Source organism: Mesorhizobium sp. WSM4847 (assembly GCF_055811335.1).
Window position 1 is genome coordinate 343854 of sequence record NZ_JBVVPY010000002.1, and the last position, 46814, is coordinate 390667.

General features: G+C 63.1%; 41 protein-coding genes and 2 pseudogenes. 14 read left to right on the top strand and 29 right to left on the bottom strand.

The annotated features are described in order from the left end of the window. Nucleotides 1–132: 132 nt before the first annotated feature. Genes AC0L28_RS04355 through phnG form a run of 7 tightly spaced genes read right to left on the bottom strand, consistent with a single transcriptional unit; the run spans nt 133 to nt 5327 of the window. Entirely contained in the window at nt 133–750 is a 618-nt protein-coding gene (locus AC0L28_RS04355) for a DapH/DapD/GlmU-related protein (protein ID WP_473475756.1), read from the bottom strand. Then, on the bottom strand, nt 747–1454 hold the full coding sequence (phnL, locus tag AC0L28_RS04360; RefSeq protein WP_473475758.1) for a phosphonate C-P lyase system protein PhnL: 708 nt from the start codon (nt 1452–1454) through the stop codon (nt 747–749). The genes AC0L28_RS04355 and phnL overlap by 4 nt, the downstream gene beginning before the upstream one ends. A gap of 2 nt (nt 1455–1456) precedes the next feature. Further along, nucleotides 1457–2233 carry a phosphonate C-P lyase system protein PhnK gene (gene phnK, locus AC0L28_RS04365; RefSeq protein WP_128169635.1) on the bottom strand — a complete coding sequence of 259 codons (777 nt, stop codon included), beginning with the start codon at nt 2231–2233 and terminating at the stop codon, nt 1457–1459. After that, complete coding sequence (locus AC0L28_RS04370; protein WP_419694742.1) at nt 2230–3141, bottom strand: alpha-D-ribose 1-methylphosphonate 5-phosphate C-P-lyase PhnJ; 912 nt, start codon at nt 3139–3141, stop codon at nt 2230–2232. The genes phnK and AC0L28_RS04370 overlap by 4 nt, the downstream gene beginning before the upstream one ends. Continuing rightward, nucleotides 3138–4250, bottom strand: coding sequence for a carbon-phosphorus lyase complex subunit (locus AC0L28_RS04375; protein ID WP_473475761.1), 1113 nt, complete (start codon nt 4248–4250; stop codon nt 3138–3140). The genes AC0L28_RS04370 and AC0L28_RS04375 overlap by 4 nt, the downstream gene beginning before the upstream one ends. Nucleotide 4251: 1 nt before the next feature. After that, nucleotides 4252–4863 (bottom strand): phosphonate C-P lyase system protein PhnH, encoded by a 612-nt coding sequence (gene phnH, locus AC0L28_RS04380; RefSeq protein ID WP_128173460.1) that lies wholly within the window; start codon nt 4861–4863, stop codon nt 4252–4254. After that, nucleotides 4863–5327, bottom strand: coding sequence for a phosphonate C-P lyase system protein PhnG (gene phnG, locus AC0L28_RS04385; protein WP_473475763.1), 465 nt, complete (start codon nt 5325–5327; stop codon nt 4863–4865). The genes phnH and phnG overlap by 1 nt, the downstream gene beginning before the upstream one ends. Nucleotides 5328–5450: 123 nt before the next feature. Between phnG and phnF the strand changes: the two genes are divergently transcribed. After that, a complete protein-coding gene (gene phnF, locus AC0L28_RS04390; protein WP_128173461.1) occupies nt 5451–6200 on the top strand; it encodes a phosphonate metabolism transcriptional regulator PhnF in 750 nt (249 codons plus the stop codon). A gap of 8 nt (nt 6201–6208) precedes the next feature. Here phnF and AC0L28_RS04395 read toward each other — a convergent pair whose 3' ends face one another. The 6 genes from AC0L28_RS04395 to AC0L28_RS04420 form a co-directional block, all read right to left on the bottom strand. After that, complete coding sequence (locus tag AC0L28_RS04395; protein WP_473475766.1) at nt 6209–7225, bottom strand: zinc-binding alcohol dehydrogenase family protein; 1017 nt, start codon at nt 7223–7225, stop codon at nt 6209–6211. A 65-nt stretch (nt 7226–7290) separates the two neighbouring features. Then, nucleotides 7291–8256 (bottom strand): ABC transporter permease, encoded by a 966-nt coding sequence (locus AC0L28_RS04400; protein ID WP_091595434.1) that lies wholly within the window; start codon nt 8254–8256, stop codon nt 7291–7293. Next, a complete protein-coding gene (locus AC0L28_RS04405; protein WP_128169642.1) occupies nt 8253–9806 on the bottom strand; it encodes a sugar ABC transporter ATP-binding protein in 1554 nt (517 codons plus the stop codon). Before AC0L28_RS04405 ends, AC0L28_RS04400 begins: the two co-directional genes overlap by 4 nt. 116 nt (nt 9807–9922) lie before the next feature. Continuing rightward, nucleotides 9923–10918 (bottom strand): ABC transporter substrate-binding protein, encoded by a 996-nt coding sequence (locus AC0L28_RS04410; RefSeq protein WP_027153111.1) that lies wholly within the window; start codon nt 10916–10918, stop codon nt 9923–9925. A 328-nt stretch (nt 10919–11246) separates the two neighbouring features. Then, nucleotides 11247–12245: an aldo/keto reductase gene (locus AC0L28_RS04415; protein ID WP_473475771.1), complete on the bottom strand. Its 999-nt coding sequence runs from the start codon at nt 12243–12245 to the stop codon at nt 11247–11249. Between the two features lie 62 nt (nt 12246–12307). Then, nucleotides 12308–13813 carry a UxaA family hydrolase gene (locus AC0L28_RS04420; RefSeq protein WP_473475774.1) on the bottom strand — a complete coding sequence of 502 codons (1506 nt, stop codon included), beginning with the start codon at nt 13811–13813 and terminating at the stop codon, nt 12308–12310. Nucleotides 13814–14081: 268 nt separating this feature from the next. On the opposite strand from AC0L28_RS04420, the gene AC0L28_RS04425 reads away from it, so the two are divergent. From AC0L28_RS04425 to gndA, 6 genes are all read left to right on the top strand, one after another. Beyond that, nucleotides 14082–14975, top strand: coding sequence for a GntR family transcriptional regulator (locus tag AC0L28_RS04425; RefSeq protein WP_128247306.1), 894 nt, complete (start codon nt 14082–14084; stop codon nt 14973–14975). Nucleotides 14976–15117: 142 nt separating this feature from the next. After that, nucleotides 15118–15474, top strand: coding sequence for a DUF2946 family protein (locus tag AC0L28_RS04430; RefSeq protein WP_473475777.1), 357 nt, complete (start codon nt 15118–15120; stop codon nt 15472–15474). Between the two features lie 104 nt (nt 15475–15578). Then, nucleotides 15579–16115 carry a copper chaperone PCu(A)C gene (locus AC0L28_RS04435; RefSeq protein ID WP_419694734.1) on the top strand — a complete coding sequence of 179 codons (537 nt, stop codon included), beginning with the start codon at nt 15579–15581 and terminating at the stop codon, nt 16113–16115. Nucleotides 16116–16154: 39 nt separating this feature from the next. Continuing rightward, complete coding sequence (locus tag AC0L28_RS04440; RefSeq protein WP_473475778.1) at nt 16155–16673, top strand: YcnI family copper-binding membrane protein; 519 nt, start codon at nt 16155–16157, stop codon at nt 16671–16673. Nucleotides 16674–16727: 54 nt separating this feature from the next. Next, a complete protein-coding gene (locus AC0L28_RS04445; protein WP_473475780.1) occupies nt 16728–18353 on the top strand; it encodes a copper resistance CopC/CopD family protein in 1626 nt (541 codons plus the stop codon). Between the two features lie 171 nt (nt 18354–18524). After that, complete coding sequence (gene gndA, locus AC0L28_RS04450) at nt 18525–19952, top strand: NADP-dependent phosphogluconate dehydrogenase (protein WP_473475782.1); 1428 nt, start codon at nt 18525–18527, stop codon at nt 19950–19952. Nucleotides 19953–20096: 144 nt separating this feature from the next. On the opposite strand, the gene AC0L28_RS04455 is transcribed toward gndA, so the two are convergent. Together AC0L28_RS04455 and AC0L28_RS04460 are read right to left on the bottom strand one after the other, a co-directional pair. Next, the gene (locus AC0L28_RS04455; RefSeq protein ID WP_473475783.1) at nt 20097–22292 is read right to left on the bottom strand and encodes an adenylate/guanylate cyclase domain-containing protein; all 2196 of its coding nucleotides are present in this window, start codon (nt 22290–22292) and stop codon (nt 20097–20099) included. 360 nt (nt 22293–22652) lie between these two features. Beyond that, nucleotides 22653–22868: a hypothetical protein gene (locus tag AC0L28_RS04460; RefSeq protein ID WP_473475785.1), complete on the bottom strand. Its 216-nt coding sequence runs from the start codon at nt 22866–22868 to the stop codon at nt 22653–22655. Between the two features lie 70 nt (nt 22869–22938). Between AC0L28_RS04460 and AC0L28_RS04465 the strand changes: the two genes are divergently transcribed. From AC0L28_RS04465 to AC0L28_RS04480, 4 genes are all read left to right on the top strand, one after another. Next, nucleotides 22939–23097 (top strand): hypothetical protein, encoded by a 159-nt coding sequence (locus tag AC0L28_RS04465; RefSeq protein WP_287172887.1) that lies wholly within the window; start codon nt 22939–22941, stop codon nt 23095–23097. A 328-nt stretch (nt 23098–23425) separates the two neighbouring features. Next, complete coding sequence (locus tag AC0L28_RS04470) at nt 23426–24646, top strand: MFS transporter (RefSeq protein WP_473475787.1); 1221 nt, start codon at nt 23426–23428, stop codon at nt 24644–24646. Nucleotides 24647–24771: 125 nt separating this feature from the next. Then, complete coding sequence (gene cysK, locus AC0L28_RS04475) at nt 24772–26265, top strand: cysteine synthase A (RefSeq protein ID WP_473475789.1); 1494 nt, start codon at nt 24772–24774, stop codon at nt 26263–26265. A 235-nt stretch (nt 26266–26500) separates the two neighbouring features. Further along, a complete protein-coding gene (locus AC0L28_RS04480) occupies nt 26501–31216 on the top strand; it encodes an alpha/beta fold hydrolase (RefSeq protein ID WP_473475791.1) in 4716 nt (1571 codons plus the stop codon). 60 nt (nt 31217–31276) lie between these two features. Here the strand turns inward: AC0L28_RS04480 and AC0L28_RS04485 are convergent, their stop codons facing one another. The 4 genes from AC0L28_RS04485 to AC0L28_RS04500 form a co-directional block, all read right to left on the bottom strand. Then, on the bottom strand, nt 31277–32107 hold the full coding sequence (locus AC0L28_RS04485) for an alpha/beta fold hydrolase (protein WP_473475794.1): 831 nt from the start codon (nt 32105–32107) through the stop codon (nt 31277–31279). 23 nt (nt 32108–32130) lie between these two features. Then, the gene (locus AC0L28_RS04490) at nt 32131–32361 is read right to left on the bottom strand and encodes a YjiS-like domain-containing protein (protein ID WP_473475796.1); all 231 of its coding nucleotides are present in this window, start codon (nt 32359–32361) and stop codon (nt 32131–32133) included. 125 nt (nt 32362–32486) lie between these two features. Then, nucleotides 32487–33728, bottom strand: a complete 1242-nt coding sequence (locus AC0L28_RS04495; protein ID WP_473475800.1) for an NAD(P)-binding domain-containing protein — start codon at nt 33726–33728, stop codon at nt 32487–32489. Between the two features lie 86 nt (nt 33729–33814). Then, the gene (locus tag AC0L28_RS04500) at nt 33815–34414 is read right to left on the bottom strand and encodes an OsmC family protein (RefSeq protein ID WP_473475802.1); all 600 of its coding nucleotides are present in this window, start codon (nt 34412–34414) and stop codon (nt 33815–33817) included. 255 nt (nt 34415–34669) lie between these two features. On the opposite strand from AC0L28_RS04500, the gene AC0L28_RS04505 reads away from it, so the two are divergent. Further along, entirely contained in the window at nt 34670–34834 is a 165-nt protein-coding gene (locus AC0L28_RS04505) for a hypothetical protein (RefSeq protein ID WP_156942548.1), read from the top strand. A 317-nt stretch (nt 34835–35151) separates the two neighbouring features. On the opposite strand, the gene AC0L28_RS04510 is transcribed toward AC0L28_RS04505, so the two are convergent. From AC0L28_RS04510 to AC0L28_RS04525, 4 genes are all read right to left on the bottom strand, one after another. After that, nucleotides 35152–35679: a hypothetical protein gene (locus AC0L28_RS04510; protein WP_023797383.1), complete on the bottom strand. Its 528-nt coding sequence runs from the start codon at nt 35677–35679 to the stop codon at nt 35152–35154. A 64-nt stretch (nt 35680–35743) separates the two neighbouring features. Then, the gene (locus AC0L28_RS04515) at nt 35744–36046 is read right to left on the bottom strand and encodes a nickel-binding protein (RefSeq protein WP_473475804.1); all 303 of its coding nucleotides are present in this window, start codon (nt 36044–36046) and stop codon (nt 35744–35746) included. Between the two features lie 164 nt (nt 36047–36210). Continuing rightward, complete coding sequence (locus AC0L28_RS04520) at nt 36211–38055, bottom strand: winged helix-turn-helix domain-containing protein (RefSeq protein ID WP_128173472.1); 1845 nt, start codon at nt 38053–38055, stop codon at nt 36211–36213. Between the two features lie 596 nt (nt 38056–38651). Further along, nucleotides 38652–39269 carry a cupin domain-containing protein gene (locus tag AC0L28_RS04525; RefSeq protein ID WP_023797387.1) on the bottom strand — a complete coding sequence of 206 codons (618 nt, stop codon included), beginning with the start codon at nt 39267–39269 and terminating at the stop codon, nt 38652–38654. A gap of 212 nt (nt 39270–39481) precedes the next feature. Here AC0L28_RS04525 and AC0L28_RS04530 point away from each other — a divergent pair, with 212 nt between their 5' ends. Beyond that, entirely contained in the window at nt 39482–41188 is a 1707-nt protein-coding gene (locus tag AC0L28_RS04530; protein ID WP_128173473.1) for a winged helix-turn-helix domain-containing protein, read from the top strand. A gap of 260 nt (nt 41189–41448) precedes the next feature. On the opposite strand, the pseudogene AC0L28_RS04535 reads toward AC0L28_RS04530, so the two are convergent. Continuing rightward, nucleotides 41449–41661 (bottom strand): annotated as a pseudogene (locus tag AC0L28_RS04535) (LacI family transcriptional regulator); the annotation flags it as partial. Nucleotides 41662–41872: 211 nt separating this feature from the next. Next, the gene (locus AC0L28_RS04540) at nt 41873–42667 is read right to left on the bottom strand and encodes an alpha/beta fold hydrolase (RefSeq protein WP_023797390.1); all 795 of its coding nucleotides are present in this window, start codon (nt 42665–42667) and stop codon (nt 41873–41875) included. Between the two features lie 143 nt (nt 42668–42810). Here AC0L28_RS04540 and AC0L28_RS04545 point away from each other — a divergent pair, with 143 nt between their 5' ends. After that, entirely contained in the window at nt 42811–43281 is a 471-nt protein-coding gene (locus tag AC0L28_RS04545) for a MarR family winged helix-turn-helix transcriptional regulator (RefSeq protein ID WP_023797391.1), read from the top strand. A 21-nt stretch (nt 43282–43302) separates the two neighbouring features. On the opposite strand, the pseudogene AC0L28_RS04550 reads toward AC0L28_RS04545, so the two are convergent. The 4 genes and pseudogenes from AC0L28_RS04550 to AC0L28_RS04565 form a co-directional block, all read right to left on the bottom strand. Continuing rightward, nucleotides 43303–43467: pseudogene (locus tag AC0L28_RS04550) on the bottom strand (SDR family oxidoreductase); the annotation flags it as partial. Between the two features lie 192 nt (nt 43468–43659). Next, nucleotides 43660–44634 (bottom strand): LacI family DNA-binding transcriptional regulator, encoded by a 975-nt coding sequence (locus AC0L28_RS04555; protein WP_031254188.1) that lies wholly within the window; start codon nt 44632–44634, stop codon nt 43660–43662. 98 nt (nt 44635–44732) lie between these two features. After that, on the bottom strand, nt 44733–46235 hold the full coding sequence (locus AC0L28_RS04560; protein WP_023797394.1) for a tripartite tricarboxylate transporter permease: 1503 nt from the start codon (nt 46233–46235) through the stop codon (nt 44733–44735). A gap of 13 nt (nt 46236–46248) precedes the next feature. Next, complete coding sequence (locus AC0L28_RS04565) at nt 46249–46668, bottom strand: tripartite tricarboxylate transporter TctB family protein (RefSeq protein WP_023797395.1); 420 nt, start codon at nt 46666–46668, stop codon at nt 46249–46251. Nucleotides 46669–46814 lie beyond the last annotated feature (146 nt).

Consider the following 46814-nt stretch of genomic DNA (forward strand, 5'->3'; position numbering starts at 1 on the left):
ATGGTGAATGGTGAATGGTGAATGGTGAATGGTGAATGGTGAATGGTGAATGGTGAATGGTGAATGGTGAATGGTGAATGGTGACAAGAACGGCTTCCCTGCCGCCATTCACTATTCACCATTCACCATTCACTAGCCGCCGTATTTTTCCAGAAATGCTTCCGCCGAAAGCGCGCGAAAATCGTCGAGCGCGGCGCGCAGGCGGGCGTGGTCCCAATCCCACCAGGCAAGTGCCCGATAGCGTTCCGCCGTGCGGCGGTCGAAGCGTTCGCGGATCGGTTTGGCCGGCACGCCGCCGACGATGGTGTAGGGCGCGACGTCCTTCGACACCACGGCGCCGGCGCCGACCGCCGCACCGTCGCCGACGCTGACGCCGGGCAGGATTGTCGAGCCGTGGCCAAGCCAGGTGTCGTGGCCGATGGTGACCCGTTTGGCGCGGCGCTGGGCAAAGAATTCGCTCTCGTGCTCGGCGTCGTCCCAATAGTCAGAGGCGCGATAGGTGAAATGGTGTAGCGTCGGCCGCCAGGTCGGATGGTTGGTGGCGTTGATGCGCACACTGGCGGCGATGTTGGCGAATTTGCCGATCGTCGCGCACCAGGCGCTGCAGTCCTGCATCATGTAGGAATAGTCACCGAACGTACTTTCCGAAAGCCGGCAGCGTTCGGCGATTTCGGTCCAGCGGCCGAGCGTCGAGTTGTCGACTTCCGCTGTCTCGTGGACAAGCGGCGTTTCCGACAGTTTTCGGGTCATGCGGCGATTTTCCCGGCGGCAAAAGCGGTCACGTCGATGACGCGGTCGGCCACTGCCTCGCGCACGTCGTGGTCGTGGAAGATGCCAAGCAGGGCGACGCCGGCCGCCTTCTTGGCCGCGATCAGCGCAATCACCACGTCGCGGTTGCTGGCGTCGAGCGAAGCGGTCGGCTCGTCGAGCAGCAGGATCGGGTGCTCGGTGATGAAGCCGCGCGCGACGTTGACGCGCTGCTGCTCGCCGCCGGAAAAGGTCGCCGGCGGCAGCTTCCAGAGCTTTTCCGGCAGGTTGAGCTGCGCCAGCAAGGCGCACGCCTTGCTGCGCGCGACCTCACGGTCCTCGCCGCGCTCGACCAGCGGTTCGGCGACGACATCCAGCGCCGAGACGCGCGGCACTGTGCGCAGGAACTGGCTGACATAGCCGATCGTGAGGCGGCGCACGGCAAGCACGGTGCGTGGGCTGGCCGTCGCCAGATCGATGAGCCCGTCCTCGTGCTGGACGATAATCTGGCCTGCATCGACGGCATAGTTGCCGTAGAGCATCTTCAGGATGGAGCTCTTGCCGGCGCCGGAGGGGCCGCCGAGCACGGCGCATTCGCCGCTCCTGATCGAGAACGACACGCCGGCGACGACCGGCAGTTTGATGCCGTCACGCAGATGCATGGTGAAGCTCTTGGCGACATCGGAGACGACGAGCGGGGTTGCCATGATCACACCTGCAGAATGGAAGAAACGAGAAGCTGGGTGTAGGGCGCACGGGGATCGTCAAGCACGCGGTCGGTGAGGCCGCTTTCGACGACGCGGCCGTCCTTCATCACCATCATGCGTTGCGACAGCAGACGCGCCACCGCAAGGTCGTGGGTGACGACGATCGCCGCGAGACCGAGATCGGTGACCAGGCCGCGCAACAGGTCGAGCAGGCGCGCCTGCACCGAGACGTCGAGGCCGCCGGTCGGCTCGTCCATGAACACCAGCCGCGGCCCGGTGACGAGGTTGCGGGCGATCTGCAGGCGCTGGCGCATGCCGCCGGAAAAGGCGCGCGGTTCGTCGTCGATACGGTCCTCGTCGATCTCTACGCGCGACAGCCAGTCTACGGCGGTAGCGCGGATATTGCCATAGTGGCGGTCGCCGACCGCCATCAGCCGCTCGCCGACATTGGCGCCGGCCGACACCGCCATGCGCAGCCCGTCGGCGGGGTTCTGGTGGACAAAACCCCAGTCGGTGCGCATCAGGAAGCGGCGCTCGGCCTCGCTCATGCGGTAAAGCTCGCGGAACTGGCCGTCGCGCATGCGGTAGCTGGCGGTGCCGGAGCTCGGCAGCAATCTGGTCGACAGGCAGTTGAGCAGCGTCGTCTTGCCGGAACCGGATTCGCCGACCACCGCCAGCACCTCGCCCGGCCACAGGTCAAAGCTGACGTTCTCGCAACCAATGCGCGAGCCGTAGAACTTGGACAGCGCGGAAACGCGCAGCAGCGGTTCGTCGGTCATTGCGCCGGCTCCCTTTTTTCCAGGGCAGGAGGGGTCTCGGGCGCAAGGTGGCCGCGATGGCCTTGCTCGCGCCGCTTCTCGCAATGGTCGGTATCGGAGCAGACGAACATGTGGCCGCCATGGTCGTCGAGGATGACCTCGTCGAGATAGACGTTCTCGGCCGCGCACAGTGCGCAGGGCTGGTCGAAGGTCTGCACCTCGAACGGATGGTCCTCGAAGTCGAGGCTGACTACGTTGGTGAAAGGCGGCAGCGCATAGATGCGCTTTTCGCGGCCGGCACCGAACAGTTGCAGAGCCGGCGAACGGTGCATTTTCGGGTTATCGAACTTCGGCGTCGGCGACGGGTCCATCACATAGCGACCCTCGACCTTGACCGGATAGGCGTAGGTGGTGGCGATGCGACCGTGTCTGGCGATGTCTTCGTAGAGTTTTACATGCATGAGTCCATATTCCTCCAGCGCATGCATTTTCCGCGTTTCCGTCTCGCGCGGCTCGAGGAAGCGCAGCGGCTCGGGAATCGGCACCTGATAGACCAGCACCTGGCCTGCGGTCAGCGGGTGCTCGGGGATGCGGTGGCGGGTCTGGATGATGGTCGCCTTCGCCGTGTCGGTGGTGACGGCGACATTGGCGACCTTCTTGAAGAAGGCGCGAATCGAGACCGCATTGGTGGTATCGTCGGCGCCTTGGTCGATGACCTTCAGCACATCGTCCGGGCCGATGATCGAGGCGGTGACCTGAACGCCGCCGGTGCCCCAGCCATAAGGCATCGGCATCTCGCGCGAGGCGAACGGCACCTGATAGCCGGGAATGGCGATACCCTTGAGGATCGCGCGGCGGATCATCCGCTTGGTCTGCTCGTCGAGATAGGCGAAGTTGTAGGTGGCGATGTCGGTCGGTTGTGCGGTCATTCCGCGGCCTCCCTTTTTTCTTCCATCTTGCCGCCGTTCTCGCGGGCGTCGTGCTCGGCGCGCATGCGGCGCACCAGGTCGAGCTCGGCCTGGAAGTCGACATAGTGCGGCAGCTTGAGGTGCTCGACGAAGCCGGTCGCCTGGACATTGTCGGAATGCGAGATGACGAATTCCTCGTCCTGGGCAGCGGCGACGACATCTTCGCCGAATTCGGTTGCACGAAGCGCGCGGTCGCAGAGCGCCATGGCCATCGCCTTGCGCTCGCTCTGGCCGAAGACGAGGCCGTAGCCGCGGGTGAATTGCGGCGGCGCCTTGGCCGAGCCCTTGAACTGGTTGACCATCTGGCACTCGGTGACACGCACAGAACCGAGCGGTACGGCGAATGGCAGCTCCGGCACGTCGAGTTCCAGCTCGACCTCGCCGATACGAACCTCACCGACGAACGGATGGTTGCGGGCATAGCCGCGCTGGGTGGAGTAGCCGAGCGCCAGCAAAAAACCCTCGTCGCCGCGTGACAGCGCCTGCAGGCGGATGTCGCGCGCCATCGGGAACTCCAGCGGCTCGCGGGTGATGTCGCCCGGGATATGGTCCTGCGGCATGTCGCCGTCGGGCTCGATCAGGCCTTCGCGGGCGAGGATGGCGGAGACACGCGGCATGGCGTCCGCGTCGGTGGCACGCTGCAGCGGCTCGGCGACGTCGCCACCGGCGGCAAGCTCGGGATCGAGCAGCCGGTGGGTGTAGTCGAAGGTCGGGCCGAGAAGCTGGCCGCCGGGAAAATCCTTGTAGGTCGCCGACACGCGCCGCTCGACCAGCATCGCGCCGGTGTCGATCGCCTTGGTGTAGCCGAAGCGTGGCAGCGTGGTGCGATAGGCGCGAACCAGGAAGATAGCCTCGATCATGTCGCCGCGCGCCTGAACGATGGCCAGCGCCGCCAATTCGCGGTCGTAGAGCGAACCTTCGCTCATCACCCGGTCGACGCCGAGCGCCAGCTGCTCGACGATCTGGTCGAGGCGAAGCGCCGGCACGGAACGGTCGCCGCGGCGGCGGTCGGCGAGCAGGGCGTGGGCGTTGGCAATGGCCGCTTCACCGCCTTTTACCGCGACATACATATCACGCCTCCATCGTCTTGATGCGCGTCGTGCGCGGCAGGCAGGCAACGCCTTCCGGGGTGGCTAGGATAATGTCGACACCACGGGGGAAACGCTGATTGTTCTGCTTCCATTGTTCGACGAAGTGGCGCGGCATCTGCGCCGGCGCGATTGTCGCGGTTGTTTCGATGCCAGGACCTTCGAGCAGCAGCGGCGCGCCTGAGACGAGATCGCTGACCTGCAGGATCAGCGTCGTCGAGCGGTCGGGATAGTCCTGGGTGCCTTGTGAAAAGCCGTCGAGCGCCATCATCTCGGCCGGCGTGGCGATCAGCGCGAAATGCGCATCGGCTGGCGTGTGGGCCAGTGGCGCGCCGGTGTGGAAGCCGAGCCAGGATTTCATCGCTGCTGGGGCCTGCAAAACGAGGTCGAGCCAGAGCGGCGTGTCGTTGTCGCACAGCGCCAGCGCGATGGCGCCCGCGGTGGCCGACAGCGGCGCCGGTGGGCGGGCAAAGACCGGCAGAGGCTGCAGGGTGCCCGGCCGCGCCGTTGCGTCCATCACGGCGCGGAACACCGTCTGGGCGTCGAACACCGGATTGGCAAAGCCGCCCTCGATCGCTTGCGTTGCGATATCCATCAGTCTTCTCCGCGTACCATGGTGAAGAAATCGACCTTCGTTGCCGCCGTCTCGGCGCGCCGCCGCTCACGTCGGCTGGCCAGTGCGGTCTGCAGCGGCGCAATGAGTTTGCTCTCGACCTCGTTGCGGCGGATGGGATCCTGCCAGAGCGCGTCGGCGATCGCCGCCAGTTTTGCTTTCTGCTTGTCACGGCCGAGCGCATAGCAGTGGCCGACTTCTCCCGAGGCAAGCCGCACCGTCGCGCGGGTGACCGTCGCCTCGCCGACGTTGAATGGTGCGCCGCCGCCGCCGATGCGGCCACGCACGGTGACCAGGCCGGTTTCAGGGCCGCGCAGGAGTTCTGCTTCCGAAGGCAGGCCGGCTTCGTTCCAGAGGCGGACGATATCGTCGCCGGTCGATTGCGCCAACGTTGCCATGACGGCCTTGCGCTCAAGCTGCTGATCGCGCGCTTCCTGTCCTCGCATGGTTGACATTCCCTTGCATCGAAAATTCGTCTATTGATATAGACAATTATACAAATTATATCTATTTTCTAAAGCGTGTCCATGACGGACGGATGACAGCGCGAAAAAGATCGGGGCAAAGAAATGATCGGTCAGCAGATGGCCAGCAGCTTGGAGCGGCGCAGCGGCGTCTCGCTGTGGCGGCAGATCGCCGACCAGATCCTGCATTCGATCGCCGTCGGCGACTTTGCCGAGAATGCTGCATTGCCACCGGAAGTTGCACTGGCCGAGCGCTATGGCGTCAACCGCCATACGGTGCGCAGCGCCATCGCCGCACTGGTGCAGGATGGCGTGCTCAGGGCCGAACAGGGGCGCGGCACCTTCGTGCTGTCGCGCAAGCGCCTGTCCTATCCGATCGGCGCCCGCACCCGTTTTTCGGAGGGCTTGCAAGGGCAGGCGTCGGAGCGCCGCAGCGTGCTGCTCGAATCGGCGGTCGAGCCGGCCAGCCGGCGCGTCGCCGAAGGGCTGGGGCTTGCCAGGGGTTCGACTGTCATACGCCTCGAGACACGCGGCGAAGCCGATGGGCAACCGGTCTCGCGTGCGACCGGCTGGTTCGACGCGGCTCGCTTCGCCGGCATCGATGCCGCCATGGCCGAAACCGGATCGGTGACCGCCTCATTCCGGGGTTTCGGCATCGGTGACTATCTCAGACAATCGACGGTGTTGTCGGCCCGCCACGCGGACGCCGCCGACCTTGCCGATCTTAATCTGCAGCCCGGCGCTATCGTGCTGGTCACGGTCGCCGTCAACGTCACGCCGGACGGCCAGCCGATCCAGTTTGCCGAAACCCGGTTTCCGGCTGAGCGGGTCGAGCTCAAGATATCGGCGCTTTAAAGTCCGGTTCATCCGACCTGGATGACGGCCTTGATCAGGCCGGATTTCTCATGCGCCCAGCGGGCGAGGTCGCGCGGTGTATCCGAAAGCGTCGTGCGATGGGTGACGAGCTTTGCCAGCGGCACAGCACCATCGCGGATCGAGGCGGCGACATGGTCGAAGTCGACGCGCAGAGCGTTGCGGCTGCCGATCAGCGTCATCTCGCGCTTGTGGAATTCAGGATCGGAAAAGACGATGTCGTCCTTGACGACGCTGACCAGGACCAGCGTCCCGCCATGCGCGACATGGGCGAAGGCTGACTGGACGGACTGGGTGTTGCCGGTGGCATCGAAGACCGCGTCAAAACCTTCGCCGTTGGTCGCCTCGCGAACTAGATCGGTCGCAGACTGCCGTGATGCGTCGAGGGTGGCGAAGCCGAGTTCGCTTGCGGCGAAGCCAAGCCTTTCCGCGCTCATGTCGAGCAGCGTCACGTCGAGACCGGCGATGCGGGCAAACAGCGCCGTGCCGAGGCCGATCGGCCCGGCACCGATGACCAGCGTGCGCGCGCCGGGATCAGCCAGCGAGCGCCGCACGGCATGCGCCCCGATCGCCAGGAATTCGACGGCGGCGGCATCGGTCAGCGACAGGCCGTTGGCCGGATAAAGATTTTGCGCCGGCACCAGGATCCGTTCGCACATGGCGCCGTCGCGGTGGACGCCGAGCACCTCGATCCTGACGCAGCAATTCGGCTTGCCTAGGCGGCAGGCGCTGCATTTGCCGCAAGCGAGATAGGGGTTGATGATCACCGGCTCGCCCACCGGCAGGTCGACGCCTTCGCCGGCCTCGATCACGGTGCCGGAGACCTCGTGACCCATGATGCGGGGATAGGCGAGGAACGGATGCTTGCCCTCGAAGATGTGATAGTCGGTGCCGCAGATGCCGACATGACTGACCGCGACCAACGCCCAGCCCGGCGGTGGTGTGCCCGGCGCCAGGCGGTCTTCCACAACAAGATCGCCGGGCGAACGGCAGATGACGGCTTTCATGCTTTGATCCAGTCGGTTCATGGCGCCGCCGGCCCGATCGCCGGGCCGGCGGTTGTTAAGATGGTCTATTTGCCGCGGCGGCGCAGGCCGTCGAAATAGACGATGACGATGATCAGCACGCCGGTAATGATGCGCTGCCAGAAGGCATTGACGTTCAAGAGATTGGCGCCGTTGTTGATAGTGGCGAGGATGAAGGCGCCAAGCAGCGGTCCGTGCACCGAGCCGACGGCGCCGAACAATGAGGTGCCGCCGATCACCGACGAGGCGATCGCCTGCAACTCCCAGCCCTCGGCCTGTGTCGGATTGCCGATGCCGATGCGCGAGGCAAGCAGCACGCCGACAAAAGCCGCGCAGAGGCCAGACAGCGTATAGGCCATGTAGATGGTGCGCTGGACGTTGACGCCGGACAGACGCGAGGCCTCGGCGTTGGAGCCGACCGAGAACAGATACCGGCCCCAGCGGCTGTGATGCAGGAAGATGTAGGCAGGGATGCCGACCAGGATCACCATCCAGAACAGATTGGGGACGCCGAGGAACGAGCTGCGCGAAAACAGCTGGAAGGCGTCGTTGTTGATCGAGATCGAGTTGCCATTGGTCATCAAAAGGCCGATGCCGCGCAGCGAGGTCAGCGTCGCCAGCGTGATGATGAAGGGCGGCAGGCCCATCTTGACGATGCCGAAGCCGTGGAACAGGCCGATGGCGACGCCAACCAGCAAGGTGATCAGGATGGCGAGGTAAATCGGCACGCCGGCATTGATCAGCATCGCAACGATGACGGTGGCGAAGCCAACCACGGCGCCGACGGAAAGGTCGATACCGCCGGTGATGATGACGAAGGTCTGGCCGACCGCCAGGATGGCGATCATCGAACCTTGCCGCAGCAGGTTCGAGATGTTGTTGGCGGAGGCGAAGCTCGGCGTCGCCACCGACAGGATGACCCACAACAGCACCAGCAGCGCCAGCAGCGTCAGCCCGAACAGCGCGTTGTAGTTGCGTTTCGGCCTTTCGGCCGCGATCGCCTCGGTGCTCATATCTGTCCTCCCGGTTTTTCTTGTTTCTCGGCCAGCGCCTGGGTGAGGATCTCCTCATGGTCGGCAGTGTGGAAACCATGAGTGGCCACCAGTTTGCCGCGCCGGAACACATGCAGCGTGTCGGCCAGTTCATAGACCTCGGGCAGATAGGACGAGATCAGGATGATGCCGGCGCCCTTGGACAAAAGCGCACTGAACAGGCGGTAGATCTCGGCCTTGGTGCCGACATCGACGCCGACTGTCGGCTCGTCGAAGATGAACAGCTTGGCGCCGTGCGCCAGCCATTTGCCGATGACGATCTTCTGCTGGTTGCCGCCGGACAGGCTGGAGGCGAGGGCGTGACGCGTCGGCGTCTTGATCCTGAGATTGGCGATCTGGCGATCCGCCTCGGTCTTCTCCTGTGCGCTGGAGATCAGCAGATTGCTGGAGATGCGCTTGTAGATCGGCAGATTGAGATTGAGGCCGACCGGCAGGTTGAGGCAGAGGCCCTGGTCGCGGCGGCTTTCCGGCGCCAGCGCCATGCCGAGCCTGATAGCGTCATGCTCGGAGTTGACCTGAACCTCCTTGCCCTCCCAGAGGATCTGGCCGGCCGACTTGCGGTGACGGCCGTAGAGCGTGGTGACGAACTCGCTGCGCCCGGCGCCGATCAGCCCGTAGAGCCCGACGATTTCGCCGGCACGGACCGTCATCGAGACATTTTCGAAGCCCTTGCCGGAGAGATTCCTGGCTTCGAGCAGCGTCGCGCCCGGGGTAAAATGCTCCTTGTGATAGACTTGCTCGATCGAGCGGTTGATCATCATCTTGACCAGCTCGGCGTCGTTGGTCTCGGCGATGTTCCTGGTGCCGACAAGCGTGCCGTCGCGCAGCACCGAGACGCGGTCGGCGAGCTCGAACACCTCTTCCATGCGGTGGCTGATGTAGATGATGGTGACGCCTTCGCCCTTCAGCCGGCGGATCAGCGTGAACAGCTGGTCGGCTTCCTTGCGGGTGAGATAGGCAGTCGGTTCGTCGAAGATCAGGAACTTGGTGCCGCGCACGGTGGCGCGGGCGGCGGCGATCAGCTGCTGCTGGCCTATGGTCAGGTCACCCAGCACGACATGCGCCGGCAGATCGAAGCCGAGATCGTCGATGATCTTCTGCGCTTCCCTGACCATGGCCCGCTGCTGCAGTATGCCGAAGCGGGAATCCTCCTCGCCGAGGAACATGTTGGCCGCGACAGTGAGATGGCGGCACAGAACGACCTCCTGGTGCACGGCATTGATGCCGAGCGCCATCGCCTCATGCGGCGTCGCCAGCGCTGCCGGCTTGCCCTCCCAGATGACGTCGCCGGAGGTGCGCGGCATGACGCCGGTCAAAAGCTTGATCAGGGTGGATTTGCCGGCACCGTTCTCGCCGACAATGGCGTGGATTTCGCTGGCCTTGAAGGCGAGGTCAACCGGCTTCAGCGCGTGCGTGCCGGGATATCGCTTCTCCAGTCCCTTGAGTTCGAGGATCGTCCTGCCCGGTTCCAGCGTTGGGGCGGGATGCAGTTCCTGCGCCGTCGACGTCATGACGTTCCTCCCAATTGGCCTCCCAGATTGGCCTCCCAGATCGGCCTCACGAGTGGCACGCGTGTAGGTCGTTTCCGGGGCAAAAAGCCCCGGAAACGGTGTGCCAATGCCGGTGCTCAGTCGAGCTTCGGATTGAGCAGCGCGTCGATCTTCGGATCTTTCATGTTAGCCTTGGTGACGAGGTTGGCGCCGGTGTCGACATTGGCCTCGACCTTCTCGCCCTTCGAGGCAGCGAGCGCCGTCTTGATGCCGTCATAGCCCATCCGGTACGGATCCTGGACGACGAGGCCGGAAATGACGCCGTCATTGAGGAACTTGACCAGCTTCTCGTCGCTGTCGAAACCGATCAGCCCGACCTTGCCGGCAAGGCTGTTCTCGGCGATCGCCTGACCGACGCCCTGCGCCATGATCAGGTTGGAGGCGAAGATGCCCTTGAGGTTCGGGTTGGCGGTGATCAGGTCGGTTGCGATGTTGAGGCCGGTGGTGGCCTGGCCGTCGGCGTATTTGTCGGCAATGAGCTTGAGGCCGGGATATTTGGCGGCAAGCTGTTCCTTGAAGCCCTGGGCGCGCTGCTCGAGCGAGCCGGCACCCGGAAGCGCGGTGATCAGGGCGACGTCGCCCTCGATTTTGCCGCCATTGGCTTCGCCGATCGCGGCCGCCAGCCCGTCAGCGGCGACGCGGCCGCCCTGGATATTGTCGGTGGTCAGGAACGAGGTGAAGGCCTTGGAGTCGGCGCCGGAATCGATGCCGATGATCTTGACGTTGGTGGCTGCCTCGTCGATCGGCTTGCCGAGCGCCTTGGCCTCGGTTGGTGCGATGACCACGGCAGCCGGGTTGCCGGCGACGGCGTTTTCAAGGATCGAGATCTGGCCGTTGACGTCGGTCTCCGCCTGGGCGCCGAGTTCCGGCACGTTGACGCCGAGGTCCTTGCCGGCCTTGCGGGCGCCGGCCAGCACGATCTGCCAGTAGAAAGAGGTGGTGTCCTTGACGATGATCGGAATGGTTACGTCCGCCGCCGAAGCCGGCGCCGAATGCATCACGCCGGCAAGCATCGAGGCGGCGGCGAGCGCCACGAATGCGCGGCGGTTGAGAATGCTGGTCACGAATTTCATTTAGACTTCCTCCCTAGGTCGCCTGGTGAACGTAGCGGAAGCTCGGTTTGGATAGGCGCTGGCCAAACGGAACTTTATCAATAAAAAACATTTACCGCATTTTGATAGTGCATAGGTCCGGTCGACGCAAGCGGTGTTTCGTATCGTCCTGCGTATGCCTCGACCGGAAGGGAGTGCCGATCCACATTGCCAAACCCCTCCCCGAAAAGGTATGGAATATTAATTCCATCTTCCGGTCAAGATAGAATATTCATTCTTTTTTGAGGCGTAAGGTGGGGCGCCTCCTGATCGCACCGTCCGCCGTTCAACCGGCGAAGGCCGCAGCGCATCAGCCGAGTTTCTGAACGACCGTGTAGGGACCATATTTCGCAAATTCTGTTTCGGGCACCTGGATGTCGAGCAGTTGTAGATTTCGTTCCAGATTGGCCGGTTTGGCGGTGCCCGTCAGCACAGAAGCCACCACAGGCTCGTGCAGCGGGAACTGGAACGCCGCCGCGGCAAGCGGATAGCCGCCCTCGGCGGCGATTTTTTCCATGGCGCCGACGCGGTCGAGAATGTCCTCGGTGGCCGGCAGATAGTCGAAATGCGCACCCGGCACCGGGCCGGTCGCCAGGATGCCCGAGTTGAAGACGCCACCGATGATCAGCGAGGTCTGCCGTTGCCGGCAAAGCGGCAGCAATTCGGCTTCGGCGGTGCGGTCGAGCAGCGAATAGCGGCTGGCGAGCAGGATGCAGTCGAGCGGCGCCTGGCGCAGCACATCGAGACAGATCTGAACCTCGTTGACGCCAAGGCCGTAGGCGGAAATGACCCTGGACGACTTCAGCTCTTCCAGCGCCTTCAGCCCGCCATCCAAAAACTGGCGGAAATGCAGCTTCGTTTTCTCGACGCCATGCGTATAGACGCCGATGTCGTGAACGAACAGGATGTCGATCCGATTGAGGCCGAGCCGCGCATAGCTGAACTCGACCGAGCGCATGATGCCGTCGTAGGAATAGTCGTAGTCGACCGCAAAGGGCAGCGGATCGACATAGGAATGATCCGGAATCCGGTCTTCCGGCACCGGCCGCAACAGGCGCCCGACCTTGGTCGACAGCATGTAGGAGTCCCGCGGCTTGTCGCGCAGGAAATCGCCGAAGCGGCGTTCCGAAAGGCCGAAGCCGTAGAAGGGCGCGGTATCGAAATAGCGCAAGCCGGCATCCCAGGCGACCTGCAGCGTCTGCATCGCCGTCTCGCGTGGGCAGGCTCGGTAGAGCCCGCCGACCGCCGCGCCGCCGAAGCTGACCTCGGTTATTTCCAGCGCGGTGCTGCCGACACGGCGTTTCTTCATGCAAAGCCTCCCAACGGCCATTTGCCGGCCCCGTCCATGTCTCAAGTCAGTTGGTGGCTGTTCTAGAGGGTCGCTCCGAGGTGCCACGGCACGAACTCGTTGTCGCCGTAGCCGAACTCCTCGCTCTTGGTCTTGCGGCCGGAGGCCGTCTCGACGATCAGCTCGAAAATCTCGCGGCCCATGCCGGCAATGGTCTTTTCGCCCGAGGCGATGACGCCGCAATTCACGTCCATGTCCTCTTCCATCGTGTGGTACATGGTCGAGTTGCTGGCGACCTTGATCGACGGTGTCGGCCGGCAGCCGAAGCAGGAACCGCGGCCGGTGGTGAAGACGATGACGTTGGCGCCGCCAGCCACCTGGCCGGTGGCGGAAACCGGGTCGTAGCCGGGCGTGTCCATGAACACCAGGCCGTGGCCGCTGACCTTCTCGGCATAGCCGAAGACGCCGTTGAGCGGCGTCTGGCCACCCTTGGCGACGGCGCCAAGCGACTTCTCCAAAATGGTGGTCAGGCCGCCGCGCTTGTTGCCGGGTGAAGGATTGTTGTCGATGGAGGCGCCATGCTTGGCGACATGATCTTCCCACCACTTTACATAGCCATCGAGCTTGGCGGCGATCTCCGGGGTCGCCGCACGATAGGCGAGCAGATGCTCGGCGCCGTAGATTTCCGTCGTCTCGGAAAGGATGCCGATGCCGCCGACGCCGGCCAGGATGTCGACGGCGGCGCCCAGCGCCGGATTGGCGGTGATACCGGACATGCCGTCGGAGCCGCCGCATTGCAGGCCGACGACGATCTCGCTGACCGGGATCGGCTCACGCTCAAGCTTGCCGACCTCCTCTGATATCTCGGCCAGCACGACCAACGCCTTCTCGACAGATTTGCGCGAGCCGCCGGCTTCCTGGATGTTGAAATGGCGCTTTCCCGCGGCGACGCCCTTCTGGCCATAGAGGGTGAGCTGGTTGACCTCGCAGCCGAGACCGACCATCAGCACACCGCCAAAATTCGGGTGACGAGCATAGCCGGCCAGCGTGCGGTGCAGCACCATCATGCCGTCGCCGGTGGCGCTCATGCCGCAGCCCTGGCCGTGAACGATGGGAACGAAGCCATCGATCCCCGGATATCTGGGCAGCAGCGTCCGGTTCGCCTCGTCGGCGATGGCGTGGCAAACGGTGGCCGAGCAATTGACGCTGGCGAGAACGCCGATGAAGTTGCGCGTGCCGGCACGGCCGTCCGCGCGGCGGTAGCCCATGAAGGTGCGGGCGCGATCGGCCTCTGTGGCGTGCACGGCCTCGCTCGGCGGCACCACCGGCAAACGCCCGGATTCGAAGACCAGATTGTGCGAATGGACATGCTCGCCGGGCGCAATGGCTTCAGTGGCGCGGCCGATCGCCTGGGCGTATTTGACCACGGCCTCGCCGGCGGCAATCGGCTTGATCGCCACCTTGTGGCCGGGTTCGATCAGCGCCGTGGCAGCGGCGCCGCCCGGCAGCACCGCGCCGATCTCGATGCGGCCGTTGGCGACCGCGACATTGTCGGCGGGGGACAGAAGAATGCTGTTTGCGGTGTTCACGGGCAATTTCCTGGGTGTTCCTGGGATCGGCAAGCGATTGACACGCGCCTGTTAACAGTTAATGTCTTTTATCGTGAAAAAACAGTTTTGCGTCAATTGTTTTTTCGTGACGAAGCCGCGCGTTCTTGCGGATGCGCAGAGGACCGGACGCTGGAACCAGGCCTGACTTCCGAAAAGCGATTCCGCTTCCCGGGAGCCTGCGCCAGAAGCATCTGCATATCGCGCTTCAAGCCGGCCGCCGCAAGCGCCGGCCGCAACGGGGCAGGGGATGTCGAAGAGCAACAACGTCTATAAGGACGCCTACAATCGCGGTTTGCGGCTGCTCGACGAAACGAAAAGCCTGCCGTCGGAGCCCGAGCTGGGCACCCTGCTTGGCGTCAGCCGCACGACGATCCGCACCATCCTTGCGCGCATGGAAGAGACCGGGCTGATCGCCTGGAACAAGCGCAGCAAGACGGTTTTGCGCGTGCCGCGGCCGGACGACTTTTTTCCCGAGGAAGAAACCGACACGCTGTCGCAGATCATCGAGCGCTCCTTCATGCGGCGGCTGCTTGCCGGCGGTGCTGAGCCCGGCATGCAGATCAACGAACTCGAGCTGGCGCGCGAGATCGGCGTTGGCACCACCAGCGTGCGCGAGTTCCTGATCCGCTTTTCCCGCTTCGGGCTGATCGAGAAGCGCCGCAACAGCCATTGGGTGCTGAAAGGCTTTACCCGCGCTTTCGCGCTGGAACTGACCGAAATCCGCGAGATGTTCGAACTACGCTCGGCCGCCGCCTTCGCCGCGCTGCCGGAAGACAGCCCGGTGTGGGCCGACCTCGACCTGCTGGAGGACGAGCATCGCCTGCTGGCGCGCCAGATCGCCACGCGCTTCAACGAATTCTCGGAGCTCGACGAGCGCTTTCACCGGCTGATCCACCGCGCGTCGCACAATCGCTTCATCGTCGATTTCTACGACGTCATCGCCATGATCTTCCACTACCACTATCAGTGGAACAAGGCGCAGGAGCGCGAGCGCAACGAAGTGGCGGTTGCGGAACATCTGGCCTATATCGCGGCGCTCAAATCGCGCGATCTCGGCAAGGTCGACGCCGCCTGCCGCAAGCATCTGAAGTCCGCGCGGCACACGCTGCTGACGTCGATTCCAGAAGGCCAGCAAGCGTAGCGAGCTTTAGGTTGTTGCATTAAAGCGCCGCGTTGCCGCAGTGGTGATTTGGCGATTTTCCGACCGCCGGCCGCGTGCTAGATATCTTGCCGTTGCTGCGTGAGGAGGCAGGCCTTTGAACATCCGGCAGAGACGATGGAGCATGCCGGCGACATTCTCCGCGGCCTATTTGCTCGTGCTCCAGTCGGTGCTTGGCGCATTCGCCTTCGGCATCGGGCCGGATGCTTCGCAACGCGACGCTTTCGGCAACGTCATCTGCACCCATGAGGGCGCGGCCCAGCGTCCAAGCGGCTATCCGCACCAGCAGCACATGCCGGCCTGCTGCATGCCCGGCTGCGGCATGGCTTCGGCTGTCTACGCGCCGCCGCCCGCTGCCGCCACGCTGTCCGGCAATTTTTCCGTCGAAACCGTCGCGTTTGTGCTGCCGGCGTTCAGGCATCTCGACTTTGCCCGCGACCGCTCTCCGTCGAATCCGCGCGCGCCTCCGGTGACGGCCTGATCCGTCCCGGTTCGCCTTGCGGAATTTTTCGCGGGCGAATTCGTTCAACATCGAAACTGTTCGCGACCGGCCGACGGCGCGATTTCTCAGTTCCTGGAGCTATCATGTCTCACACTTTTCGCGTGCGGCTCGGCCGCAACAGCCGCTTCCTGCGCAGCTTCGAGGAGCGACTCGGCGTCACCGTGCTCCTCCTCGCCCTGCTGTTCGTCAACGCCCAGGCCGTCTTCGCGCATGAGTTCAGGGTTGGCGACCTCGAAATCGTGCATCCCTGGTCGCGCGCCACGCCACCGGGCGCCAAAGTGGCCGGCGGCTATTTCACCGTCACCAACACCGGCAGTTCGCCGGACCGGCTGCTGTCGATCTCCTCGGAAATTTCGGCCAAGGCCGAATTGCATGAGATGGGCGTCAAGGACGGCGTCATGACGATGCGGCCGGTCAGCGGCCTCGAAATCCCGGCCGGCGGCAAGGTCGCGCTAGCGCCCGGCGGTTATCATTTGATGTTTGTCGGGCTGAAGCAGCAGCCCAAGCAAGGCGAGACGTTTCCCGCCAGGCTGACTTTCGAGAAGGCCGGCACGGTGACCGTCGAGTTCGCCGTCGAGGGCATGGGCGAAATGGGCGGCATGCACGACCATGCCAATTGATCCGGCCAGATCCGCTCAATTCAAACTCGAGGAACCATCATGAACAATTATCTTCTGTCGGCCGGCGTGTTTTTCGTCCTGGGGACAAGTGCTGCCTTTGCCCACATTACGCTGGAAGCGCAGGAGGCGGCGGTCGGTTCGACCTACAAGGCCGTCCTGCGCGTGCCGCATGGCTGTGAAGGCAAGGCGACGACCGCCGTGCGCGTGCAGATCCCGGAGGGAGTGATTTCAGTGAAGCCGATGCCGAAGGCCGGCTGGACGCTGCAGGTCAAGAACGGCAGATACGAGAAATCCTATCAGCTCCATGGTCAAGAGGTGTCCAGCGGCGTCAAGGAAGTCAACTGGAGCGGCGGCAGCCTGCCGGACGAATTCTACGACGAATTCGTCTTCCGCGGGACACTGGCGGCGGATCTGCCGACAGGCCAAACGCTCTACTTCCCGGTGGTGCAGGAATGCGACGGCGCCGCCGAACGCTGGATCGAGATTCCAGCGGTCGGCCAGGATGAGGACGCGCTGGAATATCCGGCGCCCGGCCTCAAGCTTGCGCCGAAGCTATGATTTTTTGGCGGCGCGCCTTGTTCGAAAGAGTGCGCCGCTGTTTTGTGCCGTGACATGAGTGCTGCATCCCTGCTGCGAACGGTCTGCACAACCGGCCGATTTGCGATCTGCCTGCTGGCTGCGATCGTGCTGCTTGCCGCCATTGCCGCGCCAGGTCAGGCCTTCGCCCACGCGGCGCTGGTCACAACCGAGCCGACGGACGGCGCCGTGCTGGCGCAGAGCCCCGCGCAGTTCTCGCTGACCTTCAGCGAGCCGGTGTCACCGCTGATGCTGACCTTGGTGCGGCCCGATGGAACGCCGGTTCCCCTGACGTCCTTTCGGCTCAATGGCCAGACGCTCGACATCGACAATCCGCAACGGCTCGGATCCGGCACGCATGTGCTGAGCTGGCGGGTGATCTCCGCCGATGGCCATCCGGTTGGCGGCTCGGTGCTGTTTTCGATCGGCGCGGCGAGTGCGGCGCCGGCCGTCGCCGAAGCTGTCGACCGGTGTCTGAGGTCGGCAATCTGGACCGGCAAGGTCTTTCTCTGTCTCGGCCTGTTTCTCGGCGTCGGCGGCGCCTTTGCCATCGCCTGGCTGGCGAAGGGCGGGCGTTCCGGCCGGCGCTTCGTCATCGCCGCGATCCTGTGCGGCCTCGTCGCGGCGCCGTTATCGCTCGGCTTGCAGGGACTGGACGCGCTCGGCGCACCGTTCGTCCGGCTGGCGCAGCCAGGCGTCTGGCAGGCCGGGCTCGGCACCAGCTTCGGCTGGACAGTGCTGGTCGCGCTGGTGGCACTCGGGCTTGGCCTGCTGTCGCTGGTCGGGCCGCGCGGCGGCGCAAAGCTGTTTGCCTTTGCCGGCCTGGCCGGTGTCGGCGCCGCCCTTGCCGCCAGCGGACATGCAAGTGCTGCCGAACCGCAATGGCTGACAAGGCCGATGGTGTTTCTGCACGGCGCCGGCATCGCGTTCTGGGCCGGGGCGCTTGCGCCGCTCGGTCTCACTATCAGGCGGAAGCCGGCCGAGGCCGCACCTTTCCTGCATCGGTTTTCCCAGGCGATCCTACCTGTCGTGGCCGTGCTTGCGGCCACCGGCTTCGTGCTGGCTGTCATCCAGGTACAGGCGCCCGCAGCTTTGCTCGAGACCGCCTATGGCCGGCTGCTGCTGGTCAAGCTGGCGCTGCTGTTGTTTCTGTTCATTCTGGCCGCCATCAACCGCTGGAAGCTGACCGGTCCCGCGGAAGCGGGAGAGACGGAAGTACAGAAGAGGCTGGTCCGCTCGATCGGCATTGAGATGCTGATCGTTCTGGCGATATTCGGCGTTGCCGCCGGCTGGCGCTTCACGCCGCCGCCACGCGCCCTGGCGATCGCAGCGGCGCAGCCGGCTTCGGTGCATATCCACACGCCGAAGGCGATGGCCGACCTCAGCATCACACCCGGCCATGTTGGGCCGGTTGCCGCCTCGATCGTCATCATGACCGGAGATTTCGGCCCGCTCGACGCTGAACAAGTGACGCTGGTGCTGTCAAAACCCGATGCCGGCATCGAGCCGATCAAGCGCGCGGCGAAAAAACCAGGCGACGGCACCTGGCGCGTCGACGGTCTCGTCGTCCCGGTTCCCGGCCGATGGACAGCACGGCTCGATATTCTCGTCTCGGATTTCGAGATCGTGAAGATAGAGGCGCCGATCGACATCAGGCCTTGAGGACCAGCCGGCAGTCTGCGCAACACATTTCGGCGAGGCGGTTGACGCGGCCTTGAAGGCCCGTCATTCATTTCGGCAAGATTGGCATCTCGACAAGAATGGCATCCCAAGAAGAATGGGCACCGCTACAAATCGCGCCTCAACAAAAGATCCGAAAGCAGGGAAGAAACGATGGAAAAAGCCGAAATCGGCCTGATCGGCCTCGGCACGATGGGCTCCAACCTGGCGCTCAACATCGCCGAGAAGGGGAACCGCATAGCCGTTTTCAACCGCACCGCGGCACGCACCGACGCCTTCGTCGAGAATGCCGGCGCGCTGAAGGACATGGTTGTTCCCTGCTACAGCCTGGAGGAACTCGCCGCCGCCATCCGGCCGCCGCGACCGATCATCATCATGGTGCTGGCCGGCAAGCCGGTCGATGAGCAGATCGCGGCACTGCGCGGCGTGCTGTCGGCCAACGACATCGTCATCGATGCCGGCAACGCCAATTTTCGCGACACGATGCGGCGCTTCTCCGAGCTTTCCGATTCGGGTCTCACCTTCATCGGCATGGGCGTGTCCGGTGGCGAGGAGGGCGCGCGCCATGGACCGTCGATCATGGTCGGCGGCACGGAACAGTCCTGGAAACGCGTCGAAAAGGTGCTGACCGCAATTTCGGCCAAGTTCAGGGATGAGCCCTGTGCCGCATGGCTTGGCACCGATGGCGCCGGGCATTTCGTCAAGACCATCCATAACGGCATCGAATATGCCGACATGCAGATGATCGCCGAGATCTACGGCATCTTGCGCGACGGGTTAGGCATGGGGCCGAAGGAGATCGCACAGGTGTTTGCCGGCTGGAACAAGGGCCGGCTCAACTCCTACCTGATCGAGATCACCGCCAAGGTGCTGGCCGCCGACGATCCGAAGACAGGCAAGCCGGTGGTCGATATCATCCTCGACCGCGCCGGCCAGAAGGGCACCGGCAAATGGTCGGTCATCGAAGCGCAGCAGCTCGGCATTCCGGCCACCGCGATTGAGGCCGCGGTGGCGGCGCGCGTGCTGTCGTCGATCAAGGACGAGCGGCTGGCCGCCGAAAACGCCTATGGCAAAGGCGGCGTGACCACCATTTCCGGAGACAAGGACGCGCTTCTTGGCGATCTCGAACTGGCGCTGTTCGCCGGCAAGATATCAGCCTATGCGCAAGGCTTCGCGGTGATGAGCGGCGCGTCGAAGGAATTCAACTGGAACCTGCCGATGCCGACCATCGCCAAGATCTGGCGGGCAGGCTGCATCATCCGCTCGCAGTTGCTGGACACGATGGCGGAAGCCTTCGGCACCGGCGGGGCGGCCACCAATCTTTTGATGGCGCCGGCTTTCATTGCAATGATGCAGGAAGCGCATCCATCGCTGCGGCGCATCGTGGCAGGGGCGTCGGAAGCCGGCTCACCCGTGCCGGCGCTGTCGTCGGCGCTTGCCTATTTCGACAGCTACCGCCAGGGCCGCGGCACCTCGAACCTGATCCAGGCGCAACGCGATTTCTTCGGCGCGCACGGCTTCGAACGCATCGATGGGCCGGGCGCTTTCCATGGCCCGTGGGGCAGCGGAGCGGCAGCTTAGCGCCGCATGCCAGTCGTAGAAACGAGACTCTCCGTGGTCTCAAAGCAGACGTCCCGGTTCAGCGGCAATCGCTCTAATTGGCACCTCAGCTTTACTTCGATAGACGCGGCTCAAGGGTCTCATTCCAGGGACACGTCAAGCCGACTACTTTTCCATCGAATACCGATATTCGCCCCAAGCGTCGACCAAAGTGAACTCGCCGGCCGCCTTCGATGTTTCGTTCCTGCTGCGGAAGACGGCCGCACAGTTGGGTCCCGTGTCTTTCCAGCGATAGCAGATCAAGGAGTTGCCAAGATACTGGATGGTCGCGGTATCCTGGCCAAAGTCCCCCGAAGATTGGATCGTCCCGTTACTGGCTATCACGTCCGTGAAGGATGAGCCGGACCGCATGTCCTTTGCGCGGAGCGTATGCCCGAAGGTCATCGCCTTGATCTCCTCCGAATTCAGCCGATCTACCAACTGGCCATCATATCCAAATGGTAGTTCCGGCAGTCCTGCAGCGGCGAGGTCCTCGAGCTGGCGCTCGAAGACAGCCGAATCCTTGTAAGGTCTTTCAAGATGATTATTCCGTTCGTCCAGTTGGCTCCATTGCGGTTCAGCCTCGAGCGCTTGCTTGAGCGCCCCCCGCGCATCCTCCATGCGGCCGAGGCGGACATAGCTGGTAACCATGTAAAAGCTGGCATCATCACCGAACTGGCGGCTCAGTTCCTGATGTTTTTTTGCGGCCTCTACCGATTTCTCGTACTCGCCAGTCAAGTAGTAAATCCAGGCCAATATGCGTGTGGTCCTTTGGACGGTCGGCTCGATGCGCACGGATTCTTGCACCCATTCCAAGGCCCGGGTCGTGTTGCCTGACGCGGCCTGCACCCGAGACAGGAAGGATAAGGTGTCGGCATCGTAGGGGGCGAGGGCAACGGCGGCTTCGGCGTCCGCAACAGCCCGCTCGAAGTTGCCTTCGAGCCAATGGATGTAGGCCATGAGCTTGCGGCCGCTCCATTGGACACGCGGCGACGTATTCTGTTCGGCAAGGGCTTCTCGTGCGAGTTCCCCGGCTCGCCGATAGTCTGCCGCCCTTTTGTCGGTGTTGAAATTCCAGGGGCGGAAGAAATGATACCAAGCCAGCGAGACGCGCAGCAGCCCGGAGGTCGGGAACTTCTCAAGTCCTTCCCGCCAAATCGCTCCCGCGCGGTCGTGCTCTTCTATGCTTGCAAACCGAGCGAAAATCTCGTGACCGCTGAGGAAGTAGTCGTATTCGCTGAAGTCGGTTTTGTCCTTGCCTTCGGTCCGCTTGTATTCGTATCTCCTGATTGCTCCGCCTTCGCTCGCCAGCGCGTTTGCGATCCTTCCAATGGCCCCGTCCTGAAGGTCGGAGGCTTCGCGTCCGTCGTACCGCTCTGCCCATACGTGGGCATCGGTAGAAACATCGGTCAACTGGGCATTGATGGCCAGCCCACTCCCCTTCTTCTGCACGCTGCCTTCAACTATGTAGTCGACCTTCAAGTCCTGCCCCGGAGTCACGTCGGTAGCATCAAAGCCAAAGCTCGAGTTTTGTGAGAGCACCGTTATGTCGGGAAATCGGGACATTGCGGTAGTGAGGTCCTCGGCGATGACGCGGCCATATGAATCGAGCCCAGGGTCGCCGCTGAAGTTTTGGAAGGCCAGCACCGCTACGGACGGAAAGCCGTCCCGGGCCGGCCCACTCCGTTGCCACTGCCAAAACGCCAGACTGGAAATGACCGCCAACAGCACCGCGCCGATAGCGGCGACGCGGCTGGACCTTCGCGCCAGTGCGTAAAGCCGGCTGGTGATCGGCCGCGGCTTGGCCGCGTCGCCGACGAGAACGCGGTAAACAGAGATTGGCGATGCGATATTCTTAACCCGATGCTCGCCCATAGACTCCAATTTGAAACTGACCTTGCTCGTAAGCTGATCGTAAACGTTGCGCGAGACACAGATCCCGCCAGCCGCCGCAAGCTTCTGAACACGGTCCGCTATATTGACGCCATCGCCAAACAAATTGCCGCCCTCGGAGACGACGTCACCGATGTGGATGCCAATGCGAAACTGTAGCTGCTTATCCAAGGGGACGAGCTCGTTGCGTTGGGCCATATCCTGTTGGATTTGGACGGCGCAAAGGCTCGCTTCAACGGCACTTGGGAATTCGGCGACGACACTGTCCCCGGCACTGTTGAACACCCTTCCTCGGTGGGCTCCAATCAGTGCGTCAATGATCTCGCGATGCGAACGGAGCGCCTCCAGCGTGGCGTCCTCGTCGGCACCCATCAGACGGCTGTAGCCGACAACATCGGCAGAGAGGATTGCAGCCAGTTTGCGTTCCATGGAAGCCTGTCGCCCGCCAACGGCCTGGAAGATAACCCTAAAGATATCATACAAGCAGGGGATGAGCACCGCTGAAGCGGATGACTATGCTCCTTTGGAGTACGGAGCGAGCCGCTCACCCACGGCAAGACCACCCCGCTCAAGCAAGTCCGCCGTGACCCCGCACGATTTACGTGGGGCAATTCGCGACCTGTGGCCGAGCAGGTTGAACGTCTAGATCCTGGTTGCGAAGCCAGAAGCTGGCAGTCCGCTCTCGGCCCCAAACTGGAACGGCTATAAGGCTCCACCCGGGGGGCGAAGCTGACGCTATAGTTACCTTCCCCGTCAGATCAGGCGATCAGGCTTGCCTCGGATACCTGGTCAGTCTTCCTTCAAATCTTCGGCTTCGTCCTTCAGCTTCTGCCAGTCGGCACCGTGCTTGCGAAGCAGTGTTCGCGCCTGTTTCGGTGTCACGTCTGACACTTCCGTCAGGTGCTCAACTTCAAGATCGGCCCCCTTCTTAACCCGGCTCGTTTTGGTCGATTTTTTCGGGCCATCTCTGCGTCTCCTCGCCAATCGATCATAGGCAACGGGCACTGTTCATTGCGGTTCCCGTCCCTTGGAACAAACCGCCGTCCGTCGGGTTACTGAGCCGAAGGAGACCCCTATGCTTAGATTCTTGATCGGCCTTGGCGCGCTGTTCGCGGCATTTCAAATCGGCCGTGAGTTCGGTCGCACCGAGGCGGAGGTTATGCAGCTTCCGCCTGTCGATGACGAGCGTCGCCCGACGGCAAGAAACGAAGCAGAATTGGGCGAGCCGACCTAGGCGTTTGCTCATTGTCATTCACCGGCTTCAGGTCAGGCCGAATCTTCCACAGTTCGGCCCAACTGATGCGGCGCTTCTGTTTCTGCGGCTTTGCGGCACCTTGGATTTCTCTACACACGGCAGCGTGCGGCACTTACCCCACAAGGAAGGAGATTGGAGGTTTCTATGTAGCCGTTTCCACGGTCCGCATTATAATTTTCCACGCTGACGCACACGCCTGCTTCCATACCCCTGGCCGATGACAGCCTCGAAGAAGTCTTTCGAGGGCAGGAACATTTCGAATCGTCAATCATCACCGACTCGAGGCAGGGCGCCTCTGGGCAGCGCAATGCCGCTGCGCGGTCTTTTGGCCGCGGCCGGCGCTACGACCGCGATGGCATTCGGATTTGGCAGCCTAGCTCTGACATCCGTCTTCATCAGACCGCTTGAGGCGGAGTTTGGCTGGTCGAGAGCGGACATCAGCCTTGCCTACACGCTGTCAAGCATCGGCATGGCGGTGGGCGGGCTGCTCTGGGGCCGGCTGTCGGATCGCGTGAGTATCAAAACCCTGCTATTCATCGGCTCGGCCGGCATGGTGATCGCGCTCGCCGCGCTGTCCTTCGCCAGTTCGCTCTGGCAGATCTATGCGGCCAATTTCGTTTTGGGCGGGCTAGGCTTTTCGTGTCTCTACGCGCCGGTACTTGCCGTAACCGGGCTCTGGTTCGATCGCCGCCGCGGCCTGGCAATAGGGATCGTCACAGCAGGCGGAGCTCTGGGTCAGGGCATAATGCCCTACGCCGCAAATGCCCTGATCGACGGCGTCGGCTGGCGCCTCGCATACGCGATCATGGCTTTGGCGACGATGGCTATGCTGGCGATCTCCATGCCGGCGGTGCAGGCGCCGCCCGTCGATCGTGTGGTTACCGCACCGGTGCAGTCTTCAGCAAGACCAGGTTTCCAAGGTGGCCGTCTTTCTCCGATGACGCTGCTATCTGCCGCAGCCTTCCTCTGCTGCGCCTGCATGGGCTTCCCGATGATACACCTCACAAGTTTCGTCACGGCCGTGTGCGGGTCCTCGGACGTCGGATCGCTCAGTCTGCTGATCGCCATGCTGTTCGGCGGCATCGGGCGGATCGCATTCGGGCTCCTCGCCGACCGGGCAGGCAATCTTGCCGCCTATGCCCTCGCGTCCTTCATTCAGACGGGATGCGTTGCGATTTATCCCGCGCTAGACCAGCAGCCGAGCCTACTGGCGCTGTCGTCGGTTTTCGGCTTCGGCTTTGCCGGAAACATGACGTGCCTGATCCTTTGCGTGCGCCAATTTGCGCCAGCCGAACGCTTTGGCCAGTCACTCGGCATCGTCATGCTGATCGGCTGGGTGGGCATGGGCGTGGCCGGTTATTTCGGCGGCTTCGTCTATGACAACTTCGGCAGCTATGGACCCGCATTCCTGGGGGCATTTGTCGCAGGCGCGGCCAATCTCGTGATTTTGGGCGTATTGGCAGCGTCATCCGGCGCGAGAGCGCAGATACCATGCGGCCGACTTCCGAACCCTGCGATGAGCCTTTGATTCAAACGTCGAAATCCACTTAATTCCACGGTGGTTCGAACGCTGCAGACCACGGTCGTCCTGCCAACCTCAGAGATCGATGAGACTGGCGGAGCACCGTCGTCACCAATCAAGGACCAGCTGAGATGAGCAGTATCTACGACAGCATTCTCGACACGATCGGCGATACGCCGGTCGTTCGCCTTTCCCGCATCAACAACGGCACCGCTTCGCTCTATGCCAAGATCGAGGCGTTCAATCCTGGCGGCTCGGTCAAGGACCGTTTTGCCGCCGCGGTCATCGAAGAGGCGGAGGGTTCCGGTGCACTTCGGCCTGGCCAGACGGTGATCGAGGCGACGAGCGGCAACACGGGCATAGGACTTGCCATGGTTTGTGCGAGGAAAGGCTACCCGCTCGTCATCGTCATGCCGGAAAACGCCAGCGTCGAACGCCGCAAGCTGATGCGTTTCTTCGGTGCCAAGGTCGTGTTAACCCCTGCCGTCGAGCGCGGCAGCGGCATGCTCGCCAAGGCGGTCGAGTTGGCCGGATTGCACGGCTGGTTCCTCTGCCGGCAATTCGAGACGCCCGTCAACGCCGATATCCATGCCCGCACGACTGCGCTCGAAATCCTCGCGGCATTCCAAGACCGTTCGCTGGACTACTGGGTTACCGGCACCGGGACCGGCGGAACGCTTGCCGGTGTGGCGCGAGTGCTCAAGCGCGAGCGCCCGGAAACGCGGATCATCGTCTGCGAGCCTGACAATTCGGCGCTGCTGTCGAGTGGCATTCCGCAAAGCTTCGACGAACAAGGACTGCCGACACGGGCGCATACTCGCTTCCGGCCGCACCCGATGCAGGGGTGGAGCCCTGATTTCATTCCGAAGATCGTCGGCAACGCGATGGCTGACGATCTTGTGGACGAGATCCTGCCCGTTTCAGGCGCCAGCGCTCTGGAAGCCGCGCGCCGGCTTGCGACGGAAGAAGGAATACTGGCTGGCATATCCGGCGGGGCAACCTTGAGCGGGGCACTAGAAATCGCTCGGCGGGTCGGCCCGGACCGGAACGTGCTGTGTATGTTGCCTGATACGGGCGAGCGGTATCTCAGCACGATCCTCTTCGATAACATCAGCGAGGAAATGTCGCCAGCCGAAGAGGCGATCTCTCGCTCCACACCCGGCTACCGCTTCGACCGGCCGCCGTCCTTCGCCCTTTCATCGGCACCCGTGAACGAAATCCAAATCGAACCGTCGGCGCATGCGCTTGTCGATGAGGCGATCCATGATCCGGAGCGTCCGGTGGTCATGTTCGCTCTGACATGGTGCGAATTCTGCTGGACGGTAAGAAAGCTCTTCGACCGTGCCGGAATCGCCTACAGGTCCATCGAAATCGATACTCCGGAATTCCAGAAGAACGGCCTGGACGGGGAAATCCGCAAGGCCCTGAGGGCCCGGATCGGTTCGCCCACAATCCCGCAGGTCTTCGTCGGCGGCGAGCATATCGGTGGCTGCATGGATACGCTTGCGGCCTGGCGGGACGGCACGCTCGCCGCCCGGCTGGAGTTCGTCGGCGCACACTACACGTCCGGCGCATGCGCAAATCCCGAGAGCCTGCTGCCCCGATGGGTGCGCGCGGCAGCGTGAGATCCCGCCTCCCGGCTGTTTGGAGCGTCGTCGTCATCACCAAAGCGAGTCGAAACGGGCGTGATCCCGTTCGGCTCGGCTTCACCTGCACTTGTCGGTGTCGGCTTCCCCACAAACAAAAGAGCAAATCAGAGCGCAAGCGGAAACCTCGCGCTTCTGAAACGAACGCTCTCTGCAGCGGCACGGACTTGATACAATCCATGGCTAATTTAGCAGGCGCACTGGGATTGGCAAAGTGTCGCTCGAAATTCGCGTTCTTGGAGATCTGACCGTCCTTCGCCATGGCGAGGTCGTTTCCTTGCCGCCTTCGAAAAAGACGCGGGCGCTGCTGGCCTATCTTGCGCTCGTAGAGCGCCCGCAGCGGCGCGAGCGCCTTTGCGAAATGTTCTGGGAGGTACCGGACGATCCTCGCGGCGCCCTGCGCTGGAGTCTCTCCAAGATAAGGCAGGTCGTCGACTTCGGGAACAGCGGAATTCTGGAAGCCGACCGCAGCGTAGTTCGCCTGAACACCAGCGAAATCGTGCTGGACATCGCGCCGCTCCGCGGCCTCGATGTTCGTGACATAGAGGCTCTCGATCGGGAGAAACTGGAGGCCCTCGCTGGGGCGTTCCGCGGATGTTTCCTGGATGATCTCTCACTGCCGCGCTGTCCGGAATTCGAAGCTTGGCGCATTGCGACCGCCGACGAACTGCACGTGACGCATCTGCGCATCCTTCGGGTGCTCGTCGACCGGCTGGCGGATGAGCCGGCACGGGCGCTTGCTTACGCGCATGTCCTGCAGGGCTTGGAGCCCGAGGACGAGGCTCTTCGGGCGGACATCCGCCGGCTGAGCGAGGCAGCACGGCAATCCGCCATGGTCCAGAGCCGCGCTTTGAGAACCGATACCGGGACCGCTCCCACCGGTGAGACCCTCACTCCGCCGGTTTGGCCGGCGGCGGAGATGGATCTCCCCCCTTTGCCGGAGCGGGCCCTCGCGCAGGAGATCCGCCGGTGCACTACTCCGGACGGCGCGCGCCTGGCCTATTCCTTGAGTGGTCAAGGCCCTCCTTTGGTAAGGGCAGCCCACTGGATGTCCCATCTCGAGCTCGAATGGGACAGTCCGGTGTGGAAGCATTGGATCGAGGGCCTTTCCTCGCACTACCAGCTGATACGCTACGACCAGCGCGGCAACGGCCTGTCGGACCGGTATCCGGCCAACCTATCCTTTGATGCCATGGTCGCCGACCTGGAGAGCATCATCGATGCGGCCGGTCTGCGCCGCGTTTCCCTGCTCGGCATTTCCCAGGGGTGCGCCGTTTCGATAGCCTATGCCGCCCGGCATCCCGAGCGCGTCGCGGGGATGGTGCTGTATGGCGGATTTGCCAAAGGCTGGCGCAAACGGGGCAATCAGCGCGAAATAGCGCGCCGCGAGGCCATGGGAGCGCTGATACAGGAGGGCTGGGGCCAAGATGACCCGGTGTTCCGGCAGATGTTCACCTCCCTCTTCATTCCGGAAGCAACGCCGGAACAGAGGAACTGGTATAACGAACTGCAACGCAACACCGTCTCGCCGGAGATTGCCCATCGCATCTTCGAGGAAGGCGCAGTAATCGACGTGGACGAGCTGTTACCGCGGATTCGCGTTCCAACCCTGGTGATGCATGCCACGAGGGACGCGGTCATTCCGTTCGATCACGGCCAGGCGATGGCCGGCAAAATCCCCGGCGCCCGTTTCGTCGCGCTCGACAGCGTCAACCACGTGTTACTTGGCCATGAACCGGCATTCGCAACCTTCGTGGACGAAACGCGTCGTTTCCTTGCCGACCCCGAACAGACGCAGCAACTGGCAGGCCCTCCGGCGTCCTTGGGGATCAACCGCTCGCGGCAGTACATCACAGTGCTGGCCACGGAAGTGATCAGTCCCATGCATCTCCTCGAAACGGAGGACCCAGAAGTGGCAATCCGCGAATTCCAGCCCGTCGAGGATCGCGTGATACAAGTCGTGGAGAGCCATGGCGGCGTCGTCACGTCGGCTGCTGACGGGACAATCACCGCAGCATTCGGCCTCGCTCGCGCCACCGAGGACCACGCTTATCTTGCATGCCGCGCCGCGCTTGCGGCCAAGCTAGCTGTGGAGGAGCTTTCCCAGGGCGGGATCCAGTTGAGGGCCGGAATAGACACCGGCGAGGTGATCGTACGGCAGCAATGGACGACCGAAGCCAGCAAGGTTGAACTGGCCGGAGCCGCGCCGCGTGCAGCCAACCGGCTGATGCGTGCCTTGCACCGTGCGACGATCGCCGCAACAGGCCGGGCGCGCGCCGCCGCCGGGGGCTATGTGCAGATGCACCGCTTAGCGCATTCGGAGTATCCGCAACTTGGCCGCGACGAACGCATTTACGAGCTTTTGGGCGAAAATCACGCTCTGTCGCGCTGGCACCTGAGGGCCAACCGCGGCCTTACCGGACTGGTGGCGCGCGAGCTCGAGCTCAAAATCCTCCTTGCAACCTGGCGCCGCGTCCGGGAGGGCCACGGCCAGGTCGTCGGGATCGTCGCCGACCCCGGCATCGGCAAGTCGAGGCTTGCCCATGAATTTCTCTCCCTCGACGAGGTGGCCGGTTTTACTGTGCTTGAATGCGGCGGTCTGGAGTTTGATTCGTCAGTTACTCTGGGCGCCGTAAAGAAGCTGCTGCTCTCGGCTTGTGGCATTCGCGGCGAAGACGGCTTGGCGGAAGCCCAGCGCCTGTTTGCCTTCAAACAGGCGGAACTGGACCTGGATCCACGTCATACGGCGCCGCTTTGCTTCCTCGCGGACCTGCCGATCAACGATTCTTCCTGGCCGCATCTCGATGCGCGGGAGCGGACCTCACGGGTATCCGAGGCGATGAGCGCTTTCCTCGTTGCCTTGAGTCAGGCCTCGCCCGTGGCCGTTCTTATCGAGGATCTGCACTGGATCGATGCCGAGAGCGAGGCCGTAATGAACAGGCTGGTCGAGGTCATGGGCGCCAACCGTATCATGCTGCTCGCCACCTACAGGCCGCAGTACCGGCACGAATGGAACCGCCGCGGCTATTTCCAGCAGGTAAGGCTGGAGCGGTTCGCGCGGGACGAAATGGAGCAATTCCTTACCGAATTGCTGGGATCCGATCCTAGCCTGGGGGAACTTCGGCAATCGCTTGCCGAGCGGGCCGAGGGCACGCCGCTGTTTCTGGAGGAAATGGTGCGCGGACTGGTTGCGGATGGTGTCCTTGCCGGCCAGTCGGGCTGCTACGAGCTCAAGAGACCCGTGGAATCCATCACCATCCCGTCGACGGTTCAATCGCTCATCGCCGCACGCATCCAGCAGCTGGGTGACTCGGAAAGGCAGATACTCCAAGTCGCTTCGGTTATCGGCAAGAATGTTCCGTATCCGCTGCTGAGGGCGCTCTCGCCGCTACCGGCGGCCGAGCTGGAGGCATGTCTGGCCAAACTGCAGAGTTTGGAATTCCTGTTCGAGGTCCAGAGCTATCCTCACGTGGAATATACGTTCAAGCACGCGTTGACGCTCAAGGTGACCTACGAATCGCTGCTGGCGGAGGACCGAAAAAGGCTGCATCGGGCTGCATTGGTTGCAATGGACAGACTCTATGCCGGATCGCTGAATCACCACATCGAGGAACTGGCCGAACACGCGCTTCGTGCCGAGGCATGGGAACCTGCCGCCGATTATCTGCTGCAAGCGGCGGGTCGGGCTGAGGAACGCTCGGCCTATTCCGCCGCGGTCCAGTTCCTCGAAAACGCCCGCAAAGCAGTCACCGCATTGCCCCGGAATCCCAAAACTCTCGCCCAGGCGATCAACCTGCGGGTGCGGATGCGGCCCGCCTACGGCGCGCTTGGTGCCTACCGGAAGGCGCTGCCGCAGCTGTTGGAAGCGCGCGAACTGGCCATGGAACTGGGCGACCCGCAACTCATCTCCGACGTGTTGCTCCACTTGAGCTATCTAAACAGCTCCCACGGCCGCTACGAGGAGGCGCTGGAACCGGCCGACACACTCAAGCGCGGCGCGATGGCAAATGGCGTGCAGCGCTGCATAAGCGAGTCGGATCTGGCCACCTCACAGGCGCTTCTGATCCGCAGCGAGGCGCGGCAGGTGCTGGAGCACCTTGTTCCGCATGAGGAGAGGTTCACCAAAGCCTGGCGTCTGGAGCGTTTCGGACAGCTCGGTGCGCGTGCGGTTTGGTACCTGGGGCATCGCGCGCAGGCGGAAGCGCGCCTTGGCCGGTTCGACGATGCGGAGCGTTCGCTTGCGGGATTGCAGAAGGTCGCCGCCGAAGTGGCGCGCCCGATCGACAGCTGCGCGGCCGCCTATTTTACCGGTGTGGTGGGCGTCCTGCGCGGGCCCGATCCGGCGCTTGTCGAGGCGCTGCAGTTTTGGTCCTCCGAAGCCGCGACCAGCGCATTTATCCTACTCCGGCCATGGCTGTTGACTGTGCTCGGGCATGCGGAATTCCTGCTCGGCCGCAACTACGACGCGGGCGCCACCTTGGAAATGGCAGTGACCGAGGCTGAGCGGCTCGATCTTGCCCAGTTCGAATGTCACGCGCGCGCGGTGCTCGCATGCGTGCGTACGCGTCTCTGTGAGCCGGAAGCTGCGGCCAATCTCGGCCATGCGCTCGAGCTTGCGCGCGGACGCGGCGACCCGTGGAGCGAGGTCATGGTACTGCGCGGCCTTGCGGAACTGAAACCTTCCAGATCTGCCATTAACTGGCTCGAACAGGCCTGCGATCTTGCCCGGCGGGTTGAATTACGGCCGGAGCTTGCCCGCTCCTTGCTAGCTCTCGGGCTGGCGAAGCGGCGCGGTAAAATCGCTGGTGCGGATGCCACTCTCGCGGAAGCGAGCAAGCTATACGCCGAAATGCAGATGCGGGAAGATTTCTCTGACACGGAGGACCCGGCCGGAAATATCGTGCGCGATCGCATAGCCGCTACGGTGTGATTCCTCCGCATCCAAGGATCTGCTTCGAAGGTTTGCGCTGCCTAGGCGAGCAAGCCGCGGTCACGCAGCTCGCGATCCTGCGGTATCATGGAACAATATCTGCCGGACCAAACGATCCGCCACCAGGTCTGCGTGGGTCAGCGGCCCCATGTGTCCGGCGCCAGGAACAATCGCCCCGATCGCGGCCGGAACGCGAGAAACCAGTTCGCAGGCGATGAGCCGCGTCGGAACTGGTGCAAATTCGCCACGCAGTATCAAGACCGGAAAGCCAAATCGGGCATATTCGCTCGCCGGCGTCGACTCGTGGATCAACGCGTGGAAGTCGAGGCTGGCCTTCGGCAGAAACCGCACGAGTGCCGCCTGAAGTTCCGGCTTCATCGCGTCGAAGGTGCCGGCTCCGCTCCAGTAGTCGATGAAACGAGCTGTCGCGGCCAGGTAGCTACCGTTGATCAAGCTGTCGTGTATCGCGCCTGCGATCGACGAGATTTCGCCGAGCGCCTCGTGGCCCTCAGAGTCCAGCTGGCGCAGCAGGTGAAAGGCAGACGGTTCATAAAGGGAGAGGCTGGCCAGTCTGTCTGGACGCATCGCTGCTATATGCAGGGCCAATCCACCACCATAGGAATGGCCAACAAGATGCACAGGCCCGTCATGGTGGTCGATCATCTCCAGGATCCCGGCGGCTTCGTCGGCCAAACGGAAAGTGCCCGCACCAATACAGGTGCCGGCGCCCGGTGCCCCGATCAAATCGGGTGCGATGAACCGGTAGCTGTCATCGAGCCGCTCCGCCAGGTTGCGCCACTGCCGTCCGCTGCCGCCGGAGCAGTGCAGGGCGATGACAAGCGGTGCGTGGCACGCTTTATGCGAGACGCAGAACGTCGATGCGGCGCTCATCGGACGACCTCCTTCGTGCCGGCTCAAGGCCGGGTGCGGCGGCTGGGATCACGCCCGGCAAAGGAGGTGATCGAGTTGATCTCGGAGCGGGTGATGCCGACGTCGCGCAGGATGTAGTCCGGCAACTCATAAAGCTGTCGACGGTCCCGCTGGATGCGAATGGAACGCCAGACTGCGGCCAGCATTGTTCCGCCAGCCCAGCGCAAACCTCGCGTTGGGGTGAGGGACAGGAATGGGTTCACCATTGCACTCATTTTGATTTTCTCCATGGTTGCGGGCGCTGACTGCGGCGCCAGTGGAGCCCCTTGTCGTGGTCTGCCGTGAGCGTCACCGTTGAAGGCAACGTCGATTTTTGCCGCGCCAGCGTTGTATTCGGCGGTCAGGCCGCGGCTCGGCGGGAGGCGTTGAGAAACATTGCCACGTGGGCCGCCAGCGCCTCCGCATCGCGGCCGACGCCGTCAAGGAAGCTGGAGCTTCGATGGCGCATGAAATTGAGGCCGAGCACGTAAAGTCCCGGATACGCGCAGACGCCACCATCGTTCTGAATTTCGCCCCGGCCATCGAACACATCCAGTTTCAGCCATGGGTATTCCCGGCGATAGCCGGTGGCCCATATGACGGTCTCGATACCTTGGTCGATGAGATCGATTTCGGTCGGTTCGGCGCTCAGGATCAGGCTCGGAATGGAACCGGGACCGATGGAGTAGCGGCCCTCGCCGGCGGCCGCGCGGTCTATATTGGCCAGCACGCGCCTCAGCGTACGTTCCGCCGCCATGGTCGTGTCGGCGAGATCGCCATTGAACCGAATGCGTGTATCGCAAGCGGCAACCGCTCGACCGACAAGACGAACGCCTTGCTCCCGAAGGCCGGCGAGATCGAGCGACCTGCGCTCGGGTGTACCTATGAGCTGCAGCGACGGCTGCCGTCGTGCCGCGGCTAGATCCGAAACTTCGGCGACGGGCTTGGCAAGCATTCCCAGCCGGTCGAGCCACCACAGGATGTCATGCCCGTGGTAAAGCCGCGGCAGGCGTGTATGACTGCCGACCGACAGGGTTACCGGGCGCCCGGAGCGATGGATCTCCTCCGCAAGTTGTATTCCCGTCGCGGAGGCCCCGGCCACGAGAACGCCGCCCTGAGCCAGCTGCCAAGGATTGCGATAGTCGCGCGGCACGATCTGCCTGATACGGGAGGAGATCTGCTTTGCGATTGACGGAATGCGCGGCCTGTCACTGTATCCGGTCGCAACTACCACCGCACGCACACTCCATTGGCCGCGATCGGTCAGCAGCCGGATGCCTCCGTCGACCCCTTCGGTCGAAAGCACCTCTACACCGTCCACTACCGGCGCGGTGATCGAGCATGCATAATTCTCTAAGAACCCGACGGTCTCAGCCATCGTCATGAAGCTGTCGGGGTCGGCCCCGCGATAGCCGCCGCCGGGCAGGCGCGTCATCCAGTTGGGCGTCAGCAGGCGGAGCGAATCCCACCGTTCGCTGCGCCAGCGCTCCGCGATCCGGCCGCGCTCCAGCACGACGTGGTAGATCCCGCGCTCGGACAGGCACCGGCTCATGGCTAAACCCGCCTGTCCGGCGCCAATAACGGCCACATCGGTATGCTGCATGAAATCCGCGCCTTGTAAGCAGGGCACCAGATCGCCGGCGCCATCCTTTTGGACGAGGCCGGCGATATTGCTCTTCCGGACCGAAGTCAGCCTTTCACGGCAACCGAGACCAGCACGCCGTTGGTCAGCACGTCGAACACCGCGGAACGGGCGCGCGACTGCATTACGATTTCCTCGAGCTTCTCAGTCGGAGCATCGCCCTTGATCTTGAAGGAGATACGGATGCCTTCGTAGCCGTTGCGGACCTCGTTGGAGATGCCGAGGATGCCGCGAAGGTCGATGTCGCCTTCGACGGTCGATTCCACCTCATGCAGCGTAACCCCGCGCACGGCCGCGATGTTCGCGATGCCTGCGGTGAGGCAGGAAGCAAGCGCGTGGAGGAGATATTCGACCGGCGTCGGGCCATTGTCTGTGCCGCACAGGACCGCTGGATGGTCGCTGTCGGCCTGGTAGGCCATCATGTGAGACTGCTCCGCGCCGGCGCCGAAGAAGTTGGCCATCGTGCTGCTGCTGTGGGTGCCGGCAATCCAGCGGCTCTTGGCACGGAATTTGAACTGGGCAAGCTCCGGCTGCCCCGCGACGGCGTTGATGGTGGCCAGAAGGGTGGGCGTGTCGACGCCGTTCCTCGGCTCCCGCGGCGCCTTCTTAACGGGAGACTTTTCCATGATCATTGTATCATCCTGCATGTCATTCACTCCTGGGTTCGAATGTTGCGCGACCGGGATCGCCCCGGACGGCTAAACCTCGGCCGGCAGCGTTTGACGTGCAGTGGGAACGACAGTGTGAAATCGAGAGGTTTTTGCGTCAGAACGGCTGTGGACGCCCTGCCGGTCGGGTCTGACAAAAACAACGGGCGTTCAAACGCTTGCTTCCCTGCGAAGCTGCGATCTCCGCAAGTGCGCCAAGAAGGCGCCACAACCGAAACCACAGGAGATCAGATCATGTCTCGTTCATTTGGGATGGATACCCGCCCGTCGTCGACCGACTGGGCGGTCATAGTTCGCGGGCCAAGCAAGGCCGAGGTGCTTGCCCATACAGCAAAGATTCACACATACGCGAGCACACTGAAGCGGCCCCCGGCGGCGGTGCCGATCAGCCCCGTCTGAAATCTTGCGGGAACGATGTTTCTCGGTTGACTTCCAACCGGGCAAAGAACGGGCAGCGGCCGAAGAACGTACGACGAAGTCGGAGATTTCCGGTCTCGCCCAACGCCCGATTCGAGGAGCTTATTCCGCACTCGGGAATGTCCGCCTTGGTCAATTTGCGTCGTCCCAGGTCCCGCCCAAAATACCTGGAGATGCTCGGTGCCCAGCCTGAGCTTCCCACCTCTGTCCGGTTTCAACTCCGCCACCCGGATGGAGGCGGCTGTCCCAAACGCCGAGGTCGTTGCATCGGCCCGCACTTGCGGGCCGATGCAAGCGCATCAGCCGCTATGAGCGCAGCTAACACTGCGGTTGTTGTCCGCCATCATGCCGCTGGGATTGGAGCGCCAGTGCCAGACGTGGAGCTCATAGTATGGATCCACCGGATGAACACCGACCTTGGACTTGAGCTTCAGCTCCTGACCTAGGAAACTCGGTGCCTCCGAACCCTGCCACTGTGCCTTGAACACGATGTACTCGAGCGCTACCAGATGCATCGATCCGTCGGCCTGCGGCTCGTACATAATCACATCCGGCTGATCCAGAACCAGCTTTCCGTCCATGGCGTAGCCCTTATTGATGTAGTGCTGGCCCATGGCCCCCTCGGCGCCTGCGTCGGTGCAGTCGAAGAGCGGCTCGTAGCCGGCTGCAGTCGCGTCGGCGAGGTCGTAGTAAGCTTCTGCGGCGGCCCGCGATTGGGCAATAGCCGTGGGGTCGCCACGTGAACCCAGTTCGTGAGCCTTAACGGGCTGGCAAACGGCACCAGCCGCGAGGGTGGCGACCAGCAAGGTCGTCTGTGGGAAATTCATTATGTTCCTCCATCTGAGGGGTTGAGGAGCACCCGCGGAGCTATGGCCCCGCGGGGCTAATGGGTCATGCTGCCGCGGCTTCTACAGCCGGGTCAGCCCGCACGATCACGGTGGTGGCGACCGGATAGAATTCCTCGCCGGGCATGCCCACGCGATGGGCATGTTCGCGGATCGCCGCACCGTCCTGCGCCTGGTAGATGCAGAAGGTGCCGATGCGACCGTCGGGCTCATGCACGACGTAGCTGCGGATCCACCTGACCCTGTCAGGCATTTCTTCGTTTCCGATCCGTGCTGACTTGGCGCCGGCGGTTTCCAGTTTGGCGAGCGACGCCCAGGCGCTCGGCCGACGAATAACGTAGAGTTGCATTTCCAATTCTCCCGATTACGGGCGCCCAGGTTCGACGCCCACCATTGCAATGGCCATGCGGGGTTGCATGACTGGGCCAGAGTTAGCGCCGGCTGCCGCAGATCGTCCTTACCGTCGACCTATCCTGCGCTTATCTTTTGCCGATCAAGGGACAGCGAAAGCCGTTAAGTGCCGCTTGGTGCGATCATGAGGTGTTCGCTCTCGCCACGCTGCTTCCCGTGAGCCGGGATCGGTGCTGGAGCCAGACTTGCAGCCATGCTCATGAGCCGAGGCGATCCGATACGCGCGGCGGTGCGCTCGGCAGCTGCCAGTTCCGAGGTGCCGCCGCTAACGTCACCCATGTCGAAGAAGCGACGCGCCAAGTCGATCCGGAGACGTGCCGCGTGATACTCTACGCCGGCACTTGTCCAAAGCTGACGGGCGAGGAGACGAAGCTGCATCGCCTGGGGGTCATCGGCGGGGAGGAGAGCGGCGCGGGTTTCGGCGATCATCGCCCGCACCGCAGGCTGAGGCCAGCGCTCCGGGGAGGCGTCGATTTCCGCGAGGAAACCGGCGGCCAATTCCGGCCGACCGCCCAGGGCGGCTAGGCGAGCGGCATTGACCAAGAGCAGTCCGCGACGCTGCAGGTGAAACCAAGAGAGCCCCTGTAGAGCACGGTGAAGCGTAGCAAGCGCAGCCTCCACGTCGCCTGTCTCAAAGAGCAGAACGGCATTGCCCGGTTCAGCGTCCCATCCAATCGAATACGCCATTGCATAGTCCGACTTCGCCTGGGAGAGGTCGCCAATCATTGCGTGAATGTCCCCTCGGACGCGGTAGCCCTCGCCCAGAGACCAAGCCTCTTCGTCCGCCAGCTTCGGAATCGCTGCCTCAATGTTAGCCAGGGCCTCGCCGAGCGTTCGCTGCGCTCCAACTATTTCCGCACGATGCAAACCGCAGGCGCCTGGGCTTTCCGCGAAACTGGCTTCACACCAGCTCTCGAAGCCTTCGCTCCATTGCCTTGCACGGGGCCAATCGGCGAAAGTGCGACAGCTCCAAAGGATATTGCAGTAGACCAAGCTGCCGGTGATCGGGTCGACCTGACTGGAGAGTGCGATGGCGGCGGCGTGGTTCTGCTGCTCACTGCCCTCGTTCACCCTGCCGAGGGAGAGGTTGTAGAAGCCTTTGTAAACCAGCGTCAGTGCCCGAAGTCCCTGATCGTCGGTCTGCTCGGCCAGCTCGAATGCCTTCGATGCGAGCTCAAGAGCTTCCTTCGGTCGGCCTCCGAAAGTGGCAAGGCGCGACTTCATCCACAAAAGATAACCCATCGTGCCGCTGTCGCTCAAGCCGGTCAGCAACTGGCCGCCCCGTTCCAGCCAGCCGATGGCTGCGTCCGCCGCCCCGCGTTCGAGATGGATTTTTGCCAATGTGATGGCTGCTCGTGCGGCCCGCACCAACTGACCTATCCGCATATGAGCCGCGACCGCACGAGAAAGTATTGGGATCGCCGCGACGGGACGGCCGCAACACTCGACCGCCAGAGCCCAGAGATCAAGATCGCCTGGGTCCAGCTCCCGCGTCCGGGAGATGGCGTCGAACCGCTCGGCCGCGCCCGCCCAGTCCCGCTGGATCGCCAGGTCTCGTGCGGCAGAAATCTCCAGATCGTCACTAGCCTCAGTCGGCGCAATCTGGCCGAGGAGGGGGTCGTCGATCCCAAAGCGATAGCCATGCTTGACGAAGCTGCGGATGGAATTCGCCAACCCCCCGGCTGCAAGCGCGCGACGGGCCAAGCTCACGGCGCGCTGCAGGGAAGCTTCGGTAACCGTAAGGTCCGGCCAAAGAGCATCCATGAGCTCGTCCTTCGGCACTACCCGACCTGCATTCCTTACCAAGTAGGCCAAAAGGTCAAAGACGCGCGGCTGAATCTTCTGTGCCGCTCCACGCAGCCTCAGCGAGCGCGCCTCCTCATCGAGTTGGAATGGTCCAAAGTTTTGCAACATCGCGGCTCTGGGAGAAATCGAAACGGCGACCATAAGCGAAAGATCAGCAGATGGTAAGGACCGGCCTAGTGCAGGGCCGTATTACGAAGCGCTCCCGGCTACACGGCCGCGGGGACAGCGCCGCGGCGCCCTAAGGGCTGCACTCAAAGCTATAGCAGAAGGACCAGCGCCTGCCATGCCCGCCATAAACAAGGCAAGCTCAACGCCCTGACCCGCGTGCTCGCGGCAGAGCGCATCGTCTGAGCCGAGACCTTGCCGAACTATGGCCCGACCGGCGGCTTCTTCCGCGACGGCCAACGGCTTGCGTGGTGACAACGGCTGCTCGACTCTGCATTTCTGGCCGCTTAGCGCCTGATATCGGCCCCTAAAGTCAGCTTTGCCACCGCCTGAAAGCCGACATTGTCAGCGGCCACGGTGGAAATCGTGGTTGCGCCATATGGAGCAGCAGGCCAGGTTGATGCCAGCGCAACGGCGCCCGCGCCGCGGCGATCGAGGATTTGCATTCGGGGCAAGCGGACGCGATACCTGAACAGCATGCGCCGCTCTTGTAGATACCGCGCCGTGATGAAAGCGCCGGGGTGGCGCCTCGTCGCCGTCCAAACATTCGCGCGACCCAGCGAAATGTCGCTTCAATCGAGGCTGGCCGGCGACGAGAACGGCCGATTGGCATCCACCACGAAGATGGCCAACTGATCGAGATCGGTTGTTCCGGCGTTGAACACTTCCATAGGAGTATCGGCGCCATGCCCGACCATGGTCGTTTCGGCTTCGGCATAAGCCACGCCGTGGGGCGTCCTCTGGCCGAGCTTGCCGGCCAGGACATAGAAGGCCTCCGGTCCCGGATGTGAATGGATCGACGACTTGGCGCCGGGCGCGCCGCCGGCACGGTTGATGCGCAGCAAGTATTCGCTCGCGCTGACCGATGGGAGGGGACCAATCTCAGTTACCTTGGTTCCGCCGGCAGTGGCGCCGTCCTTCGGCCCAAGCGTGAACAGCCAGACCTTGCCTGCGACCTCCGCCGCAAGCGAGGTGGAGCCCGCAGCGCCCTGGGCCTGGGCCAGGGTGGGGAAATTCTCCAACCGCCAGAACAATGGTCCGGGTGGCAGTTCCTTCACCTTTTTCTCGACCACCGGCTCGACGACCAATTTGGCATCCGCGGCCATCGGCGCTGAGGGAATGAGCCCGAGAGCACACAGTGAGAACACAAGTATGCCGATACGACGTGCGTTGACTGATCGCGGCTTCATGGGTGGGTCTTCCTCTCGATGCAACGAGTTTGTGGTTGGGCGGCTGTTCGGGACAATGCCGAAGACGTTGCCATGAGGGTGAGCCGAAGGGCTTGTCGAGTAACGAATGCCGTACGATCTTTTGCCGAAGAAACGACGATCGGGCGACAGTCCAGGCGCCGAAAACTATGGTAAGAAGCGAGGCAGGCAAGACAGCGACATTGAGATAGCCGATGAACACCCCGGCGCCGACCAGGCTCCTTATCAATGGGGTAGTTGCGGACCTGAGCAACGAAACGCTGAGCGACGGGCCGGGCAATCCGATTGATCTCAGGCCGCAGGCGTTCGCGGTGCTCCGCTATTTGTCGAACAACCCCAACCGACTCGTCACCAAGGGTGAGCTGATGCAGTCGGTGTGGGCGGGAACGGCAGTCACTGACGACAGCTTGGTGCAATGCATCCACGAGATCCGACGCGCACTGAAGGATGACGGACATGCCATCCTGAAGACCAAGTCGCGGCGCGGCTACATGCTGGCGCTGCCGGAGGCGAATGCGGCTGCGATGCCCGCCACGAGCCGGACGAGTAATCGCGCGCTCCAGCGACCGCTCGCCGCCTTTGTGGGGTCGCTACTGATTGTGCTTGCTGTCGCCGCTGTTGCAGGGTGGATGCTGCGGCCCCTCTCCCCTGGCGGCAAGCCTTTGGTCGCGGTGCTGCCCTTCGACGTGTTGGGTGAGGAGACGTCCGCACGCCTACTGGGCAACGGCCTGACCGAAGAAATCATCACCGATCTCGCACGTTTCCCGGAATTTCAAGTAATCGCGCACGACTCGACTGAAACATATGCCGGAAGATCGATCGGTTTGGCCGAGATCGCCAAAACGCTCGGGGTCGGTTTCGTGGTCGAAGGCTCGATCCAGCGCCAGGCCGGCCGGCTGCGCATCACTGCGCAGCTCCTCGACGCGGCAACCGGCAAACATCTATGGTCGGACCGCTGGGACCGGCCCGACGAAGATCTGTTCGCTATCCAGACGGAGATCTCCGAGCAGGTCTCCAACCGCCTCGGCGGCGGGCACGGCGTGATCGAGGTTGCAGGCCGGATTGCGGCGCATCGCAAGCCGCCAAGCGACCTTACTGCCTACGAGCTGTACCTGCTCGGCACGGAAAAGCTTGCGAAGATGAATCGCGCCGATGTCGAGGAGGCCATCAAGCTCCTCAAACGCGCCGTCGAATTCGACCCGGGGCTCGCGCGCGCCTGGGTCGAGCTCTATCACGCGTATGGCGTCATGCCCAGTTTCGGCGCCGATTTCGAGGCCAACTTCCGACTGGCCGCCGAGGCTGCCGAACGTGCGGTCATGCTTGACCCGAGCGACGCGGAGGCGCACGCCGTGCTGGGCTTCAGTTTCGGCGACAGGAATGATCTTGCACGTGCCAAGATGGAATTCGACACGGCGCTACGCATGGCGCCGAACCAGTTCGAAATTCTGAGCTTCTACGCTTTCTTGGCATCCAGCTTCGGCGAGCCGCAGCGCGGTGCCGAGATGGCCGATCGGGCAACCCGCCTTAACCCGAACTACCCGATGGCGAGTACGAGGCTTTTTGCTGCTGCCTATTTCATGGCCGGACGCTATGAAGACGCGCTTCGCATGCAGAAGCAAATGGGTCCGGAGAACTACGGTCGACGGATGTGGGTATATCGCCCAGCTGCGCTGGCCGCCTCCGGCCGAACGGCGGAAGCGAAAACCGCGCTTGCGGAAGCACTGAAATGGTTTCCCGATCTTACCATAGAGGGATTTGTTAGCCTTCCTGACACAAATGAAGACGACAGGCGGCGGCTCATCGAGACCATGCGGCTCGCCGGTTTCCCGCCCTGTGCAAAGGCAGAGGCGGTGGCCCGTTTCGAAAAGCCTGTGCACCTGCCAGAATGCGTCGAGCGCTGAGTCAATCTTGAGGCCGTAGGGCGGGAGCGGCAACGTCGAAGTGTCCTTGCGGCCGCGCGTCTCACGACGATGCCCGCGCCCAACGTATATGTCCGCTCTGGACGATTTGCAGACCGAAGCTGCCGGTCTGTTTTCGGCCCCAAGGCTGCCAGTCAGCAGCGCGCATTTTGCAGCCAAGTGGAATCACTCGGCGTCGCAGAAATGCGGCTAAGACAAATAGATGGAGCGGGATGGCCCAGCTCAATTTGACCGCATCCGCTCTAGTCGGGACGGCGATAGGCCATAACCCCGGTCGGCTTGCTCAGGCTCTGCAAGGAGCCGGGTGCCGCGCCGCCGATCCAGCCCAGCACCGAGCGGGCGAGCTCCGCGCCGGCCAGCCGGAAGTTCTCGTTGACGGCCAGCAATTCCCTGCGGAACAGGTGCAGCAAGTCGGACGACTGCTTGGACACCGCGTCGACGTCCCGGCCGAGCCTGAACCTGGACATTCCTCGACCGCCTTGGTCGTAGCGAAGAAGTGCCAGCGCAGTCCACTGCCGGATTGCCTTCAAGGAGACAACCGGCAGTGGTCTGCGAGTCGGAGAGAAACACTCTCGAAACAAAACCGCCGGATGAGCCATCCGGCGGCCGTATTTTCGTTTATGACAGCTTAAAGCTCGAAATGTCCGCACACGGCGCGTGGCCGAACTATTGCGCCTCGACAGATCCCTTGCGGGCAGCTTCGTCGATCACGTCAGCGACGACCTTTGGCTGAGTCATAAAGACCGCATGGCTTGCCGCGACCTCCGTGATTGTCGCCCCGATGCGCTTCGCCATCGCTTGCAACATACGCTGATCGAAGGCTTTGTCGTCGGTAGCAATCACTGCCCAGCTCGGCTTGCTTCGCCAGGCGGCATGCTCGAGCCTGGTTGCGAAGGCGGACATGTTTATCGGCACCTGAGAGTCCCGCATGAAAGCGGCATCCGCGTCCGTCGTGTCGTTAGCGAAGCCAATCTTGAACCGGTCGGGAGAAACGAAGCCGAAGCCGTCCGCGGTAGTTTCGATGACGAATTCAGGCGGGGTCTGATAACCTTCGTACTGCTGCGCAGTCGTCTCTCCGGCATCTGGCGACAACGCCGATACGTAAACCAGGCCTGTGACGTTTGAGTGGGTACCTGCTTCCGTTATCACGGTGCCGCCCCAGGAATGTCCCACAAGGACCGCAGGTCCATCCTGACGGTCAAGAATGCGTTTGGTTGCGGCAACGTCGTCCGCAAGCGAGGTAAGCGGGTTCTGGACGATCGACACACGGTAGCCGCGGGCGGTCAGTTCGTCATAGACGCCGCGCCAACCCGATCCATCAGCGAACGCGCCGTGCACCAGCACCACGTTCCGGACGGTCTGGTTGTCGGGAATTATCTCGGCAGAGTGAGTGGCCGTGGCTGCGGCAATTCCTGCGACGGCGGCGGTTGCGGCCAGAAGGTTGGTCGTCCTGGAAGTCATGCTGATCTCCTCTTACTTATCCGATAACAATTATCGCGATATCTCTCTTTACGACTCCGACCGCGATATGTCCATCATAATTTTTATCGCGATATTCTTTTTTGGGATCGGGTAGGCTATATCGGGTCCAAGGAGAGCCACCCATGCCGCCGAAAAAACTCAACAACCCATTGCCGCTCGACGATCAGCTCTGTTACGCGATCTACTCTGCCGGCATGGCGATCCAGAGAGTGTACAAGCCACTGCTGGACGATTTGGGCCTGACCTATCCCCAATACCTGGTACTCAATGTCCTCTGGCGCGAGGACAAGCTGACCGTTGGCGGCATCGCCGAAAGGCTAGCGCTGGAGTCGAGCACTCTGACGCCCTTGCTCAAACGGCTCGAAGCGGCAGGACTTCTGCGCCGGACACGGAATCCCGCGAACGAGAGGCAGGTCGTGGTTGCACTGACTGATAAGGGACGCGAACTCAGATCTCGTGCAGGCTGCCTTGCTGACGCTCTGCTTTCCTCCTCAGGACAAAGCCCAGCGCATCTCAACCAGATCAACCGTGACGTCAGGGAGCTACGTGACGCGATCTATGAACATACGGGCGTCTGGAGGAGCACGGCCTAAGCCGGCAAGCATGGGCCTTTTTTACACTGTAGGCACGGTTCCTCCGTCGATTGTGTACTCCGCACCCGTGATCGAAGAGGCACGATCGGAAGACAGAAAGGCGACGAGATTGGCGATCTCGGCGGGGCTTGAGGGGCGACCGAGGGGGATTCCGCCGAGGGAGTCCATTATGATGTTCATGCCGCCTCAGCTTGGCGAGAGCGTGAGGTTTTCGGCCTCGTAGGGCGTACGCTGGGGCGCACGGCGCGCCGGCAGTCATTGTGGTCCAGGATCCGCGGGGGAGTTCAGGCAAGTCCGCTTTGGCTTCTGTAGGCCGATATGCGTCTTCCGGCCCTGCCGACGACTTCCAAAGGTCCACGGAGTGCGATCGAAACGTGCTCAGGCTGATGCTCGCCGGATAATCCTGAACCCGATGTCGATGACGTTTTCCGGCTGATCTTCGGCACGGAAGCGCGACAGGATGGCCTCGGCGGCGGCAGCGCCGAGCGCTTCGCGGTCGACGCGTACGGTGGTCAGCGCAGGTTCCACCGCGGCGGCATAGTCTTGGTCTCCGAAGCCGATCACCGCCACGTCGCCCGGTACGGAAAGTCCTCGCGCATGCGCCTCGATCAGAACGCCGTGCGCAAGCAGGTCGGAACTGCAGAATACCACGCCGCCCGAAAAGCCTTCCCGCAGCAGGCGCGAAAGCCCGGCGCGGCCGTTGGCCAGCGTCGCCGGCGCGTCAAAGGCTGCCTTCAGGACCGCATGACCGCTGCTCCGCTCGAAACGCTCCGAGAACGCCTGCTGGCGCCGGCGCGCCCGCTCGTCGCCGGCCGACACGCAGGCCGCGCGGCGATATCCCGCTTCCACGGCGAAGTCGGCCGCCGCGCGGCCCGCCTCGACATGCGAGAAGCCGACGCAAATGTCGATCGGCGTGGTGCTCATGTCCCAGACCTCGACGACCGGAATGCCCGCCGCCAGCAGCATGCGCCGCGCCTGCGCGGAGTGGCGAATGCCCGTGAGCAGCATCGCGTCGGGCCGGCGCGAAAGGTGGGTGGCGATGAACGCCTCCTCGTCGCCGGGGTCGAAACCCGTCTCCGACAGCAGAATCTGGTAGCCGCGCGCGCGCATGCGTTCGTTGAACGAGGTGATCATCGAGGCGTAGACGATGTTCGAGATCGACGGAACGAGCGCCGAAACCAGCATGCTCCTCTGGGAGGCGAGCGCGCCGGCGAGCGCATTCGGAACGAAGCCGGTGACGCGGATCGCCTCATGGATGCGCCGAAGCGTCTCAGCAGAGACCTTTGAGGGTTCCGAAAGCGCGCGCGAGACCGTGACCTGCGAGACGCCGGCCATACGGCCGACCGTCTGCATGGTCACCGCCCCTGACGAGCGTCTGCGCCTGGCGCGAGTCGACGTCTCCTCCACAACCATGTACGACTTATTTCTTCGGCCGGCCCGAAAGGCAAGCTTCAACCGGCGGCAAGCTTTTCCGCGCGCTGGCGCCGGCCGATGACGACCGAAACTGCGATCGACGCCACGATAAGCAGCCACAGGAAAGCGGCAATCCAGCTCTTGGTGAAGAAAATCGTGAGATCGCCGAACGATTCCAGGCTCTTGACGAAATAGATCTCGGCCGAAGGGCCAAGGATGAAGCCGATGATGAACGGCGCGACCTCCAGCCCCAGCTTGACGCCGATCCAGCCCAGCACGCCGAAGAAGAGCAGCGTCCAGACGTCGAACATGATGCCGTAATTGATCGTGTAGGCGCCGATAACGCACATCATCAGGATGACCGGATAGAGGATCGCCTTCGGGATCGCCACCGCCAGCGAGAACCACCGGATCGCGTAGTACATCATCACAAAGGTGGCGAGGTTTGCGAGCAGCATCGCGAGGATCATCGAATTCCATGTGTCCGGATGCTGCCCGATAAACAGCGGGCCGACCTGGATGCCTTGCAGGGCGAAGGCGCCGATCAGCAGCGCGGTGGTCGAATCGCCCGGTATGCCGAGCGACAGCAGAGGCACCAGCGCCCCTCCGGTCAGCGCGTTGTTGCTCGTCTCCGAGGCAATGACGCCCGCCGGTTCGCCCTTGCCGAACGTCTCGGGATGCGACGAACTCGTCTTCGCCGCCGTGTAGGCGAGGATCGACGCTGCCGACCCGCCGATCCCCGGCAGGATTCCGACGAAGGTGCCGATGCCCGACGAGCGAATAAGATTGAGCGTCTGGCCACGAAATATCGACCACGAGAACTTCGACCTGCCGCCCGACTCCAGTTCCTTGACCGAAGGCCCCTTCGGCATGCCGATCTCGGCCTCCTCCAGCACCGTCGTCAGCCCGAACAGCGCGATCAGCACCGGCAGCAGCGCGAAGCCGCCGTAGAGGATGTCCTCCATGCCGGGCGGGATCAACCGGAAATGGCCGTTGCCGCCGTCGGTCACGTCATAGACCCCGACGAGGCTGACAAAGATGCCCAGGAAGCCCGAGAAGATGCCCAGCAGCATATCGCTCGACAGCGCGCCCATCACCGTCAGCGCGAACAGGATGATCAGGAATTTCTCGACGTAGGAAAAGCGGATCGCGAAATCGGCCAGCCACGGCGTGAACAGGTAGAGCGCGGCGAGCGAGATCAGGCCGCCGATCAGCGAACCGATGATGGCGATGCGCATCGCCTGCTCGCCCTTGCCCTGACGGGCCATCTGGAAGCCGTCGAACGTGGTCGCGACCGACGACGGCGTGCCGGGTATGCCGATGAGGATCGCCGGCACCACCCCGCCCGAGATGCCGCCGACATAGAGACCGATCAGCAGAGCGAGGCCGTTCTCGAGCCCGAGCGAGTAGGTCAGTGGCAGGCAGACGGCCACCGCCATCGTCGCCGTCAGGCCGGGAATGACGCCGAATACGATGCCGATCGCCGTTCCGCCCGCGATCAGCAGAACGAACAGAGGCGTGACGAAACCGAACAGTTCCATTGGGTTCTCCCGGTCAGGGCAGAGTCAGGAAGAAGACGTGCGCGAACACCCACCACACCAGCAAGGGCGCGGCGACCGCGACGACGGCTAGCACCGTCACGGCGGATTTCGTCCGCTCCTGCAGGTAGAGCAGCCCGGAAAGCGCCACGAACGGGATCGAGCAGACGAGAAAGCCCATGCCGGTGTTGGGCCAGAAGTCGCCGACAGGGACCATCAGCAGGAAATAGACCACCGTCAACGCGATCGTCCCGAAGAAGCGCGGCTTGTCCATCGCCGCCAGGGTCTGCGACCAGTACTGGCCGGCGCCGGCGATCGCCTGCCGGCGCGTGATGAGTATGGCTGCCCCCAAGGCAAGCAGTATGGCGCCGATCAGTGTCGGAAACACCAGGTGTGATGTCTGGAAATCGATCGTGACGCGCGTGAAATCGCCCATCGGCCGTGTGCTCCTCCATGCATGTGCAGCCTTGGGGGGGGGGGGGGGGGGGGGGGGGGGGGGGGGGGAGGGGCGGGGGGGGGGGGGGGGGGGGGGGGGGGGGGGGGGGGGGGGGGGGGGGGGGGGGGGGGGGGGGGGGGGGGGGG

Bases quoted from the DNA above. Each gene is read 5' to 3' on its own strand.
- AC0L28_RS04565 (WP_023797395.1), bottom strand. From the start codon at position 46,668: ATGGGCGATTTCACGCGCGTCACGATCGATTTCCAGACATCACACCTG.
- AC0L28_RS04470 (WP_473475787.1), top strand. From the start codon at position 23,426: ATGCCGCTGCGCGGTCTTTTGGCCGCGGCCGGCGCTACGACCGCGATG.
- AC0L28_RS04485 (WP_473475794.1), bottom strand. From the start codon at position 32,107: ATGAGCGCCGCATCGACGTTCTGCGTCTCGCATAAAGCGTGCCACGCA.
- AC0L28_RS04375 (WP_473475761.1), bottom strand. From the start codon at position 4,250: ATGTATGTCGCGGTAAAAGGCGGTGAAGCGGCCATTGCCAACGCCCAC.
- AC0L28_RS04440 (WP_473475778.1), top strand. From the start codon at position 16,155: ATGAACAATTATCTTCTGTCGGCCGGCGTGTTTTTCGTCCTGGGGACA.
- AC0L28_RS04530 (WP_128173473.1), top strand. From the start codon at position 39,482: ATGAACACCCCGGCGCCGACCAGGCTCCTTATCAATGGGGTAGTTGCG.
- AC0L28_RS04405 (WP_128169642.1), bottom strand. From the start codon at position 9,806: ATGACGTCGACGGCGCAGGAACTGCATCCCGCCCCAACGCTGGAACCG.
- AC0L28_RS04510 (WP_023797383.1), bottom strand. From the start codon at position 35,679: ATGAATTTCCCACAGACGACCTTGCTGGTCGCCACCCTCGCGGCTGGT.
- AC0L28_RS04505 (WP_156942548.1), top strand. From the start codon at position 34,670: ATGTCTCGTTCATTTGGGATGGATACCCGCCCGTCGTCGACCGACTGG.
- phnL (WP_473475758.1), bottom strand. From the start codon at position 1,454: ATGGCAACCCCGCTCGTCGTCTCCGATGTCGCCAAGAGCTTCACCATG.
- AC0L28_RS04520 (WP_128173472.1), bottom strand. From the start codon at position 38,055: ATGGTCGCCGTTTCGATTTCTCCCAGAGCCGCGATGTTGCAAAACTTT.
- AC0L28_RS04560 (WP_023797394.1), bottom strand. From the start codon at position 46,235: ATGGAACTGTTCGGTTTCGTCACGCCTCTGTTCGTTCTGCTGATCGCG.
- AC0L28_RS04465 (WP_287172887.1), top strand. From the start codon at position 22,939: ATGCTTAGATTCTTGATCGGCCTTGGCGCGCTGTTCGCGGCATTTCAA.
- AC0L28_RS04355 (WP_473475756.1), bottom strand. From the start codon at position 750: ATGACCCGAAAACTGTCGGAAACGCCGCTTGTCCACGAGACAGCGGAA.
- AC0L28_RS04500 (WP_473475802.1), bottom strand. From the start codon at position 34,414: ATGCAGGATGATACAATGATCATGGAAAAGTCTCCCGTTAAGAAGGCG.
- cysK (WP_473475789.1), top strand. From the start codon at position 24,772: ATGAGCAGTATCTACGACAGCATTCTCGACACGATCGGCGATACGCCG.
- AC0L28_RS04395 (WP_473475766.1), bottom strand. From the start codon at position 7,225: ATGAAAGCCGTCATCTGCCGTTCGCCCGGCGATCTTGTTGTGGAAGAC.
- AC0L28_RS04540 (WP_023797390.1), bottom strand. From the start codon at position 42,667: ATGACTTCCAGGACGACCAACCTTCTGGCCGCAACCGCCGCCGTCGCA.
- phnH (WP_128173460.1), bottom strand. From the start codon at position 4,863: ATGGATATCGCAACGCAAGCGATCGAGGGCGGCTTTGCCAATCCGGTG.
- AC0L28_RS04415 (WP_473475771.1), bottom strand. From the start codon at position 12,245: ATGAAGAAACGCCGTGTCGGCAGCACCGCGCTGGAAATAACCGAGGTC.
- AC0L28_RS04555 (WP_031254188.1), bottom strand. From the start codon at position 44,634: ATGCAGACGGTCGGCCGTATGGCCGGCGTCTCGCAGGTCACGGTCTCG.
- phnF (WP_128173461.1), top strand. From the start codon at position 5,451: ATGATCGGTCAGCAGATGGCCAGCAGCTTGGAGCGGCGCAGCGGCGTC.
- AC0L28_RS04455 (WP_473475783.1), bottom strand. From the start codon at position 22,292: ATGGAACGCAAACTGGCTGCAATCCTCTCTGCCGATGTTGTCGGCTAC.
- AC0L28_RS04545 (WP_023797391.1), top strand. From the start codon at position 42,811: ATGCCGCCGAAAAAACTCAACAACCCATTGCCGCTCGACGATCAGCTC.
- AC0L28_RS04495 (WP_473475800.1), bottom strand. From the start codon at position 33,728: ATGCAGCATACCGATGTGGCCGTTATTGGCGCCGGACAGGCGGGTTTA.
- phnG (WP_473475763.1), bottom strand. From the start codon at position 5,327: ATGCGAGGACAGGAAGCGCGCGATCAGCAGCTTGAGCGCAAGGCCGTC.
- AC0L28_RS04370 (WP_419694742.1), bottom strand. From the start codon at position 3,141: ATGACCGCACAACCGACCGACATCGCCACCTACAACTTCGCCTATCTC.
- AC0L28_RS04490 (WP_473475796.1), bottom strand. From the start codon at position 32,361: ATGAGTGCAATGGTGAACCCATTCCTGTCCCTCACCCCAACGCGAGGT.
- gndA (WP_473475782.1), top strand. From the start codon at position 18,525: ATGGAAAAAGCCGAAATCGGCCTGATCGGCCTCGGCACGATGGGCTCC.
- AC0L28_RS04425 (WP_128247306.1), top strand. From the start codon at position 14,082: ATGTCGAAGAGCAACAACGTCTATAAGGACGCCTACAATCGCGGTTTG.
- AC0L28_RS04515 (WP_473475804.1), bottom strand. From the start codon at position 36,046: ATGCAACTCTACGTTATTCGTCGGCCGAGCGCCTGGGCGTCGCTCGCC.
- AC0L28_RS04410 (WP_027153111.1), bottom strand. From the start codon at position 10,918: ATGAAATTCGTGACCAGCATTCTCAACCGCCGCGCATTCGTGGCGCTC.
- phnK (WP_128169635.1), bottom strand. From the start codon at position 2,233: ATGACCGACGAACCGCTGCTGCGCGTTTCCGCGCTGTCCAAGTTCTAC.
- AC0L28_RS04525 (WP_023797387.1), bottom strand. From the start codon at position 39,269: ATGAAGCCGCGATCAGTCAACGCACGTCGTATCGGCATACTTGTGTTC.
- AC0L28_RS04445 (WP_473475780.1), top strand. From the start codon at position 16,728: ATGAGTGCTGCATCCCTGCTGCGAACGGTCTGCACAACCGGCCGATTT.
- AC0L28_RS04430 (WP_473475777.1), top strand. From the start codon at position 15,118: ATGCCGGCGACATTCTCCGCGGCCTATTTGCTCGTGCTCCAGTCGGTG.
- AC0L28_RS04400 (WP_091595434.1), bottom strand. From the start codon at position 8,256: ATGAGCACCGAGGCGATCGCGGCCGAAAGGCCGAAACGCAACTACAAC.
- AC0L28_RS04435 (WP_419694734.1), top strand. From the start codon at position 15,579: ATGTCTCACACTTTTCGCGTGCGGCTCGGCCGCAACAGCCGCTTCCTG.